This is a genomic window from Chitinophaga sp. RCC_12 (assembly GCF_041360695.1).
In the GTDB taxonomy this organism is placed as follows: Bacteria; Bacteroidota; Bacteroidia; order Chitinophagales; family Chitinophagaceae; genus Chitinophaga.
In genome coordinates, this window is sequence record NZ_JBFUPS010000012.1 from 57,672 (window position 1) to 115,342 (window position 57,671).

At 46.5% G+C, this 57,671-nt stretch carries 46 protein-coding genes and 1 tRNA gene (2 of these 47 cut by a window edge); 18 read left to right on the forward strand and 29 right to left on the reverse strand.

Annotated elements, in window-relative coordinates:
- Together AB6805_RS27775 and AB6805_RS27780 are read left to right on the forward strand one after the other, a co-directional pair.
- On the forward strand, positions 1 to 2,061 hold the 3' portion of the coding sequence (locus AB6805_RS27775) for a TonB-dependent receptor domain-containing protein (RefSeq protein WP_370912691.1). The gene continues 1,182 nt to the left of window position 1, outside the view; only the last 2,061 of its 3,243 coding nucleotides appear in the window; its start codon lies off the left edge, out of view; it ends in the stop codon at positions 2,059 to 2,061.
- A gap of 295 nt (positions 2,062 to 2,356) precedes the next feature.
- Positions 2,357 to 4,459: a TonB-dependent receptor gene (locus tag AB6805_RS27780; RefSeq protein ID WP_370912692.1), complete on the forward strand. Its 2,103-nt coding sequence runs from the start codon at positions 2,357 to 2,359 to the stop codon at positions 4,457 to 4,459.
- On the opposite strand, the gene AB6805_RS27785 is transcribed toward AB6805_RS27780, so the two are convergent.
- A complete protein-coding gene (locus AB6805_RS27785; RefSeq protein ID WP_370912693.1) occupies positions 4,456 to 5,199 on the reverse strand; it encodes an alpha/beta hydrolase in 744 nt (247 codons plus the stop codon). The two genes, AB6805_RS27780 and AB6805_RS27785, sit on opposite strands and share 4 nt — an antisense overlap.
- 57 nt (positions 5,200 to 5,256) lie before the next feature.
- On the opposite strand from AB6805_RS27785, the gene AB6805_RS27790 reads away from it, so the two are divergent.
- The 5 genes from AB6805_RS27790 to AB6805_RS27810 all read left to right on the forward strand — a co-directional run bounded on the left by AB6805_RS27790 (position 5,257) and on the right by AB6805_RS27810 (position 10,429).
- The gene (locus tag AB6805_RS27790) at positions 5,257 to 5,964 is read left to right on the forward strand and encodes an esterase family protein (protein ID WP_370912694.1); all 708 of its coding nucleotides are present in this window, start codon (positions 5,257 to 5,259) and stop codon (positions 5,962 to 5,964) included.
- A gap of 5 nt (positions 5,965 to 5,969) precedes the next feature.
- A complete protein-coding gene (locus AB6805_RS27795) occupies positions 5,970 to 7,037 on the forward strand; it encodes a RimK family alpha-L-glutamate ligase (RefSeq protein WP_370912695.1) in 1,068 nt (355 codons plus the stop codon).
- A gap of 140 nt (positions 7,038 to 7,177) precedes the next feature.
- Positions 7,178 to 8,278 carry a carboxylate-amine ligase gene (locus tag AB6805_RS27800; RefSeq protein WP_370912696.1) on the forward strand — a complete coding sequence of 367 codons (1,101 nt, stop codon included), beginning with the start codon at positions 7,178 to 7,180 and terminating at the stop codon, positions 8,276 to 8,278.
- A 38-nt stretch (positions 8,279 to 8,316) separates the two neighbouring features.
- Positions 8,317 to 9,213, forward strand: a complete 897-nt coding sequence (locus AB6805_RS27805; protein WP_370912697.1) for a type 1 glutamine amidotransferase — start codon at positions 8,317 to 8,319, stop codon at positions 9,211 to 9,213.
- 10 nt (positions 9,214 to 9,223) lie between these two features.
- Positions 9,224 to 10,429 (forward strand): hypothetical protein, encoded by a 1,206-nt coding sequence (locus AB6805_RS27810; RefSeq protein ID WP_370912698.1) that lies wholly within the window; start codon positions 9,224 to 9,226, stop codon positions 10,427 to 10,429.
- Positions 10,430 to 10,461: 32 nt separating this feature from the next.
- Here AB6805_RS27810 and AB6805_RS27815 read toward each other — a convergent pair whose 3' ends face one another.
- Positions 10,462 to 11,214: a hypothetical protein gene (locus AB6805_RS27815; RefSeq protein ID WP_370912699.1), complete on the reverse strand. Its 753-nt coding sequence runs from the start codon at positions 11,212 to 11,214 to the stop codon at positions 10,462 to 10,464.
- Positions 11,215 to 11,379: 165 nt separating this feature from the next.
- On the opposite strand from AB6805_RS27815, the gene AB6805_RS27820 reads away from it, so the two are divergent.
- Both AB6805_RS27820 and AB6805_RS27825 read left to right on the forward strand, forming a co-directional pair.
- On the forward strand, positions 11,380 to 12,513 hold the full coding sequence (locus AB6805_RS27820; RefSeq protein ID WP_370912700.1) for a hypothetical protein: 1,134 nt from the start codon (positions 11,380 to 11,382) through the stop codon (positions 12,511 to 12,513).
- Positions 12,514 to 12,562: 49 nt separating this feature from the next.
- On the forward strand, positions 12,563 to 12,955 hold the full coding sequence (locus tag AB6805_RS27825) for a RidA family protein (RefSeq protein ID WP_370912701.1): 393 nt from the start codon (positions 12,563 to 12,565) through the stop codon (positions 12,953 to 12,955).
- Positions 12,956 to 13,025: 70 nt separating this feature from the next.
- Here the strand turns inward: AB6805_RS27825 and AB6805_RS27830 are convergent, their stop codons facing one another.
- The 4 genes from AB6805_RS27830 to AB6805_RS27845 form a co-directional block, all read right to left on the reverse strand.
- Entirely contained in the window at positions 13,026 to 13,331 is a 306-nt protein-coding gene (locus AB6805_RS27830) for a rhodanese-like domain-containing protein (RefSeq protein ID WP_079468586.1), read from the reverse strand.
- A gap of 34 nt (positions 13,332 to 13,365) precedes the next feature.
- Positions 13,366 to 14,184, reverse strand: a complete 819-nt coding sequence (locus AB6805_RS27835; RefSeq protein WP_370912702.1) for a PASTA domain-containing protein — start codon at positions 14,182 to 14,184, stop codon at positions 13,366 to 13,368.
- 26 nt (positions 14,185 to 14,210) lie between these two features.
- Entirely contained in the window at positions 14,211 to 15,197 is a 987-nt protein-coding gene (locus AB6805_RS27840) for a D-alanine--D-alanine ligase (RefSeq protein ID WP_370912703.1), read from the reverse strand.
- A 147-nt stretch (positions 15,198 to 15,344) separates the two neighbouring features.
- The gene (locus tag AB6805_RS27845) at positions 15,345 to 15,692 is read right to left on the reverse strand and encodes a 4Fe-4S dicluster domain-containing protein (protein ID WP_370912704.1); all 348 of its coding nucleotides are present in this window, start codon (positions 15,690 to 15,692) and stop codon (positions 15,345 to 15,347) included.
- Between the two features lie 94 nt (positions 15,693 to 15,786).
- Here AB6805_RS27845 and AB6805_RS27850 point away from each other — a divergent pair, with 94 nt between their 5' ends.
- Both AB6805_RS27850 and AB6805_RS27855 read left to right on the forward strand, forming a co-directional pair.
- Positions 15,787 to 16,785: an acyl-CoA reductase gene (locus AB6805_RS27850; RefSeq protein WP_370912705.1), complete on the forward strand. Its 999-nt coding sequence runs from the start codon at positions 15,787 to 15,789 to the stop codon at positions 16,783 to 16,785.
- 509 nt (positions 16,786 to 17,294) lie between these two features.
- Complete coding sequence (locus tag AB6805_RS27855; protein ID WP_370912706.1) at positions 17,295 to 18,869, forward strand: trypsin-like peptidase domain-containing protein; 1,575 nt, start codon at positions 17,295 to 17,297, stop codon at positions 18,867 to 18,869.
- Positions 18,870 to 19,138: 269 nt separating this feature from the next.
- Here the strand turns inward: AB6805_RS27855 and AB6805_RS27860 are convergent, their stop codons facing one another.
- From AB6805_RS27860 to proS, 3 genes are all read right to left on the reverse strand, one after another.
- Positions 19,139 to 19,900: a LytTR family DNA-binding domain-containing protein gene (locus tag AB6805_RS27860; RefSeq protein ID WP_078672331.1), complete on the reverse strand. Its 762-nt coding sequence runs from the start codon at positions 19,898 to 19,900 to the stop codon at positions 19,139 to 19,141.
- Positions 19,897 to 22,821 (reverse strand): histidine kinase, encoded by a 2,925-nt coding sequence (locus tag AB6805_RS27865; protein WP_370912707.1) that lies wholly within the window; start codon positions 22,819 to 22,821, stop codon positions 19,897 to 19,899. The genes AB6805_RS27860 and AB6805_RS27865 overlap by 4 nt, the downstream gene beginning before the upstream one ends.
- 121 nt (positions 22,822 to 22,942) lie before the next feature.
- Positions 22,943 to 24,418, reverse strand: coding sequence for a proline--tRNA ligase (gene proS / locus AB6805_RS27870; protein WP_370912708.1), 1,476 nt, complete (start codon positions 24,416 to 24,418; stop codon positions 22,943 to 22,945).
- Between the two features lie 284 nt (positions 24,419 to 24,702).
- Between proS and AB6805_RS27875 the strand changes: the two genes are divergently transcribed.
- On the forward strand, positions 24,703 to 25,716 hold the full coding sequence (locus tag AB6805_RS27875) for a hypothetical protein (RefSeq protein ID WP_370912709.1): 1,014 nt from the start codon (positions 24,703 to 24,705) through the stop codon (positions 25,714 to 25,716).
- 158 nt (positions 25,717 to 25,874) lie between these two features.
- Complete coding sequence (locus AB6805_RS27880; protein WP_370912710.1) at positions 25,875 to 27,428, forward strand: OmpP1/FadL family transporter; 1,554 nt, start codon at positions 25,875 to 25,877, stop codon at positions 27,426 to 27,428.
- Between the two features lie 68 nt (positions 27,429 to 27,496).
- Here AB6805_RS27880 and AB6805_RS27885 read toward each other — a convergent pair whose 3' ends face one another.
- The 6 genes from AB6805_RS27885 to AB6805_RS27910 form a co-directional block, all read right to left on the reverse strand.
- Entirely contained in the window at positions 27,497 to 29,860 is a 2,364-nt protein-coding gene (locus AB6805_RS27885) for an ABC transporter permease (RefSeq protein WP_370912711.1), read from the reverse strand.
- A gap of 203 nt (positions 29,861 to 30,063) precedes the next feature.
- Entirely contained in the window at positions 30,064 to 30,963 is a 900-nt protein-coding gene (gene miaA, locus AB6805_RS27890) for a tRNA (adenosine(37)-N6)-dimethylallyltransferase MiaA (RefSeq protein WP_370912712.1), read from the reverse strand.
- 128 nt (positions 30,964 to 31,091) lie between these two features.
- A complete protein-coding gene (locus tag AB6805_RS27895) occupies positions 31,092 to 31,670 on the reverse strand; it encodes a hypothetical protein (RefSeq protein WP_370912713.1) in 579 nt (192 codons plus the stop codon).
- A gap of 101 nt (positions 31,671 to 31,771) precedes the next feature.
- On the reverse strand, positions 31,772 to 33,208 hold the full coding sequence (locus AB6805_RS27900; protein WP_370912714.1) for a CCA tRNA nucleotidyltransferase: 1,437 nt from the start codon (positions 33,206 to 33,208) through the stop codon (positions 31,772 to 31,774).
- 70 nt (positions 33,209 to 33,278) lie between these two features.
- Positions 33,279 to 33,845, reverse strand: coding sequence for an L-threonylcarbamoyladenylate synthase (locus tag AB6805_RS27905; RefSeq protein ID WP_370912715.1), 567 nt, complete (start codon positions 33,843 to 33,845; stop codon positions 33,279 to 33,281).
- Between the two features lies 1 nt (position 33,846).
- A complete protein-coding gene (locus tag AB6805_RS27910; RefSeq protein ID WP_370912716.1) occupies positions 33,847 to 34,989 on the reverse strand; it encodes a glycosyltransferase family 4 protein in 1,143 nt (380 codons plus the stop codon).
- Positions 34,990 to 35,127: 138 nt separating this feature from the next.
- Here AB6805_RS27910 and AB6805_RS27915 point away from each other — a divergent pair, with 138 nt between their 5' ends.
- The 3 genes from AB6805_RS27915 (at position 35,128) to AB6805_RS27925 (ending at position 37,975) form a co-directional block, all read left to right on the forward strand.
- Positions 35,128 to 35,940, forward strand: coding sequence for a 2,3,4,5-tetrahydropyridine-2,6-dicarboxylate N-succinyltransferase (locus AB6805_RS27915; protein ID WP_370912717.1), 813 nt, complete (start codon positions 35,128 to 35,130; stop codon positions 35,938 to 35,940).
- A 119-nt stretch (positions 35,941 to 36,059) separates the two neighbouring features.
- Positions 36,060 to 36,143: transfer RNA gene (locus tag AB6805_RS27920), tRNA-Leu, on the forward strand.
- 266 nt (positions 36,144 to 36,409) lie between these two features.
- Positions 36,410 to 37,975, forward strand: a complete 1,566-nt coding sequence (locus AB6805_RS27925; RefSeq protein WP_370912718.1) for a YhcG family protein — start codon at positions 36,410 to 36,412, stop codon at positions 37,973 to 37,975.
- A 374-nt stretch (positions 37,976 to 38,349) separates the two neighbouring features.
- Here AB6805_RS27925 and AB6805_RS27930 read toward each other — a convergent pair whose 3' ends face one another.
- Positions 38,350 to 38,892: a hypothetical protein gene (locus tag AB6805_RS27930; RefSeq protein ID WP_370912719.1), complete on the reverse strand. Its 543-nt coding sequence runs from the start codon at positions 38,890 to 38,892 to the stop codon at positions 38,350 to 38,352.
- Between the two features lie 295 nt (positions 38,893 to 39,187).
- On the opposite strand from AB6805_RS27930, the gene AB6805_RS27935 reads away from it, so the two are divergent.
- On the forward strand, positions 39,188 to 39,886 hold the full coding sequence (locus AB6805_RS27935; protein WP_370912720.1) for a hypothetical protein: 699 nt from the start codon (positions 39,188 to 39,190) through the stop codon (positions 39,884 to 39,886).
- Positions 39,887 to 39,935: 49 nt separating this feature from the next.
- Here AB6805_RS27935 and AB6805_RS27940 read toward each other — a convergent pair whose 3' ends face one another.
- The 6 genes from AB6805_RS27940 to AB6805_RS27965 form a co-directional block, all read right to left on the reverse strand.
- Positions 39,936 to 41,456, reverse strand: coding sequence for a hypothetical protein (locus tag AB6805_RS27940; protein WP_370912721.1), 1,521 nt, complete (start codon positions 41,454 to 41,456; stop codon positions 39,936 to 39,938).
- A gap of 111 nt (positions 41,457 to 41,567) precedes the next feature.
- The gene (locus tag AB6805_RS27945; protein WP_370912722.1) at positions 41,568 to 42,062 is read right to left on the reverse strand and encodes a hypothetical protein; all 495 of its coding nucleotides are present in this window, start codon (positions 42,060 to 42,062) and stop codon (positions 41,568 to 41,570) included.
- Between the two features lie 288 nt (positions 42,063 to 42,350).
- Positions 42,351 to 44,963, reverse strand: coding sequence for a c-type cytochrome (locus AB6805_RS27950; RefSeq protein WP_370912723.1), 2,613 nt, complete (start codon positions 44,961 to 44,963; stop codon positions 42,351 to 42,353).
- A 128-nt stretch (positions 44,964 to 45,091) separates the two neighbouring features.
- A complete protein-coding gene (locus AB6805_RS27955; protein ID WP_370912724.1) occupies positions 45,092 to 46,639 on the reverse strand; it encodes a S41 family peptidase in 1,548 nt (515 codons plus the stop codon).
- Positions 46,640 to 47,075: 436 nt separating this feature from the next.
- Positions 47,076 to 47,534: a zeta toxin family protein gene (locus AB6805_RS27960; RefSeq protein ID WP_370912725.1), complete on the reverse strand. Its 459-nt coding sequence runs from the start codon at positions 47,532 to 47,534 to the stop codon at positions 47,076 to 47,078.
- A gap of 4 nt (positions 47,535 to 47,538) precedes the next feature.
- Positions 47,539 to 47,784 carry a hypothetical protein gene (locus AB6805_RS27965; protein WP_370912726.1) on the reverse strand — a complete coding sequence of 82 codons (246 nt, stop codon included), beginning with the start codon at positions 47,782 to 47,784 and terminating at the stop codon, positions 47,539 to 47,541.
- Positions 47,785 to 48,045: 261 nt separating this feature from the next.
- On the opposite strand from AB6805_RS27965, the gene AB6805_RS27970 reads away from it, so the two are divergent.
- The gene (locus AB6805_RS27970) at positions 48,046 to 48,624 is read left to right on the forward strand and encodes a hypothetical protein (protein ID WP_370912727.1); all 579 of its coding nucleotides are present in this window, start codon (positions 48,046 to 48,048) and stop codon (positions 48,622 to 48,624) included.
- A 371-nt stretch (positions 48,625 to 48,995) separates the two neighbouring features.
- On the opposite strand, the gene AB6805_RS27975 is transcribed toward AB6805_RS27970, so the two are convergent.
- The 7 genes from AB6805_RS27975 to AB6805_RS28005 form a co-directional block, all read right to left on the reverse strand.
- Positions 48,996 to 49,763 (reverse strand): hypothetical protein, encoded by a 768-nt coding sequence (locus AB6805_RS27975; RefSeq protein WP_370912728.1) that lies wholly within the window; start codon positions 49,761 to 49,763, stop codon positions 48,996 to 48,998.
- 62 nt (positions 49,764 to 49,825) lie between these two features.
- Positions 49,826 to 51,169 carry an SMI1/KNR4 family protein gene (locus tag AB6805_RS27980; protein ID WP_370912729.1) on the reverse strand — a complete coding sequence of 448 codons (1,344 nt, stop codon included), beginning with the start codon at positions 51,167 to 51,169 and terminating at the stop codon, positions 49,826 to 49,828.
- 303 nt (positions 51,170 to 51,472) lie between these two features.
- Entirely contained in the window at positions 51,473 to 52,039 is a 567-nt protein-coding gene (locus AB6805_RS27985) for a dihydrofolate reductase family protein (protein ID WP_370912730.1), read from the reverse strand.
- Between the two features lie 105 nt (positions 52,040 to 52,144).
- Positions 52,145 to 52,936 carry a helix-turn-helix domain-containing protein gene (locus tag AB6805_RS27990; protein WP_370912731.1) on the reverse strand — a complete coding sequence of 264 codons (792 nt, stop codon included), beginning with the start codon at positions 52,934 to 52,936 and terminating at the stop codon, positions 52,145 to 52,147.
- Positions 52,937 to 52,979: 43 nt separating this feature from the next.
- Positions 52,980 to 55,631 carry a hypothetical protein gene (locus AB6805_RS27995; RefSeq protein WP_370912732.1) on the reverse strand — a complete coding sequence of 884 codons (2,652 nt, stop codon included), beginning with the start codon at positions 55,629 to 55,631 and terminating at the stop codon, positions 52,980 to 52,982.
- Positions 55,632 to 55,636: 5 nt separating this feature from the next.
- A complete protein-coding gene (locus AB6805_RS28000) occupies positions 55,637 to 56,149 on the reverse strand; it encodes a DUF4402 domain-containing protein (RefSeq protein ID WP_370912733.1) in 513 nt (170 codons plus the stop codon).
- A 40-nt stretch (positions 56,150 to 56,189) separates the two neighbouring features.
- Positions 56,190 to 57,671: the final stretch of a T9SS type A sorting domain-containing protein gene (locus tag AB6805_RS28005; protein WP_370912734.1), read on the reverse strand. 6,549 nt of this gene lie beyond the right edge of the window; 1,482 of the gene's 8,031 nt are visible here — the last part of the coding sequence; its start codon lies off the right edge, out of view; it ends in the stop codon at positions 56,190 to 56,192.

Below are 57,671 nucleotides of genomic sequence, written 5' to 3' on the forward strand. Positions count from 1 at the left end.
TCTGCTGCTTTTGCAAACAACTATTATAAATTCCCTTCTAAAAGTAATTCCAGCGTGATTGAGTTGAACTCCAACTTCTCTAACAGGCTGAGTAATGAACTGAGGATTGGTTATAATAATGTAAAAGACAGAAGAACTTCGCTCGGTCAACCTTTCCCAACTGTTACCATTAATGATAACGGGCGTACTATTAACCTGGGCAGTGAGTTTTCTTCTACTGCCAATGCCTTGGATCAGAGTATCTGGACGATCACAGATAACCTGACCATGTATAAAGGTAAACATACCATTACAATAGGCGCCAATGCTGAAATCTATAAGATCAAAAACACCTTTATCCAGGGTGCTTTCGGTTCTTACACTTATGATTCCATCAGCGGATTTATCAATAACCTGAAACCAAGACAATACCAGATCAACTACAACACCGCTGATTCTACCCTCCGGGATGGTATTGGCTTTAAAGCAGCACAGATCGGTATTTATGCACAGGATGAGTGGAATATCAGGAAAAACTTCACCCTGACTTATGGCGTAAGAATAGACATTCCTATCTTCCCAACCACACCTCCGGACAACGTAGCATTTTCTAAAGACCCGAACTTTGCAGGCTATTCCACTACCACCATTCCAAAATCAAGACCATTGATTGCTCCGCGCATTGGTTTTAACTGGGATGTAACTAACGATGGACTGACTACCATCCGTGGTGGTGTGGGTATTTTTACAGGCCGTGTACCGTTTGTATGGATTTCCAACCAGTACGGAAATACCGGTAACGTATATACCAACGTAAGTTTAAGCGGTTCCGGCTTACCAAATAGTTTCCGCTTCAACTACGACGGTAACAGTCCTTTTTACGGACAGTATTCTGCCGCCAACCTGTCGGCGATGGGTGCTAACGTAGGAAGCAGCCCTTCCAACATTAACCTGTCTGACAAGGATTTCAAATTCCCGCAGATGTTTAAAACCAACCTGGCTGTAGAAAGAAGACTGCCATGGGGAATGAGCGCTACTATAGAAGGTAACTTTACCAAAACGCTTAACAATGCCATCTGGGAAAACCTGAACGTTGTTCCTACCGGCGACAGCGTTTCTTTAGGTGGTGGTGTTAAAAGACCTACCTGGAAAAAGAAAACCACTAACTGGGGTAACCAGATCCTTCTGCTGAAAAACACCAGCGAAGGTTACACTTATAACATCTCCGGTGAACTGACCAAACAAACAAGTAATGGCCTGTTCCTGAAAGTGGGTTATTCTTACGGAGATTCTTATTCCGTAAATGATGGTACCTCTTCTACTGCCGGCTCCAACTGGCGTTTCGGACCAAACATCAACGGTTTGAATAACCTGGAAATGGCCCGCTCTAACTACAGCATGGGCAGCCGTGTACTGGCAGTAGCTTCCAAAACCTTTAAATATGGTAAAGAAGATAAGTTCCGTACTACCGTAACCCTGTTCTATAACGGTCAATCCGGTATTCCTTACTCATGGGTTTATTTCAACACGGTTGATCCTACCGGTGATGACCTGAACTCCAGCGGTAACAACGACCTGATCTACATTCCAAAGGCTACAGAAGTTGCTACAATGAGCTTCGACCTGATTTCTCAGAAAGATTCGAAAGGTAATGTGACTTATACCCGCACACCCGATGAACAAAGAGCCGACCTGGAACGCCTGATCAGCAACGACAGCTACCTGAGCAAGCACCGTGGTGAAAATGCAAAGAAAAATGCAAGCCGCACGCCGTTCGAAAATATCTTTGACTTTAAAATAGCGCAGGTACTGCCTATCTATAAAGGTCATAAAGTGGAAATCACTTTTGATATCCTGAACGTAGGCAACCTGCTGAACCAGGATTGGGGCAGAACTTACTTTATCGCCAACAACGCTTCTACTCCACTCACCTTCAGAAAATATGATGCTACCTCAGGTGCAGCAGTTTTCCAGTATGACAGAAGAAGAGAAATCAATGGTTTTGGCGATGAAAAACCATACTATATCAACAACTTCACTGCACGCTGGAGAGGACAACTTGGTCTTCGTTACAGCTTCTAAGAAAGCAGGGATTAATTTATAAAGAGAGGGCTGGCCGGATGGTCGGCCCTCTTTTATTTAGCCTTTTGTCTTTCCAGGTGATTATTCTTTCCCCAGGAAGCTTAAAACCATCCCCAAAATTTTCCCGATTGCGTAAATCAATCGCCCGCCTTTTACCTAATTTCGCCCCCGTAATAAATTCGGCCAATACGCAAATCTGTACATTTTAAACGACAACACTACTGCCATACACCACATGCTACACAAAAAATTATGCCTCCTGTTACTCTCCGGCTGCGGATTTACCGCACCTTTGATGGCACAACAGCAAAATACCACCCACCATAAAAAAGATACCATCGGCGAACCAAGAGCACTGGGCGAAATTGTAGTTTCTGCCAGCCGCAAGCCGGTAACACTGGATAATGTTCCTTCTTCTGTAACTGTGATCACCCGGAAAACACTGGAAAACGACCTGACTGTTAATACAGATGTAACGGATATCCTCGCCCGGGAAGTACCCGGCCTGGCGCCCGGTACACAAACCAACAGCAACGTTGGTCAATCCCTCCGCGGCCGCTCCGTACTCATCATGATCGACGGCGTTCCGCAATCCACCCCGCTCCGCAACGGGGAAGTGGATATGCGCTCTATTGATCCATCCGTTCTGGAAAGGGTGGATGTACTGAAAGGCGCAACCGCGATTTATGGCAATGGCGCTACCGGCGGGCTGATCAACTATATCACCGTTACGCCTAAAGAAGATAAAATTCTGTCCGGTAAAACAATGATCAATGCCACCGGCTCACTCACCAGCATTAAAAACAGTGTGGGCGGCCGTTTAAACCAGGTATTGCAAGGGAAATATAAAAAGTTCGACTACATCGTGAGCGGTGTGGCAGAGCAAACCGGCGAATTTAAAGACGCCAAAGGCAAGCTGGTAGGCCCCAACTACAGCCTGGGCGAAACAGACAGCTACAACGCCTTTGCGAAAGTTGGCTACCAGGCAAACAGCCGTCAGCGTATACAGCTGATGTACAACTACTACCGCAGCCAGCAAAACTCCCACTATAATCTCGTGAACGGCGACGTCGCCAAAGGCATCCCTGCCTCCGGTGTATTGGGTACGCCCACCGGCGTAGCCACCGGGCCGAGAGGAAATCAAACCCTGCACCTCCTGTACCAGGCGGATAGCCTGATTGGCGGGACTTCCCTCACGGCAGATGCATATTATGAATCAAGGGACGATATCTTTTATGTGTCGTTCGGCCGCTTTGAAGGCGGCGACGGACAATCGCATACCATCGACAAGAAAAAAGGACTGCGGTTGATGTTTAACTCCCCGTTGTCAAACAAATCCGCCTTTAACGGTACGCTTTCCTATGGCGCTGACCTGTTGAACAATGTGACCTCGCAGCCGCTGGTAGATGGCAGGGTATGGGTTCCGGAGATGAACATGCTGAACTATGCCCCCTTTGCGGAAACACAATGGTCGCTCTGGCAGCACCTGATCCTGAAAGCAGGTGTGCGTGTGGAAAGGGTCCGGGTAAGTGTGGATGATTACACCACCCTTCAGCTTACTAACGCCAACGGCACTACGAGTGCGCCGAGCATCGCGGTAAAAGGCGGCGACCTGGATTATACAGCTACTTTATTTAATGCAGGCATCCGTTACAACAGGCTGCCGGCATTCATGCCCTACTTTAGTTTTTCACAGGGATTCTCCGTGTCTGACATAGGTTTGGCGCTGCGCGACGCTAAAGTAAACGATATTAAAAAGATCAATACAGAAGCAGTATTGGTGAACAACTATGAACTGGGTTTTGTAAGTGAATATAAAAAGCTCCGCTTTGAACTCAGCGGGTTCATCAGCACTTCCAAATTGGGTGCAGATATGATCTTTGATCCCAACACCGACCTGTTCAATGTAAGCAGAACACCCGAACGCATATACGGTTTTGAAGCATCGCTTCAGTACCAGGTGCTGCATAACCTCGATATCAGCGCCAGCTACAGCTACCTGGAAGGGAAAGCCGATACGGCTAAAACCGGCGGCAGCTATAATGTATACCTGAACGGCAGAAGGATTGCCCCGCCGAAAGTAACCGGCAGCATTGCCTATCGTCCCCTGCCAGCGCTGGAAGTAAGACTGCAGTACATGGGTGTAAATGGCCGGAACCGCTTTGAGAAAAATGCCAAAGGCGTTTACAATGGCAACGAAGGAAAAGTATCAGCCTACAACCTGGTGAATTTCAATGCCAGCTATAAAGTGGCTGCCCGTACCCTGCTTACGCTGGGTATTGATAACCTTTTCAACGAAGACTATTTCCCCGCACGCGCCCAGTGGTTTATGCAGCCCGGGTTTTATTCCAAAGGGAAAGGCGCCTCTTTTAATGTAGGCATTGCCGTTAATTATTAATGAAAGAAAGGTAATTGTAAGAAGAGATCCATAGCAGTTTTCCAGGTGGCCATATCATGCCGGCCGCCTGGAATCTCCAGGTAAAAAATATCCTTGTCCGGTTTGTAGCCCTTTTGTAATAACTCCTTTATCAGGTCCCGGGTATCATCCATACTATCAATCACCCCATTGTTATTCCTGTCGGCCGTTTCATCGGCAGTACCACACTCAAAGAAGAACTGTTGCCCCGGATGATAGCTGCCAGCACGGATCAGCTGGTGCATAATTCGATCGGTATCATCCCGGTAGCCAGGTCCCAGCGCTTTACTACGCCACCATAATGAACCCGAAAAAACACCGGCCAGCTGGAAAATGTCCGGGTGGCGCCACACAATATCCAATGCAGATAAGCCTCCCAGGGAGAAGCCTGCAAATGCGCGTTGTACGATCCGCATATCCGGATACTGCTGTTGCAGGAATGGCAGCAACTCCTCTATGATAAAGCGGGTATAGCTTCCGGCCAGCTGGCCCTGCCCCAGGTAATCCGGCACACCGGCGGTGCCATAAACAGCTTTCCGGTCGGCGTCCGCATAAATGCCCGCCACCAGCACAGTGGCTGGCAACTCCGGTAATAACCGGGAAAGTTCCTGGCCATCATTTACCAGTAAAAGTATATGGGGAGATGTACCGGTGAAGTAAGTATCCAGCTGCACGCTGCGCGCCAGGTACACAGAATCGATATAATGTTGACGTATTTGCACCGGAACAATTTACCAATAAACCAATAATCTTCTTTAAATTTATCTAAACACTTTCCCGTGACCGAAAACTATTTAAAATGGCATTCTCCCAACCTGGGAAAGGAATTTGAGATGTTGGTATATGGCGACAGCGGCTACCCCCTGCTCCTGTTTCCTACTTCTATGGGGCGTTATTATGAAAGCAAGGACTTTGGCCTGATTGAAGCCCTCCGCTGGTTTATTGAAGAAGGAAGAATTAAAGTGTATTGCCCCGATAGTATTGATGCACTCAGCTGGTATAATAAAAATATTTCCCCGGAACAAAGAGCGTATAATCATACCTGTTACGACAAGCTCCTCATGGAAGAAATATTACCCCGCATTGTTACGGAAACAGGACATCAGCGGATAGTAGTTGCCGGCTGCAGTTTCGGCGGTTATCACGCTGCCAACTTTGCCTTCCGGCATCCGGACCGGGTTTCTTATTTATTCAGCCTCAGCGGGATCTTTGATATTAAATTCCGCATGGATGGACATTACGACGACAACGTATACTATAATAATCCGGCCGATTATGTGCCGGAAAACCAGCATGAAGACCTCTGGCGCATGGGTATTGTATTGGGCGTGGCCGACAGGGATGTAACCCGGCCGCAAAATGAATTACTGTCCGGCATATTAGCCGGCAAAAAAATAGCCCACTGGCTGGATATCCGCCCGCAAACCACCCACGACTGGCCGGTATGGCGGGAAATGCTGCCGCATTATGTTTCACTTATCAAGTAAGTACCATGAAAAAAATCGGGATTCTATTCGGGCAGGAAAACACTTTTCCCCAGGCATTTGTAGACCGTGTAAACCGTATTAACCCTCCCGGCATCTTTGCCGAATTTGTGACCATCGACAAAGTAATGCAGGGCGCCGATCCGGGCTATGCAGTTATTGTAGACCGTATTTCGCAGGATGTGCCTTTTTACCGGTCGTTCCTGAAAAACGCCGCTGCAGCGGGTACCGCGGTGATCAATAACCCTTTCTGGTGGAGTGCCGACGATAAGTTTTTCAATAACGCCCTGGCAGAAAAGATCGGCGTAAATGTGCCACGCACCGTGTTGCTGCCTTCTTATAAACTACCGGATGATACTACCGATAAGTCGTTCCGTAACCTGATCTACCCGTTCGACTGGAACAGCATTTTTGAATACGTCAGCTTCCCTGCGTACATGAAACCCTATGCCGGCGGCGGATGGAAAAACGTATACCGCGTAGAGGATAAGGACGATTTCTTCCATAAACACAGTGAAACCGGACAACTGGTGATGATGCTGCAGGAAGAGATCGACTTCAGCCAGTATTACCGCTGCTTTTGTATAGGCGGTAAAGAAGTACGGATTATGCCATACAATCCCAAACATGCACCACACCTGCGTTACCAGGCAGATTATGAACCCGGCCCGGAACTCGCCGCCCGCATTACGGAGCAGGTGCTTACCCTGCACCAGCACCTGGGATACGATTTCAATACCGTGGAAATAGCGGTGCGCAGCGACGTGCCCTATGCCATTGATTTCTGCAACCCGGCACCGGACGCCGATATTCACTCCATTGGCGCCGAACATTTTGAATGGGTAGTGGAAACCAGCGCCAGGTACGCCATTGAAAGGGCCATTGCACAGAAACCGGGAAAAGACAATCTTACCTGGGGCAAATTTGTACAGCCCGGCCGGGCAAAAGCCAAAGCGGCAACGACGGTTGAGAAAAAGAAACCAACCGCTCCCAAAGCAAAGAAAACCGCTCCTGAAAAGGAGAAAAAGGTGGCCACTAAAAAAAGCCCTGCTAAAAAACAACAAAAAGAAAAGTGAAACCGTTTTACTGCCCTACATTTGCAGACAGCGTTCCCTTTTTTTAGTCTTTCCATTTGCGGAAAGCATTACACTAAAATGAATCGCTGTAATTACCGCTGCCGGTTATACGCCGCAGCTAAAAGCTAAAAGCTAACAACATGTTTAAGGCGTTCACGCTGGGGATCGAGGAAGAGTATATGGTAATGGACCCCGTTACCCGGGAACTGAGATCACATGAACAAAAAATAGTAGAACAGGCGCATAAAGTCATCAACGACCAGGTAAAAGCGGAGTTTCACCAGGCCGTAGTGGAAGTGGGCACACAGATTTGTGCAGACATACATGAAGCGCGGAAAGATGTGGCTTACCTGCGCCGCACCATTGCGCAAATAGCCGGCGACCTGGGATTCAGCATAGGCGCTTCCGGTACCCATCCTTTCAGCAAATGGGAAAAACAACTCATCACAGATCATCCCCGCTATTTTGAAATAGTAAATGAAATGCAGGACGCCGCCCGTTCCAACCTCATCTTTGGTTTGCATGTGCACGTAGGAATGGAAAACAGGGAGATGGCCCTTCATATCGCCAACTCTGTCCGGTATTTCCTCCCGCATATTTTTGCGTTGAGCACCAACTCCCCTTTCTGGGAAGGACGTAACACCGGCTTCAAATCATTCCGTACAAAGGTTTTTGATAAATTTCCCCGCACCGGTATTCCCGATTATTTCGCCAGCATAGAAGAATATGATAACTACATCAAGCTGCTGGTGAAAACCAATTGTATTGATAACGCCAAAAAAGTATGGTGGGATTTAAGGGTACATCCCTTCTTTAACACCGTGGAATTCCGCGTTTGTGATGTGCCGCTCACCCTCGATGATACCATCATGATAGCCGGGCTTTTCCAGGCGGTATGTGCAAAGATCTATAAGCTGCGGATGCAGAATCTCAATTTCATTATCTATAACCGCTCCCTGATCAATGAAAATAAATGGAGAGCTTCCCGCTATGGGATCGATGGCTACCTGATTGATTTTGGTAAAGAGATGGAAATAAATACCCGCGCACTTATCTCGGAACTGCTCGACTTTATTGACGACGTAGTAGATGAACTCGGCAGCCGCGATATTATCAGCGCTACTACCCGGTTACTGGAAACCGGCACCGGTGCAGATAAGCAATTGCAGGTATATGCAGATACCAATGACCTTGTGGCAGTAACGGATTTTATCCAGGGTCAATTCCTCCAGGGCTGTTAGTACCTTCCCATAAAATAAATTTCGCGTAATTTTGTGGCATGCATCCAATTAAAAATAGCTGGAAGGTGGCTGTGCTGGACATGTATGAGGGTGTTCCCAACGAAGGGATGCGCTGTATCCGTGAAATATTGGCGAAATACGCCAGCATGCATGCACTGGACCTGCAATTTGATGAGTTTGAAGTAAGACAGCAAATACAGGTTCCTGATACTTCCTATGATATATATATTTCCACGGGCGGCCCCGGCAGCCCGGTGGCCAGTGAAGGCAGCAATTGGGAAACCGCTTACTTCTCCCTGGTAGAAAGCCTCCTGGAATGGAACCGTACCCACGAAGAAAAAAAGCCCGTCTTTTTTATCTGCCACTCTTACCAGCTCATGTGCCGCTATTATAAACTGGGAAATGTATGCAAACGCAAATCGTCTGCATTCGGCGTGTTCCCCGTGCATAAAACCGCTGCAGGCATGCAGGAAAAAGTATTCAGCGCACTCCCCGATCCTTTTTACATTGTGGATAGCCGCGACTGGCAGGTGATTGAACTGGATTATGAAAATCTCCAGGCAATGGGCGGGTATGTGATTGCACTGGAAAAAGAACGGCCGCATGTTCCCCTGGAACGCGCTACCATGGCCATTCGGTTCAATGAACACTTCATTGGTACCCAGTTTCATCCGGAAGCCGATGCTGCCGGTATGCACATGTACCTCCTCCAGGAAGAAAAGAAAAAACAGGTAGTGAAGCATCACGGCCTGGAAAAATATAACAGCATGATCCGTCAGCTCACTGATCCCAACAGGATTATGCTTACGCACGATCGCTTTATTACCGCGTTCCTCGACTACGCTATTTATGGCCGGCTATCCGACAGGCTGGCGGCCATTGAACGGCTGGTGCAGGTAGCGGCGCATAATGATAACGAGCACTCGTTCTTCTAATTAAAAACTTATGATCCCTGCAGTAAGAAAGGCATATAATCAACAATTCACACCAGCGCAATACCAGGCTTTTTTAGCAGGTATTGCGGCAGATACCGGTGTAGCGCCTGCTTTCCGGGTGGCTGAAACACCCGTATTTGTGCCGGCAGTCCTCCGTAATAAACTGGTTCAGGCCTGCGAAGAAATAGTGGATGTGCTGCTGCGCCCCGATTTTAAAACCATTACCCGCGACGCTATTCCGCCTTCACTGAAGGTGCCCAATGAAAATGAACATCCGCATTTTATTGTCATTGATTTTGCCGTTTGCAAAGCTGCAGATGGTTCATTGGCGCCACAGCTCATTGAATTGCAGGGATTCCCCACCATGATGGCTTTCCAGGAAGTGATGGCCCGCCGTTTTAAAACGCATTTCAACATACCGGATACCTTCAGTAATTTTTTCAACGGACTGGATGAAGCAGCCTATTACCAGCTGTTGCGTGAAATGATCATCGGGCCTTATACGCCGGAAGAAGTGATACTGCTGGAAGTGAAGCCGGAAGAACAGAAGACCCGCATTGATTTTTACAGCACCGGGAAAAACCTGGATATTCCTACCATTTGCTTAACCGCCCTTATACAGGAAGGCAAGCAATTGTTTTACCTGAAAGATGGTATAAAAACCCGTGTACGCCGTATTTATAACCGGATTATTTTCGACGACCTGCAACGCCAGGCCGACAGTATTGGCGCCCATGTCAATCTTTTCCAGGAACTGGATGTGGAATGGATCACGCATCCCAACTGGTTTTACCGCATCAGTAAGTATATCATGCCTTTTATTCACAGCGAGTATGTTCCCAAAAGCTGGTTCCTGCATGAATTACCGGTGGTACCTGCCGACCTGGAAAATTATGTACTGAAGCCGCTTTTTTCGTTTGCAGGGCAGGGAGTATTGATAGATGTAACTGCGGAAGATATTGATCAGATCAAAGATCCGGAGAACTGGATATTACAACATAAGGTGAAATATGCACCTGCCATAGAAACGCCTACGGGTCCGGCTATCTGCGAAATACGCATGATCTATATCTGGCAGGATGGCGCTGCGCGGCCGATGCTGGTGCATAACCTGGCCCGGATCAGCAAGGGTAAAATGATAGGTGTAGGATTCAACAGCAAAGATACCTGGGTCGGTGGCAGCTGTTGCTTTTTTGAATCCGGCGATACAAAATAAATAACGGGAAAGCGTTTGCTTTCCCGTTACAACTAAAACGTAAATTCTTCAATCAGCGGTCCGGTGGTGTATTCACTTCTTTTTCCCACCCCGATAGCCAGTTCCTGGTTCTCGCTGTTTTTAACGATCAGGAAAGGCTGACCATATTTCTGTTTACCGGCAAAAATGACGGCAATGTCTGTACAGGAATAAACGTCTTCGTTAGTGAGCGTAATTTCCTTATTGTCGTCCAGCACATTTTCCGTCTTTTTATTTTCTTTCCGGAGATGTAATTTTCTTCCTACATACTGCCGCTTCAACCATTCGTAGTTGCCGTTAATAATAACCGGTGTGTTAGAAAGATTGTCTTCCGGCACCTGGAAAAGCAATAGTTTCCGCTCCTCATCACGCAGCGTAAAAATAAGTGTGGAAGTACCTTCCAGGTTTCTCCGGTCGTAGTCAACGATCCGGAATGTCTTATTTTCTATCGCCTTGTAGGGCGTATAAAAATGTCCGCCTTTGAGTACACTTTTATAAGGCACTTCCACTACGGCTTTCATTTTAAGATTGTCCAGCAGGGTATCTTCCTTATTTCTCACCGAACGCCTGGGATTCAGTTTCAGGAAAGTGATCTCCTGTCCTACCAGCGTCAGCTGGGCAATATCCGGTGTAAGATGCTGAAAGGCAATGCTGCTGTCGTAAGGAATTAAAGTCGGCTTCTTCTCGGTATCCCTGTATTTAATTTGGGCGGAAGCGCTGACGGTAGCGGCCATTCCCAAACACAAGGCTAAATGTTTCAATTTCATATACACTAAAATATTGGCAAAGATATATTGTTTCCATGCTGCGGCTGACACAGCAATTTGTTAAAAAACATAACGGAGAGTTTGCAAATACATTGCGTAGTGCCCTTTTATCTTTGGTATAAATATTTACTTTTATGTAAATATGTCAACTTAATACCTATCCTTATGTTTAGTAACCTGGCCATAGATGTGGCCCTCGGCCTTATTTTCATTTACCTGCTATACAGTTTGCTGGCCTCGGTGGTGCAGGAACTGGTTGCCAGGATCTTCAATTCCAGGGCGCGGCTGTTAACGAAAGGCTTACGCCGGATGCTGGAGGACGATGATCACAGTAAAGACCTGGGCTGGTTTGGGAAGTTTACTTTCTTCAACTGGTTTTATGAACTGGGGTGGAGCGTGGTTTATTTCTTCGAGCCTTTCCGGAAAAGTCCTTTCCTTAAAAAGTTTTACAGCACGCCCTCTATCCGGAACCTGGGCGAGAACAGCGCCACTTCGCGCCCGGCTTATATCAGTCCGCAGATCTTTTCCCAGGCGATGGTGCACCTGTTACGTAGCAGTGTGCCGGAACACAAGGCAACAGATGCCCTGGCTATCAAAGCGGCGTTGACGCATAACTACCTGCAGCTGGTACCGGGTACCAGGGAGCACCTGTTACAATTATTTGAAGATGCCGGGCACAATATGGCAGCCTTCCGGATTAATATGGAAACATGGTTTAATGAAACCATGACCCGCGCCAGCGGCTGGTACCGGAAGCAAACGCAAACCTGGCTGCTATGTATGGGGATGGCTATTGCGGCGTTGTTTAACGTGGATTCCATTGCCATTGCGCGTATTCTCATGAAAGATAAGAATGTAAGATCACAGCTGGTACAGCTGGCATCCAGCCGGGCGCCGGGTTATACGGCTATCACTGATACCCTTATACGTAAAAACGTGCTGCATAAGGACAGCGCCTTTTTCCGGGCAGATACTTCTGTTCGTATACTCGTCAGCGATACTTCCCTGCTGGGCGTTTACGGCATGCTGCGCAGCGATGCCGGCGATGCGGCAAACGTGCTTGGCATCAAACGGGCCTGCGTAACCGACAGTACCGGCGGCCATATTACCCTGCGCTGCGGTTACACGCATCCTTTTCAGCAAAACGGCTGGCTGATCTTCGCCGGCTGGTGCATTACCGCACTGGCCATATCGCTGGGAGCGCCCTTCTGGTTTGATTTGCTGGGAAAGGTGGTGAAATTCAGGAACGCGCCGCCCCCGGCAGATACCTCCGGGACCAACACCGCGGCCACACACTAAAGAAGATGTTGTAGATTTGCATATCTCCTCATCTTTCTAAAAAACAGCTATGAAACGCACCAATTATTCCTCCGGGGCACTCTGGGAAGGAAAAGTAGGTTACTCCCGGGCAGTAAGGGTGGGCAATGTAATTGAAGTATCCGGCACCGTGGCATCGGATAACGACAAAGTGGTAGCGGAAGGTAACGCTTATGAGCAAACGAAATTTGCCCTGGCAAAAATAGAGTCCGCCTTAATCAATGCCGGCGCCACGCTGCATGATGTGGTACGTACCCGGATGTTTGTTACAGATATCTCCAGGTGGGAAGAGTATGGAAGGGCACACGGGGAGTTCTTTAAAAGTATCAAACCAGCTACCACTATGGTGGAAGTAAGTAAACTGATTGATCCCCGTTACCTGGTGGAGATAGAAGCCACTGCTATTGTGGAGCAGAAAGCCTGATGGAGGGAATCCTTCTGCGCTTACTCTTCCGGTACAAACCGGGCAAAGCAGGCGCAGAAGGCACTAAATCTTATTTATACAGCTCTGTCCATTTCAGCATACCACCTACCAGGTTTTTAGTGTTGGTAAAGCCCATAGAGTCGAGTAACATACAAGCCTGTCCGCTGCGGTTACCGCTGCGGCAATACACGATGATTTCCTTGTCTTTCCAGTCCTCAATTTCATCCACCTGCATCTGCTGTACAAAGCCCAAAGGAATATGCGTACCGCCAATGTTGAACTCTGCGCGTTCATGTGGTTCTCTTACATCTAATATATAAAGTTCTTCACCGTTGTCTATGCGTTGTTTCAGTTCTTCTGCCGTAATGTTTTGCATGTTATTAAGTATTTAAAATCAAATTACATCATTTTCAATTATCCTCTTCAACTGGTTTAGGGGCAGCGGTACTGTCGGTTACCGGTTTGGTAGCTGATAACCAGAAGTCCACGCTTTCACCGGCCCTTACCATATTAAAATCGCCGATCTCATTTTTGCGGGTAGGCACCTGTTTGATCACGTAGGCATTTGCTGTATCGGATACGCTGGGATCAATGATCACGGTACCTGAATTAAGATTGCTGGCGCTCAGCATTTCGCGGGCTTCTGCATAGGTAAGTCCTACGAAGTTGGGCACCGGGTTTTCCACGCTGCCGGTTCCGCTGCTCAGGATCAGGGTGATATTGCTGCCTTCCGCTACTTCGGTGCCGGGCTTTACCTTCCTGCCGTTCAACAGTTGCTGTAATACGGTGTTGGTGGCAAAGTCGGGTTTATAAATGGTATCTCCTACGTTGAGGCGCATGCTTTTCAGCATCATTTCGGCGCTGCGGAAGGTAAGTCCTTCGAGATCCGGCATTTTCACCATAGGCGCCACTGTTTTATTTACGGTCAGGTAAATAGTTCTGCCCACCTTTACCTGTGCTCCTTTGTCGGGTGTTTGTGCATACACCGCCAGGGGAGGAATAGAATCAATATAAATAGAATCCCTTACATCAGCTTCAAAGCCGGCTTTTTCCAGCAACGCAACAGCTTCTTTTATATTTTTCCCATGCACATCCGGTACGGTTTGCTGTTGTCCGTGTTTGGTGATGAAGCCCAGCATGGAGAAAAACAGCAGGGCCAGGACAAAAAACATTACAATAACCGACAGCAGATTAAATAAAAAAGAGCGTTTGGTAATAAAGTCGAACACGATAATTATATTAAGTGTGATAATCCTTACTTCAGGCTTTCTTCCAAAAGCAGGCCATAAAATTCTGTCAGCGTTTTTCCTGCAGCCCTTACCTGCTGGGGAACCAGGCTGTTTTCAGACTGCCCGGGCATGGTATTTATCTCCAGGAAATATAATTTCCCGGTACCTTCTTCATATATAAAGTCTACCCGCACAATGCCTTTGCAATTCAGTTTATTGTAAATAACAGTAGCGGTTTCCTGTACCTGGCGGGCGATATCGTCCGTTATGGGTGCAGGGGTAATTTCGTTGGATACGCCCGGGGTGTATTTGGCTTCGTAGTCGAAGAACTCCTTGCTGCTCACTACTTCTGTGATGGGCAGCACGGTAATAGCGCCATTCGCGCGGTACAATCCCATGGTAAGTTCCCGGCCTTTGATAAACTCTTCGATCAGGATCTGGGAGTCTTCATTAAAGGCCTTATCGATAGCTGGCTGCAGCTCTTCAGCGGTTTTCACCTTCGACATACCAATGCTGCTGCCCCCTTCTGCCGGTTTCACGAACACGGGTAAACGCAGTTGTTGTAGTATTTCTGCTGTATTATAGGGCTGATGACGGAAAATATGTACTGATTTGGACACATTTACGATGTTCAGTGCATCTACTACCTTATTGCAATAGCTTTTGTTGAATGTGAGTGCGGAGGTGACCATGCCACAGCTGGTAAAAGGAATACCGAGCATTTCGAAATATCCCTGCAGGCCGCCATCTTCTCCCGGCGTACCATGAATACCAATAAATACGGAATCAAAAACAATCTTCTTTCCGTTGATGGTTAAGGAAAAATCATTTTTATCTACTTCAGTCACCTGGCCATCGGCGCCGGTATGGCTCCAGCTCTCTTTGGTGATAATAATCTTGTATACGTTATACTTACTGCTGTCCAGGTTATTTTCAATAGTTACGGCACTTTGTACGGATATCACATATTCTCCGGAATATCCACCGGCGACCAAAGCTATATTCTTCTTCATAAGAGATTTTACTATAAGCGGGTAAAGTTAAAGGTTATTTGTTAATTGTCAAGAGCCGCAGCGCCTCTGGGCGGTGGCTGTTCAAATTACATAAAAAAACCGTTCCAGCCAGCGCGGGAACGGTTATTAAGCTTCCTGGAGAATATCTTAAATGTGCAGTTTTGCCTTCTTATCCATCAGTTCATCTACGGTTTCCTGGTACATTTCGTCAGGAACGCAGCAATCTACCGGGCAAACCGCCGCACATTGCGGTTCTTCATGAAATCCCTGGCATTCTGTACATTTGTTGGGCACAATATAGTAGGTATCTACACTGATAGGCGCATTTCGCTGGTCAGCATCCAGTACACTACCATCCATTAATGTATAGGAGCCTTTTACGGTGGTACCGTCGGCTAGCGCCCATTCAACACCACCCTCGTATATCGCATTATTGGGGCATTCCGGTTCGCAGGCGCCACAGTTTATACATTCGTCTGTTATCTTAATTGCCATAGTGTAAACTTTTTGGTTAAGTAGTAAGCCATTAATTTTGTGTGACAAAAATAAAATTTTCCCGGTTTAATTAGGTCATTATTTATATAGTTTCATGAACATAGCAGAAAAAGAAGCCGCATTGGTGCGCCTGGGGCAGTATCTGGCGGATAAAAGCCCGGAATTGGAAGCAGTAAAAGAGCGTGCATATATTGCCAATGGTTGGTTTATCCCCTCCTTTATCGACAATGCGCTGGACAATATCTCCCGTTATTTCCTCTCCCCTGCCCCTTTACAGCAGTGGTTGCAGGGATATCCCAAAGCGGCAGAGGCACGCACCCCTAAAACTGTTGGAATCGTTTCTGCCGGGAATATCCCGCTGGTAGGCTTCCACGACTGGCTTTGCGGGTTCATCAGCGGGCACCGGGTTAAAATGAAACTTTCGGGTAAAGATGAGATCCTGATGAAACATATCCTGGAAAAGATCGGTGAATGGTATCCGGACCAGGCCAGTCAAACGGAAATACAGGACATGCTGAAAAACTGCGACGCCTATATTGCCACCGGCAGCAACAACTCAGCCCGGTACTTCCACTACTATTTTGCCAAATACCCGCACATTATCCGCCACAACCGCACTTCCGCCGCCATCCTTACCGGTAAGGAAACGCCGGAGGAACTGCTTGCCCTGGCCGATGATGTGATGCTGTACTTCGGCCTTGGATGCCGGAATGTTACCAAGATTTATGTGCCGCTGAACTACGACTTTGCCCCCCTGCTCAAAGCACTGGAGAAATACAGCCACCTGGCTGACCATCACAAATACAAAAACAACTACGACTATAACCTGGCCCTGCTGCTGCTGAATAGCAGTCCTTATATGACCAACGGCAGCATCCTGCTGCAGGAAAACACCGGCCTGTTTTCACCCATCAGCGTTTTACACTATAGTTATTATGTAGATATGGCGCAGCTGCAACAGGAGCTTTCCGGGGAAGACGCCCTGCAGTGCCTGGTAGGACAACAGTTCACGCCGTTCGGCTATGCCCAGCAGCCGTCGCTTACTGATTATGCAGACGGGATTGATACGCTGAAGTTCCTGCTGGAGCTGTAATGCGCGGCGCGCGCCTTCGGCGCTTGCCGCGGAAATTGTCTTGGAGCAGGATTACGCTGATTATGTTGATTACGCTGATTTTCCCACCTTTTGTTATGAAGATTTTTCCACCTTTTGTTGTGATGGTAATGGGAAGATTAGATTAGAAAAGATAAAATGTGGTAAGATCCACTTTCCATCTCTTTTTTATCTCCCCAAAATATAAAAACAACAAGACAGGGGAAAATCAGCGTAATCAACATAATCAGCGTAATCCTGCTCTAAGACAATTTAAAGGCGCTGAAGGCGCCGCCCTAACAATTTGTCGCAATTACTTGTTATCTTGACAGGCGGGCTGTCATTCCTGTCAGTACGGTATTAAGCCGTGTTTAACGATTGATATAAAAATGTGTTAAAGTGAATCACCCCTGTTGCGTTTGATTCACAGGGCGAATTAAATTTGTAGTAAGGGCATGTAAATTGATCATATCCCGGCGTTATTATTAACTATCACGCAAACACACTATAATATGAAATTCAAGCAAATTGTTACGACTGTTCTTATCAGTGCTGTAACGGCAGCTGCCTCCATATTTGTGTATGGCAAATATATCCAGCCGAAGCAGCCGATTGTTTTCCAGAATGGTACTGAAATTCCCGTAAACTATGCCCGCTACATGCCGGGTACGGAAGGGAATGCGAATGCCACCCCACCTTCCGACTTCACCACCGCGGCCAAGGCAGCAGTGCCGGGTGTAGTACATATCAAAACAAAGATCAACCCCAGGCAGGTAACCAATGGTAATAACCTGCAAAGAAGACGCAGTATCCTGCAGGACCTTTTCGGAGATGATTTTTTTGGAGATGAATTTAATGGTGGCGGAGATGGCCGCAGGTACTACGTTCCAGGCCAGATGGCTTCCGGTTCCGGCGTACTGATCTCTGCAGACGGTTACATTGTAACCAATAACCACGTAGTTGCAGATGCCGATGAAATCAGCGTTTCCCTCAGCAACGAAAACAAAGTATTCAAAGCAAAGATGATAGGCACGGACCCCAGCACCGACCTGGCCGTTATTAAAATTGATGCGAAAGACCTTCCTTACCTGCTGTATGGTAACTCCGACAATGTAGAAATAGGGCAATGGGTACTGGCAGTAGGGTATCCGCTGAACCTGGATGCTACGGTGACTGCGGGTATCGTAAGCGCCAAATCACGTTCTATCGGTATCAACAGAAGCGGTGGCAAAGTGAACAGCGCTATCGAATCCTTTATTCAAACAGATGCCGCTGTGAACCAGGGTAATAGTGGTGGCGCACTGGTAAATACCGCCGGCGAACTGGTAGGTATCAACTCTGCGATTGCCTCTCCAACAGGCTCTTATGCCGGCTACTCTTACGCGATCCCGGTAAACCTCATCAAAAAGGTAGTGAACGATATCCTGAAATATGGTAACGTACAACGGGCGTACCTCGGTGTAAGATATGCGCCTTCCTCCCTCATTGCCAATATGAGCGATGAGCAGTTAAAGGATGCCGGTATTAAAAGGGATGTAAACGGCGTACAGGTAACAGATGTATTGCCCAACAGCTCTGCTGCCGCCGCAGGCCTCCGTACAGGTGATGTGATCACCGCTGTGAATGGCGTAAAAATTCCTACCACTTCGCAGTTGAGCGAACAGGTGGCACGCTACAAACCAGGTGATAAAATCAGTTTAAGCTACCTGCGTGACGGTAAAGAAGTTACCGTGAACAATGTAGTGATGAAGAACCTGAAAGGTAATACAGACCTGGTAAAGGTAACTGCGCTGGATCGTTTGGGTGCAGACCTCTCCGAGCTTGATAAAGACCAGGCCGCCCGTTTGGGTGTGAATGGTGGGGTAATTGTAAACGATATCGGCAACGGTATCCTGAAAAAACAGACCACTATGGCCCCGGGCTTTGTGATCCTGAAAGCCGGCAATACGCAGGTCACCTCCGTGGATGAACTCAGCCGGATAGTGGAAAAGCAAAAGAACCTCAAGCTGATAGGTTTCTATCCTGAAAGAGGCGGAAATATCTATTACTATAATATTGCTACCGGCACTGAGGCCGAAAACCTCTGATCCCCTTAAAGTAATTGGGTTTTAGGTCTTAAGAAAAAGTCCCGTCCGGCAAGCCGGAGCGGGACTTTTCCTTTTAAGTCGTACACGCTTTGCCTGGAAAAGCAGACCGTGCAATCAGTCATTCTATGAAAACCTATTAGGAAAATAGTCTAAGTATCTGGTAAGTTGGCGGGTTAATCCGTAAACAGGAGGATTAGCTTAGGCAACGCACAAAAAAGCCGGTTGAGCGTTGGCTCACCGGCTTTAATAATTAAAGTAAATTAATAATATCAGAGATTGATCACCCCTTTCAGCTGGGTAAAGAACTCGTCTTTTTTACGGGAAGAGATAGGAATATTCTTCTGATCGCTCATCACCACGGCTGTACCCAGCCCTTTGATGATTTTCACGATGTGATGAATATTAATGAGGAAGGACTTATGCACCCGGTAAAAACCTTTATCGGACAGCATTTCCTCGTACTCCTTCAATGATTTGGAGATCAGGTGAGATACGTTGTTGATCAGCTGGATTTTAGTATAGCTGTCAAAGGCTTCACAATAAATAATATCCTTCAGATCGATTACATTATACCCGTCGTTCACCGGTATAACGATCTTTGAGAAGGCGTTATCGTTGTTCTTTACGTAGTCTTTCAGTATGGATGCCAGCTCGTTGAGTCGTCCCTTCTTGCTTTTCTTCACTTTTTCAAGTGCATCTTCCACTTCACTGACCTTGATTGGTTTCAACAGGTAATCCAGCGCAGCAAATTTAATTGCCTGCAGTGCATATTCCTGGAAAGCGGTGATAAAAATAACTTCAAAATTCAGTACCGGAAACATTTCCAGTAGCTGAAATCCATTGTGTGGTGGCATCTCAATATCAAGAAACAGAACATCAATGGGGTTATTTTTTATCATTTCTGCCGCCTCATTGATATTCTGCGCCTCACCGACAACTGTCACATCTTTGCAGTAGTTCTCGAGTATATTGCGTAAAATATGAATGTTGCGGACTTCATCGTCTACAATGGCAGCTTTTATATTACTCATAACATCTTAACAATGGGAATCAGTATTTCAACTAAGGTACCTTCCTTATTGCCGAAACCAGATTTAAATTTATCAATAATTTCTAACTTTCCAACACTTCCATTAAAAGATTTTATAATCTGCAACCGCTCTTTAATCACGCTAAGTGCAGTAGACTCGTGTTTAATGAGCCTTGAACTTTTAATGCTATTTGACTTATCCCAACCTATTCCGTCATCATCTACCGAACAATATAACAGGTCGTCCACCATTTCGAGGCGGATTTCCAGGTAACCGCTGATATTTTTGGGCGCCAATCCGTGTTTAATGGCATTTTCCACTATCGGCTGAATAATCATGGGTGGAATGTAGATGGTATACTCCTTCAAAGCATCCTCCATGATAAAGTGATAGGTAAAGGAATGTGCAAACCGGATCTTTTCCAACTCCAGGTAACGGGTCAGGAAAGCGATTTCTTCTTCCAGTGATATATACGATTTCCTGGAGTTATTGAGCATCTGCCTCATGAGCGTAGCAAAGTCTGCCAGGAAATTGAGCGCTTGTTTCTCTTCCTTCTCCAATATAAGGTGTTGAACGGAGTTCAGCGAATTAAAAATAAAATGTGGGTTCATCTGGTTGGTCAGCGCCTTGGCTTCCAACTCCGCAATGCGCCGGTTGTACTCCGTTTTACGCTTTTCCGCCTGTTTAATCCGCCTGATAATATACCGTAACCCGATCAGCACCACCAGCAAACCAGCCAGCAGCAGGATGCCTCTTGCCCACCATTGCTGGTACCACCTGGGTAGTATGTTCACATCTATGCTTACCGGCTTTGACCAGTCGCTCTTATATTTCCTTGCCCTTATCATGAGGGTGTAGCTTCCTGGTTGCAGGTCGGGGAACGGAATAATGTTAGACATGGTGGTTACCCAACCGCTGGTGGTATCTCCGGAAAAATTATACTGGTATTCCACCAGCTCCGGCAGGTCAAAAACGATGGTACCGAATTCCGCTTCAAATGAGGCTTTGCGCTGATAAAGGTGTACAAAACTATTGGAGGCGAGGAAGGTGCTGTCGCCATAGCGGATGTTATTCAGGTAAATCACCGGCGGCACGGTATCCACCGGGATATGATCCGCATTAAAGGAACACAGGCCATTGGAGGTAGCGATGAAGAGGGTATCATTATCGGCATATACGCCGCGGATGTCGTCCGACATCAGGCCGTCGCTGGAGGTGATATTACGTGTAATCGTCTGCGTTTTTACATCAATCACGGACACTCCGCGGTTGGTGGCCACATACAGCCGGCCCACGCCATCGTAGTACAGCTGCTGACAGATATCGCTGGCCAGGTTGTTGGCGGTGGACAGGTGTTTGATGACGTTGTCATTTTGCATCACGTAAATCCCCTGGTCGCTGGTACCGATCCAGAGGGAACCATCAATCCATTTAAGATCCTTGATACTTACCTTCCGCAGGGTATCTGCACCGGCGGGTAACAGTTGCCGCCTGCCGTCTGTACAAAAAAACAGGCCGGCGTTGGTACCAACGTAATAAGCGGAGTCGTTGATGCTGGCCAGCGAAGTAACCAGCATATCGAGGTCGCTGATGGCATAATCATCCAGTGCTACTACCTGGTTTTTTGCAGCAATCCTTATCTTCCCCGAAGGCGATACATCCACATCTTTCAGCATTCTCACGGCTTTTAACAGTGTTGTTTTCCGGGACAGGGTATTAAACTTGTACAAGCCGTTATCGGTGCCAATGAGTACATTATCGTTGGTATACGGGGTAATGGAAAGTACGCTGTTACGGCCGGAAGTGGTATCCACCGTATATTGCCGGATACTGTTTTCCGCATCCATTGTATTGAGAACGCCGGCATTCTGCCCGATCAGCAGCAGGTCGCTTTTCTTGTCTTTGCTGATACTGAAAATAGAATGTGAATAAAGTCCGTTGGTATTATCGAGATAGCTGAAGTAAAAGTTCTTGTAGGGGATGTTATACACGCCGTCTCCAAAAGTGGTGATCCAGATGTTGCCGTCCCTGTCTTTCAGCAGGGAGGTAATGAAGTGATTATCCAGCAGCCGGGTGATCTGCCGTTCTCCTTTAAAATAATCTTTCAGGTAATACAAGGCGCGCTGGGTGCCTATCCATAGGTTATCGTTATCAATACATATGTGGCTGATATCATCTTTAATACCCCATTCCGCGCCATTAAAAAAACACACGGCATCCTTTGCGGTGTAGGAGTAAAGCGTGTTCCGGATAATTACAATGGCGCTTCCATTTATACGGTTGTGAAACGCGGAATCATCCAGCGGGTACGGCGATGCGTTATAAATCTCTTGTTTGGAATTACTGGGGTCGCGCAGGCTTTCGAGGTGAAAGGAGGCCTGCAGCGGGTGGAAGATGCTGTCGTTCCGCATCAGGAAATACAGGTCTGAGCCCGAGGCGCCCAGTTTATCGTAAATTATTTCTTTACCGTTGTATTGAACAATCCTGTTGTTGCTGTTGAGGAACCAGATATAACCGCCTTTGCCTTCAAATGCATACTGCATGTAGTGACTACGGCTGTTAAAAATAAGGGAGGAATCATTTTCTTCGTTATGAATCACTGATTTCTTATAGAACGAAGGTTTTCCGTTGAGGGTGAAAAACCATACCCTTCCTTTGGAATCGGCGGCGAGTTTCACCACCTCGTTGTCTGTGAGACCGTCTTTTTTGGCGTAGTTGCGGAATCTTTTACCATCAAATTTACTGACGCCGGTAGGAGTTGCAAACCATATGAAGCCGTCTTTATCCTGCGTAGCAGCATAAACAGTAGCGTTGGCCAGTCCGTCCTTTACATTATAGTTACGGATCATCAGCCCCTGCGCGAGGGTTGTTGTAACAGTGCAAAAGAAGACCAACCCCCATAACATTATAAAACGGCTCAAGGGCATCGGATTTTAATGGTTTATTGCAGGAGTATTACCTGTAAGTATTACGAGTTACGGATTTTTCCGGAAAACACCCGCAAAAATCCGGCCCCGTAATACTTAATATGAAACTTCTTTCCTAGTACGCTCTTGCGAAAAGCACCCTTTCTTTGGATGGTTTCCCGGTCAGGATACACGTGCCGGCTTCCTGCGGGTTGTTGAGCGGAATACAGCGTATCGTAGCTTTTGTGCGATCTTTGATCTGTTCTTCTGTTTCGGCGGTGCCATCCCAGTGAGCAGATACGAAGCCGCCTTTTTCGTCCAGCACTTTCTCAAATTCTTCAAAAGTATCTACACGGGTGATATGACTATCGCGGTAAGCTTTTGCTTTATTGAACAGGTTGAGTTGTATTTCATCGAGTAGTTCCGTGATGCGGGTTGGTAAACCATCGAGCGACAGGCTCATTTTTTCCCTGGTATCGCGGCGGGTTACTTCGGCCACATTGTTTTCGAGATCTCTCGCGCCAATGGCTATACGAACCGGTATGCCTTTCATTTCGTATTCGGCAAATTTCCAGCCCGGGCGGTTATTATCGGAATCGTCGTATTTCACGCTGATACCGGCGCTTCTCAGTTCCTTAACGATGACATTTACTTTTTCATCCAGTCCTGCTTTCTGATCAGGTCCTTTGTAAATGGGCACAATCACTACCTGTATAGGTGCAATTTTTGGCGGCATTACGAGGCCTTCATCATCGCTGTGTACCATGATGAGTGCGCCGATCAGGCGGGTAGACACACCCCAGGAGGTAGCCCACACATGTTCCAGTTTATTTTCTTTATTGGAGAACTGTACGTCGAATGCTTTGGCAAAATTTTGTCCCAGGAAGTGAGAGGTACCGGCCTGTAAGGCTTTACCATCCTGCATCATGGCTTCCACGCAGTAGGTTTCCACGGCGCCTGCAAATCTTTCGCTGGGGGATTTCAGTCCGCGCACAACAGGCACGGCCATATAGTTTTCTGCGAAATCAGCATAGATATTCAGCATCTGTTCTGTTTCCTCGATGGCTTCCTGTGCAGTGGCGTGGGCGGTATGGCCTTCCTGCCAGAGGAACTCCGTGGTACGGAGAAACAGGCGGGTACGCATTTCCCAACGCACAACGTTTGCCCACTGGTTGATCAGGAGAGGTAAGTCGCGGTACGACTGTATCCAGTCTTTATAAGTATTCCAGATAATAGTTTCAGAAGTGGGGCGAACGATCAGTTCTTCCGCCAGTTTGGCATCCGGATCTACGATTACGCCGCCGCCGTTAGGATCGTTTTTGAGGCGGTAGTGGGTTACTACGGCGCATTCTTTAGCGAATCCTTCCACGTGTGCAGCTTCTTTACTTAAAAAGCTTTTGGGGATGAACAGCGGGAAATAGGCGTTCTGGTGACCGGTTTCTTTGAATTTGCGGTCCAGTACATCGCGCATGGCTTCCCACAAAGCAAATCCGTATGGTTTGATCACCATACATCCTTTCACTGCAGAATAATCTGCCAGTCCGCCTTTCAGCACCAGGTCGTTATACCACTTTGAATAGTCTTCCGAGCGGGCCGTTATCTCTTTACTCATAAAAATTTTACCTTATTTATATACCGTTATTTTTAAGCTAATTCTGGTTCAATTTGTCGAGACAAAATTAAATCCATCCGCCGGGTGCCAACGGCTGGATTGGCTTAGTTTTTGTCCATTTATATTAAGAAGAAAATTCCACAAACATAGATGAAAAACATAACGTTGCAAACACTTATCATAAAATAATATAACATAGTCTGTGTTATTGTAACTTTCTTCCTGTTATATCCGTTAAAAAGAAGTAAATTTACTACACGAATCACGCTTAAAACATATTTCAAATGAAGCCTATATTATACATTGGACTGGCCGCATCGCTCGCACTGGGAGCGTGTTCCAGTACCTATAAAACGGCTCAGACTCCGGATGATGTATACTATTCTCCGCGTCAGCAGCAGCGTACCTATGCCTCCAGCAACGGTTCGAACGGCAACAGCCGCCAGGACGAAAACGACGCCAACTATGTTGAAGGAACGCAGGATGATGGCGGTACCTATGTAACTTACCAGGACGATGACCAGGGTGACTATCAACGTCGCCTGAACAGATTTGGCAGTGGCAGCAACTATTCCGGTGATTACTGGGACGGTTACAATGCAGCCTCCAACCTTTACATGAGCAGTGGTTTTGGTATGGGATACGGTAGCGGCTTTGGTTTAGGTTACAGCCCATACAGCAGCTTTTATGGTCCTTCCTTTGGTTTGGGTCTTGGATTTGGCTGGGGAATGGGTGGTTACTACAGCCCCTGGAGCACCGGCTTCTATGGTGGATGGGGTTATCCATACGTAGGCAGCTACTGGCCTTCTTACTACTACCCATACTACGGCGGCTACTATGGCCACGGTGGTTACTACGGTGGTGGCGGTTATTACGGACATTATACCACACGTCCTTCCAACTCCTATGGTTCCGTGAGAGGCGGTAACGAAAGAGTTCGCAGGGCAGATTATACTAACAGTGGCGGCACAGGCGGCGGCGGTTATACCCGTCCTTCCAGAACCGGTACTTTCCAGCCTGCCAATGGCGGTACATCCAATGGTGAAAGACCACGCCGTGTATTCCAGCAGTCCAGTTCTGAAAGACCTGTAACCAGGCCTTCTTACCAGAACAACAGCGGCAGCAGCAACAATGGCGGCGGTTATTCCCGTCCGCAGAGAACAGAGTACAGCAGACCTGCTCCTACTCCGGCTCCAAGTTACACTCCTCCTAGTTCCGGCGGTGGTCGCGTAGGTGGTGGTAATTCCGGTGGCGGCGGTGGTGGTGGCTACAGCCGTCCATCCAGAGGAGGCCGTTAATAAATAAAATCATTTACAAGATAAGCGTAGCCTAAAAACCTACGCTTATTTTTTATCTCGCACACGTTTTGCCAGTTCAGCACGTTATACTTATCGCGGCATGCGTTAGTAACCGTTAAATTAACCTGCAAGCAAATCTCATTTTAAGAATACAGATTATGATTAAAAGACTTTATCCTCTTTTAGGTGGCTTGTTTATATCTGTAACAGCCATGGGCCAGAGTTCCAACGACGCATTACTTTACTCCCCCCTGCAGCCTCACGGTACAGCCAGGACCCAGGCGCTGGGCGGTGCAGGTGTGGGCCTTGGAGGAGATTATTCATCTGCTCATATTAACCCGGCAGGTATTGCCATTTTTAAGACCGGCGAATTTCATATTTCAGGTGGCGTAGGGATCTCTCAAAATACCTCCAATTACCTGGGCAACAGCCAGCTCGATAATAAAGGGAACCGCAGCAATTTCCAGCTGCCATCCATCGGGCTTATTATGGCTACCAATAAGAATAGCGGCAGCAGTACCTGGAACAACATTACCTTTTCACTGGGTATGGAACGACTGGCCAATTACAACAACGAAATTGCCATTGCAGGTCACAATACCTTGTCTTCTTATTCCGATCGTTTTGTAGATGATATATTCGATGGCAGTACCTCCACACAGGCACTGGGCACAGATCTGGGATTCAGTACCGGGTTACTGGCTGATTACCAGCCTACCGGCGGTAACAAAGAGCCTATGACACTGGCCTCTCCTTCCAGGCAAATAGGCGGTCTTACAGAAGGTATCCAGCAAAGAGGTACCCTGAAAACAGAAGGTGGTTTGAATGAATACACTTTTGCTATCGGCGGTAACTACGGCGATCGCCTGTATATCGGCGCCAGCTTAAACCTGCCGAGCATTAATTATAAAGAATCACTCGCCTGGTCAGAAGATGACGCCAGCAGTAACAAAGGCAACGACTTTGGCTACTTCGATTATTACAAGGACCTGAAACGTACCGGCTTAGGTGTTGGCGGCAAAATTGGTATCCTGTATAAAGTGTCCGATCATTTCAGACTGGGTGGTACTTTCGCTACCCCAACCTGGTATTCCCTTCATGACAGCTACAGTTCGGAACTGTACTCAGATATAGAAGATGGTCGTGGTGAACAGGGTTCTACTTCCTTTGATCAAACAGAAGGTTATCCTGTAGAATACGACTACAACTACACTGCACCTTTACGCGCAGCTGCCGGCGCATCTTATTTCTTTGGCAACCTGCAGGAACCACAAAGCCCCCAGGGCTTTATTACAGCTGATTACGAATTCGTGAATACCCCTTCCGGTAAATTCAGGATGAGTGACGACAGGGCCGGGGAAAAAAACCTGAACGATAACATCAGCGCGGTGTATAAATCTACTTCCAATATTCGTGTAGGCGCCGAGGTTAAATTTATGGCGATATACGCGGTAAGAGCGGGTTTTGCTTCCTATGGCAATCCGTACAGCGATGATAAATACAATGCAGGCGTAAACGCTTCCCGCAAAGTGTACAGCGGTGGTATTGGCTTCCGCAATAAAGGTCTTTATGCAGATGCTACCTATAGCTACACACAGGGCAAAGACAGGTACCAGCCTTATACTGTGTACGATGCACAGCTGAGTCCTGCAGCGGCAACACTGGATTTTACCAGAAGCAATATTGTACTGACAGTAGGATTTAAATTTTAACGACATCATTTTACGATATATAAAAAAGGCGTGGTGCAGTTCACCACGCCTTTTTTATATATCGTATATTACTCCGCCTTAAGATTCTTCACCGGGTTTTCCAACGCTGCCCGGATCGCCTGGAAGCTCACTGTGAGTAACGTGATTCCAACAATCGTAATCCCTACCAGCAGCGACACGCCGGCTCCCACCTCGATGTGATAAGCAAAACTATGCAACCACCGGTCCATGCAATACCATGCCAGCGGCAAACCAATCAGCACGGCAATTAGTACCGACCGCAGGAATTCGCCCGACAACATCATCATTACATGGGTAGCGGTAGCGCCCAGTACTTTGCGGATGCTGATTTCCTTGCGCCTGCTTTCGGCGGTAAACGTGGCCAGTCCAAACAAGCCAAGACAGGATATCAGGATAGCCAATGCAGTAAAATATTTTGATAAAGCGGCCACTCTTTTCTCTGCTAGGTATTGCGCCTGGTAATCTTCATTGAGAAACTTATAATCGAACGCAAACCCGGGGTTATAGTGCTGATAGAAGGCAGCCAGTGCATCCAACACTGTTTTTGTTTGCCCGGCTTTTACTTTTACCATTACGGTGCTGTTCAGAGAATCCAGCCGGAAAAACAACGGGCTGATAACTTCGTGCATAGATTGAAAATGAAAGTTTTTCACTATGCCTGCTATCTCTGTTTTCATCCCGTTAAATTCTATCACTTTGCCTACAGGATTATCAATTCCCATTGCCTTGATAGCAGCTTCATTAAAAATGATCCGGGAGTCATCTGCACCGTAATCGCGGGAAAAGGATCTTCCAGCTGCCATTTCGATGCCCAAGGTTTCTATCATATCATAGTTCACCATAAACGGACGGCACATAATTGTTTCCGTGGTGCCCCTGCCCTTCCAGGTGCATCCTGTGGAAGGCGCGCCCAACACATTTCCTACCATAGCAGAGGCATTCACCACGCCTGGTATTCTTTTCAACGCTGACAGGAATTCAGGTATATGTTCCGGCACTTTCCCTTCCACATCGAAGTATACCACGTTGTCTTTGTCGTAACCAGGATTTTTATCCTGCACATAAGCTATTTGCCGGTATACTGTTATTACGCCCACCATAAATAAAACTGAGAGTGTAAACTGGAATACCACCAGGCCTTTGCGTGCCATCAGTTGCCCCGGCGATCCCGGCACTTTTCCTTTTAGCACAGGCAGAGGATTAAATCCGGACAGATACAACGCCGGGTAGCCACCCGCCAGGATGCCCGTCAGCAGCGCAATACCGATAATGATACCCACCATTGTGCCACTTAGTGAAAAAGACAATGCTTTGCCGGTGATACGATTGAATTCCGGCAGCAGCAGTGCCACCAGTAGTAATGCGATGCCCAGCGCGAGAATGGTCATCAGCATGGATTCACCGAGGTATTGCAGTACCAGCGCCAGGCGGTTGGCGCCTATTGTTTTGCGGATCCCCATTTCTTTCATTCTGCCGGAAGCCTGTGCGGTGGAGAGGTTTACAAAGTTAATGCAGGCAATTACCAGGATAAAAAGTGCGATGAGGGAGAATAATTTCACGTAGCTGATCCTGCCACCGGCAGCCACACCGTTTTCATAATTGCCATGCAGGTAATGATCGCTGTAGCGCTGCAGGAACAGGTTGCGGGGTGTGGTGCTTCCTTTGGTAAGCCCAGTCATGAAGCTGCTCAGCTTTGCATTAAACGCGGGAATATCGGCGCCTTCTTTCATAACAAGAAAGGTATTGAACGGTCCCTGCGGGTCCAGCGCCGTGATGTTCATGATTTCCCGGAATGCATCGAATGGCAGCAGGCAATCGAATTGGGTGGAAGTATTGGCGGGGAGCTCGTCTAACACGCCGGAAACAGTGCTGACTTTTTTGAACCGGTCTACCTGCCAGGTGATGGTTTTCCCCAGTGCATCGGTTGTACCAAACAGTGTTTGTGCAAGCTTTGAAGAGATGACGATGCTGTTTTTGTCCTGTAATACCTGCCGGTTGTTTCCCTGCAGCAATGGATATGAAAATACCTGGAGATAATCCTGGCCTGCAAATATGCCGGCGGATTTTGTGCTTTTGTTGCCGGTGGTCAGCGCTATTTTAGGGAACCAGGATGGCGGTGTGCTCACGGTAGCATTTTCCACTTCAGGCATATTTGCTTTCAACGCATCCGCCAACAGCGCGGGTGTTCCGTTGGAGGTAGTAATGCCTTTTTCGTGTGGCTGATTTTCCATTACCTGGAAAAGGTGGTGGTCGTTTTTATGAAAGTGATCGATGCTGAGTTCATCGTATACCCACAAACAAATCAGCAACGTACAGGCGAGACCGGTAGACAGGCCAATGAGATTGAGGATCGTAAAACGCCTGTTTTTCAGCAGGTGGCGCCAGGCCGTTTTCAGGTAATTTTTAAACATAAGCAACTGTTTTCGTGAGCTGTGCAGACACGGTGCCGCCAAGAAAATGCCATGTTACCAGGCTTTTAAATACAAGAGATTTATATATTTTATATTTATCGCAAATGTTCGGTTTCAGTACATTGGTTGTCCGTAATTATTTTCCGGGAGATGTATACCGCGGCATTACAACTGGTGACAAAATCCTGCGCGGAGCATGCGTACTAGCCTTGTTGCTGCACGTAGTTCATGATATCTGCGGTATTGCGCGGATCAAACCAGGTGAATGCAGGGTCTTTCCTGAACCAGGTGAGTTGCCGTTTTGCGTATTGGCGGGTATGTGTTTTAATATCGTCGATGGCCTGATCGAGGGAGATGTGGCCGTCGAGGAAGCTGAATATTTCCTGGTATCCTACGGTGCGGAGGGCATTGTGTTCGCGGTAGGGTAAAACGGAGCGGACTTCTTCCACCAGGCCGGCGTGTACCATTGTATCTACACGGTGGTGGATATTGTGGTGGAGTTGTTCTTTGGGCAGGGTGATGCCTATTTTAATTACCTGGAAATCGCGGTGGGAGCGGGTAGCGCTGCGGAAGGTGGTGATGGATTGGCCGGTGGCGTCGAGCACTTCCAGCGCGCGGATGAGGCGTTGCGGGTTTTGGGTTTCGGCGGTGGCATAGAAGCCGGGGTCGCGTTCCTGCAATTGTTGCTGCAGCCAGGCGAGGCCGTGTTGCGCATACTGTTCATTGAGATGGGTGCGGATGCCCGGGGCAATGACAGGCATATCGTCGATTCCTTCCGCGAAGGCCCTGATATAAAGACCGGTGCCGCCGCACATTATGGCTACGTCGTTTTTCTCAAAGATTTCGCGGGCGTAGCCCAGGGCCAGTTTCTCGTAAACGCCTGCGTTTATGTCTTCCCGGATGCTATGGGAATTGATGAAGTAGTGGGGAACCGCCGACAGTTCTTCCGCGGAGGGCTTTGCTGTACCGATGCTGATTTCGCGGTAGCATTGCCTGGAATCTGCAGAGATCACTGCTGTATTAAACAGTTGTGCCATTTGAACAGACAAGGCTGTTTTACCTGAAGCGGTGGGACCTGCGATAATGATGACGGTTTTTTGCATAAGTATTGCGCTAAATATTTAGGGATCTGTTTATTTTTTCCGGGAGACGGGGCCATTTCAGCTAAGTGGATGAAACGGGTAATCTCTGCAAAAAATAAACAGATCCCTAAAATGACTGACAGTTCTATTTAAAAGTTATTTTCTTCTTCTCCGCCAAATTCTTCTGTGCTATCGCCGCCTAAGGCGTCGCTTTCTTCCCCTTCTTCGCCGAAGCCATCGGCGTCCATGCCTTCTTTATTGAGGTCATATTTTTCTTCCATTTCCACGAGTTTATCACCTACCAGGCCTTTGGTGCCATATTGACTGGGGGCCAGGCCTTCTTTGCGAACGCAGGCAGGGTAAACCATTTTGCTGTTTTCATCTTTGGAAACGCCGATGAGTTCTACGAGGAACGACCAGTTTTTGGCGAAATCGTAGAGATAGATAAATTTCTGATTAGGATCTTTCACTGCGGCAGCGATCATGGTATCCGCCATGAGCAGGGGTTCTGCTTTACGGGGTTGATTATCTGCTTCCAGGATGATTTCCCGGCCACGTTGCCAGTTATCATTGCTGCGGAAAAAGGTGGCTTTGTGTTTTGAATCAAATTCGAATGCCTGCAAAATTGCTTGGTGAAATAATAAAAACGTCTGATTCGGCTTAATGGCAATGTCCCTGTAGACACTTTCATCTTCTTCCCAGTAAACTCTGAATTTCAAAACCGGCATGACAAAAAGGTTATAAGTTATTTAATGATTAAACACTCCGCAATGAGCGGTGGATCCTGAATGCTAGTGTATTTTATTATGGTATTGTAAAATTACCAATTTTATTTAACCGGGCTTAGATTCAATGCGCCGGCTTTTTCCAATAAAAAAGCGTATGCTGCCTCGTAAGTATTTGGGATTTCGCCATCCAGGATGGCTTCCCTGATGGCGCTTTTCAGATCGCCTACGATCCTGCCAGGTTTCAGCCCAAATGTTTCCATAATCATCTCCCCGGTTATAGGAGGTTGCCAGTTGCGGATCCGGTCGCTCTCTTCCACTTCTTTTAAGCGTCTGCGGACCAATTCAAAATTTTCGAGGTAGCGCTTAACCTTGGTTTTATTTTTTGAGGTAATATCCGCTTCGCACAGCATCATCAGTCCTTCTATATCGTCTCCGGCATCGAAGAGTAATCTCCGGATAGCCGAGTCTGTTATGTTCTCTTTTGTGAGACTGATGGGGCGCAGGTGTAGTTCTACCAATTTCTTTACCAACCTCATTTTTTCGCTCATTGGCAGTTTCATCCTGCTGAAGATACGGGGAACCATTTTGCCACCTACCGCATCGTGACCGTGAAAAGTCCAGCCATGACCGGGTTCAAATTTTTTAGTGGCGGGTTTCCCGATATCGTGTAGCAATGCGGCCCACCGAAGCCAAAGATCCCGTGTATTTTCCGATATATTGTCTACTACCTGCAAGGTATGATAAAAATTATCTTTGTGCCCTTTTCCCTCGTACATCTCTACTCCCACCATATCTATCATTTGGGGGAAAATAATTTTGAGCAGGCCGGATTGATATAAGAGGTCCAGTCCTACCGAGGGTTTTGTGGAGAGCATTATTTTATTGAACTCATCGGAGATCCTTTCCTGGGAAATGATCCTGATCCGTTCAGCATTTTCCTGTATGGCGGTAAAGGTGCTTTCTTCGATGGTAAACTGCAGCTGGGAAGCAAACCGGATGCCACGCATCATGCGCAGGGGATCGTCGCTGAAAGTTTGAGCGGGCGCCAGGGGCGTCCGGATGATTTTCTTATCGAGGTCCACGAGGCCGTCGAACGGGTCGAGCAGGGAGCCATAATCAATATCCCGGAGGCTGATGGCCATTGCGTTGATGGTGAAATCGCGGCGGTTCTGGTCGTCCTGCAGGGTTCCGGCAGACACTTCGGGGTTGCGGGATTCTTCGCGGTAGCTTTCCTTGCGGGCGCCAACGAATTCAATTTCCAGGTCATTCAGTTTAACCTGGGCGGTACCATAGGTTTTGAAGAAGTTAACGGGAATGTTGTTACCTAAGTTTGCTGCTACTTTGTGTGCGAGTGCGATACCATCGCCTACGCAAACAATGTCCATATCTTTTGTTTTCCTTCCCAACAGTTTATCCCGCACAAAGCCCCCGATCAGATAGGCGGGAACGCCCAGTTCCTGGGCGGCCAATGCTATCTTTTCCAGCACTTTTCTTTCCTGCAGGGAGCAGGGTATGTCCAACGGCTTGCTGCTGATCATATTTAAATATTCCTGTTAATTTTTATTCCTTTCTCTGAAACCAGGGCGCAAATGTAATAAATAAACGATTTTAATCCCGGATTATCACGATTGAACCATCTTTGTTTATCCTGATGATCCTGGATGCGGCGCTGGGGGTTTCATCGTTTTGCCGGTAGTTCACCACATAATCCACGCCATTCCGGATGCTGGCAGACACGTCGTGGAAGCTGGCCGGTGAGGGTTCCCCGCTGACGTTGGCGGAGGTGGACACCAGTGGTTTGCGTAATCTTTTGATCAGGTGGCGGCAAAAAGGATCTTTTACAATGCGGATGGCGATGCTGCCATCTTCGCTGATCACGTTGGGGGCCAGGCCGAGTGCGCCTTCATAAATAACAGTGGTGGGGCGGGTAAAGCCGGCAATGATGTCGGCCATATCGGGGCGTGGATTTGCCACATAATGCAGCAGGTCTTTCACATCGGCCAGCAATACCACCAGGCTTTTGCTTTCGCTCCTTTTTTTCAGGGCATAAATTTTCTGCACGGCCTTTTCATCGGTGGCATCGCAGCCGATACCCCAGATGGTGTCTGTAGGATAAAGGATAAGTCCGCCGGTACGCAGCACCGGCATGGCTGCACTGATATCATCTTCAAACATTTTATATTTCCTTATTTAATTGTTTATATACTTTCATCATGGCGGCGGCGCACTTTTCCGGGGTAAAACGCTGTGCATGCTGCCATCCTTTTTCCTGCATTTGTCTTACCAGGGAAGGATTTCCCATGATTTGCCTCATCGCGTCAGCTATGGAGCCAGGCTCCCGTGGATCTACGTACAGGGCTGCATCTCCCGCTGTTTCAGCAAAACAGGACCCATGGGAGGTAATTACCGGTGTACGGCTCCAGAGGGCTTCCAGTATGGGAATGCCAAATCCTTCAAAGAAAGACGGATAGATAAGCGCTACCGCGCCCTGGTACAGCAGTGGCAACTCACTGTTTTTAAGCCGTACCTGTTCGTTGAGGAAAATCACCTGTTGTGTGAGCCCGTTGGCTTCCAGGTATGCTTTTACTTTCTTTTTATAGCCGCTCCCATTGCCCAATACCACCAATGGAAAATCCAGTGTTCCTTTTAGTGTATTCATGGCCGTTACGATGCCTAACAGGTTTTTCCGTTCAATAATTGATCCTACATACAGGAAATACTGGGACGGCAAACGGTACCTGGCGCCCATTGCGGCGATATCATCATCAGGGTATGTGATGGCAAAAGAGGGATCGCAGCTTTGGTATACCACATCAATTTTACTTGCCGGCGTGTGATAGTAAGTGATCAGGTCCTGCTTTGTCTGCTCGCTGATGGCCACTACCCTGTCGGCCTGCTGGCAGGCGTAGCGGGCCTTACGGCGATAAGTGATAACGTCAATAGGATTATACTGCTCCGGGTATCTTTCAAAAATAAGATCGTGCATGGTAACTACCGACCTGATACCGCTTTTATGAATACCAAACGGCAGTTCATGACTGAGGCCGTGGTAAATACCGATCCGGTAACGTAACAGGTCCTTTACCACAAAACGGCTGCGCCAGGCCGACTTAAACCAGCGGTACAACGGGTTTTCCGGCACCACTACTTTAAGATCCGGCAGGGCACTGAGGTCGTACATACCGGTTTGCTTGGGGGCAAACAGGTAATATTCATCTTCCGGGAAATCCTTTACCAGAGATGATATCAGGGTACGACTATAATTCCCAAGACCAGTGTCGTTCTGGAATGCACGTTTGGCGTCGAATCCTATTTTCATAAAGTTCTTTCTTCCACAAAAGGCAAAATTACGGATTACGGATGGCGAATTACGTATATCTGATAAGATTTCCGGAAATACCTCTTTGTAATTCGTAATTTTATTTTCTACGTATTATGTTTGCAAAAAATAAAAAAAATGGATTTACAACAACAAATACTGGCTGCCTGGGCTGATCGCAGCCTCTTACAGGAGACACAGTACACAGATGCAGTTAAGGCGGTGATAGAAGCGGTAGACAAAGGACATCTGAGAGTTGCGACGCCAACAGCAAACGGCTGGCAGGTGAATGAGTGGGTGAAACAGGCTATTTTACTGTATTTCTCCATTCAGCCAATGGAAACAATGGAGGTGCCTCCGTTTGAGTTCTATGATAAAATGAGATTAAAGTCGAACTATAAAGAACTCGGCGTAAGAGTAGTTCCCCATGCAGTAGCGCGTTATGGCGCATTCATTGCCAAGGGCTGTATCCTGATGCCATCCTATGTTAACATCGGCGCTTTTGTAGATGAAGGAACGATGGTAGATACCTGGGCAACAGTAGGCTCCTGCGCACAAATCGGTAAACACGTGCACCTGAGCGGTGGCGTTGGTATTGGCGGCGTACTGGAACCGTTACAGGCCAGCCCTGTAATCATTGAAGATGGTTGCTTTATCGGCTCCCGTTGCATTGTGGTAGAAGGCGTTATTGTAGAAAAAGAAGCGGTATTGGGCGCCAATGTGGTGCTGACGCAATCTACCAAGATCATTGATGTAAGCGGCAGCGAGCCAATAGAATACAAAGGCCGTGTACCTGCCCGCAGCGTGGTAATTCCGGGAACTTACACCAAGAAATTCCCTGCAGGCGAATACCAGGTATCCTGCGCACTGATCATTGGTCAGCGCAAAGCCTCTACAGACCTGAAGACCAGCCTGAACGACACCCTGCGTGAGTTTAATGTAGCGGTATAATTTTTATATATTGACGAACGGCGCCTGTTATGGGCGCCGTTTTTTTATGTCCTGAAAAAAAATTTGGTTAGTTTAAAAAAGTGTTTACTTTTGCAATCCGTTTTACGGGGACAAGCGATGCCCAGATGGCGAAATTGGTAGACGCACTGTGTTCAGGTCGCAGCGTTCGCAAGGATGTGCTGGTTCGAATCCAGTTCTGGGCACGAAATTAAAAAAGGCTTTAAGTCATTGGACTTGAGGCCTTTTTTGTTGGAATCAGTTTTGTTCTTTTGGGATGCTGAAGAATACCGGATCAAGTTGACGGCTTCATTGAGTCGGGTGGTTCGATAATGGCTTCCGTCAAAAGTCAGTTTTTCGGGGAAAATCGAACCATCGCTTGCTTTCTAAATGAATAATTCCCTCACTCCATTAACTTCCAATTAACGCTTATCGTTCTTTCGTTAGCTAATTTTCATGTTATTTATTCGACATGAAAATCCAACTTCCCGAAACATACATTCATACCCTTGAATCGCTGAAGCAAAAGATACAGCATGCAAGGATGAAAGCGGTTCTAACGGCTAACGTCCAACTATTGGCAACGTATTGGGAGATTGGCAACACTATATCGCAGCAAGAGCAGAATCAGGGATGGGGATCAAAAGTGGTAGAAGAGTTAGCCAGAGATTTGAGTATAGCATTCCCCGACTTTAAGGGCCTTTCTCCCAGGAATCTTCGTTACATGAGAAACTTTGCCATAGCATGGCCGGAACTATCTGTATTTAGTGACCAGGCCACGGCTGGGGATATGAATTCAATTTTGCAGCAGGCTGCTGCAAAATTACCATGGTTTCATATATGTACGCTTCTGGATAAAGTAAAAAATCAATCAGAGCGGAACTTTTACGCCGAAAAGGCCGTAGAAAATGGCTGGAGCAGAAACATTCTGGTGCATCAGATTGAATCAGGATTGTTTAACAGACAAGGTAAAGTACAGAATAATTTCGCCAATACCTTGCCTGCTATTCAAAGTGAATTGGCGAGTGAGTTGTTTAAAGACCCTTATAAATTTGACTTTTTCAATCTTGCTAATGAGGCTAAAGAACGAGACTTGGAAAATGCCCTGGTGGATCATATTATGAAATTTATGCTCGAAATGGGCAAAGGATTCTCATTTGTAGGAAAACAGACATTGATAAATGCAGGAGAGAAAGACTATTATATAGATTTGCTACTGTATCATTTAAAGTTACACTGTTATGTTGCTATTGAACTGAAAATTGGGGAGTTTAAACCCGAATATGCTGGGAAAATGAATTTCTATCTTTCAACTTTAGATAATAATTATAAAACGTCCGGGGATACTCCCTCCATTGGATTAATTCTATGTAAGAATAAAGATCGGGTAACTGTTGAGTATGCATTAAAAGATGTAAATAAGCCTATGGGAGTAGCCGAATATCAGCTCACACATCTGATACCTAAAAACCTGCAAGGCCAGTTACCTTCAATAGAAGATTTGGAAAAAGAGCTGAAGAAAGAAGTTACTTATGCAAAATCCAATCAGAAGAAAAGGGAACAACTGGGAACATTTTTGTCAAAGCTGTCACCACAGGTATTCAGAAAGGAGAAATCAATGCCTGTCATTAAAGAGCTGTGGGACGAAGTTTCCTATAAATTGAAGCCAGCACTGGAGAAAGCATTTAAGCCAGAACAAAGGTTATTTGAATATCTTGGAATAATCAGAAGTATTGACAATAAAAATGCCGAAGGCATACTGGCATCCCAGTCTCTTAAACTTCACACGAAAGAAATAGGATTACATGTCAAAATGGATACCTTTAAAAGCGCAGGATCAAAAGCATTCTCTATATCAAAAGTCCTTCGAATAAAATTACAGGAATCTTCCTATACACTTTCACATAACTCAACAAGCTGGCTAACTAAGCGATATCACGAGACCTTCACAGAAGAGGAAATAAAGGTAATTAGTGGACGACTATCGAATCTCGCTCTCGCTGAAATCAATAGAAAGTTAAAGCAAATAGTTGGCTAATCAAATGATAACATTTAATAACTGAATGCGAAGCATGAAAAAGAATCCGGTAGTTTTGGTTTTACCAAAACATAGCTGGCAACCAAGAATATTGCAATGTTGAAGGCTCTTAGAGACTTCCGTCGCGTTTCTTTTCACCGGCGTAGGACATTGACCGATCTGCTGATTGTGGAAGAGGATGCAAGTGAAAAGAAAAAGTCAGCCGCGTAGAATCGGTTCCAGAAAAGTACACTCCGGTGCACGAAATTAAAAAAGGCTTTAAGTCATTGGACTTGAGGCCTTTTTTGTTGGAATCAGTTTTGTTCTTTTGGGATGCTGAAGAATACCTCTCTTTACCTTTAAACTCCGTAAAGGTCTTTCCATCATAACTTTACTCAGCAGCCGCCTTTGCGAGGGGCACGTTTATAAATTATTTTACCATCTTGTTCTACATAATCGCCCGATACAATTGGATATGAATACTTGGGCGCGTACGATACAAAATGGCTTCTTATAATTATTTTGTCGTTAACCTTCAGGCTATGCATTTGCTGAAATTCATTAGCGTTTTCCAGCCCAAAACTAAGAATATAATCGTCATCATTAATCCTGACCATCACTCCGAAACCTAATCGTGAGCCTGGCGGAAGAGAAAGAGAGGTCACAACAGCTTCCATATTGGTAGAGTCACTTATATGGTTCTTTATTTTAGCCGCACCGGCAAGCACTTTTTGACCTTCGGGAGACGCTTTCCATTTTTTGAACCTTATACCCTCAGGGGTAGCTTCCCATTTTCTCAATTCGGCTTTCATTTCAGCAGCAGAGAGTGGCTTTGGGGCTGATTTTTTAGCAGTCTCATTTTTGATTTCGCGATTGGCAAATACTAGTCCGCCTACCACCACCAGCGGTAAGATGAGCGCATAAATAGCTTTTTTCATATTTTTTGTAGTTTTAATTAACATAAATCTATCTTCTGGTAAATCAGATCCGTTTAAGGCATTCCTTTTTATTTTTCGTATCCCTTTAAAGTTGGTGCAACAAAAATACTTTGATTTATTTCAGCCTAATGGATCTGTATTGTAAATAGAAGTGTAAACTTTGTAAATAATATCTTGACATTGTGCTTGTTAGCAGAAATCTCCTGCCCGTCAGACGAAAGCACCGGGGCGGATGGGGCTTTTTGTTGCTATCTTCACCAAAGCTGGCTTGACCGGCTGCTTTATATTAACTATCATGACAGATTTATCTCCTGCTGAGCATCAAATTCACCGTGTCACGAATTTTCAGGACCTTGTTGCTACGCCATTCAGTGGAGAAATGAATGCGATTTGCTGGCCCCGTCAACTAACAGGTGATTTTTCTGAGATTGTAAAAAAGGTAGCGCTAAGCGGAAATATTACGACCATTGAAGAAGAGGAACTCTGTGAACTTCAGCTGAGTGAACAAGGGCAACTTGCCCGTGAAATTCTTTTACATGACCTGGAGGTATTGAAAGGTCACGGTGCATCGCCCATCCTTAATGTGATCAGCTACTACGACCGGGATGATACCTTTCCTTTTTTTCCAACCGATGTTTATTCTTTTCATGTAGATCGCTCTCCTATACCAACCGATACCTTTTTATGCACTTACTATGGTGAGTCGAGTGAAATATTACCAAATTCACAAGGCAAAAAGAAAGTACTTATTCCCGCAATACGGGATGAACTCAAAAAACTATATCAGGGAGCAGCGGAAGGTTTTGAATCATTCTTAAGCGACCATTTCTTTGATCTGCATTACCAGGCTACACCTGATGCACGGCCAATAAGCTTAGGGCTTGGTCACCTATGGAGGCTGGCGGTTGATCATCCTGAAAGCCAGGTGCCTCCCTGTATTCACCGTGCTCCAACGGAAAAACCCGGAGAGAGCAGGTTGTTGCTGATCTGTTGACGCAAACGATAAAGAGGTGGTCCATTACTTTTGACCACCTCTTTTTTATTTATGGTTTCATCCAAACCAACTTCCAATTTAAATCCCGGCCCCGTTGTTCCGCTTTTACAACTACATAGGTCTTACTCTCCGCATTATAATCATACGCCTTAAACAATCCCTGGTCATGATCCCTTTTCTCAGATGGTTTAGCAAAAAAATAATCCACTGCAGGGATTTCCTTATCACCACTCAGTTTATAGCAAAACGCATCACAATCGTCCAGTGATTTTACTTTACGGGGATCTTTTCCTGCCTGTACCCTTTCAATATTGTCCGCGTCATCATTCAGGAACAGGTAATTAGTACCACCTGCACTCAGGTAGTTAAATGCTTCCAGCGGAGAAGGCTGTTTATACGACATTTCGAAGGCGTTATATGCATTGTAAAACATAGGAGTCCTTAACATCTCTGCGCGTAAATGACGTCTTGGCACTCTATAGTGTTGTATTTCTTCCCCATCATTTGCCAGCACGCTCACGGTATAATCTTCCATATCATAACCGGTGGAATATTTATCGGTTCTAATGGTAAGCTTTTCATATACCGCAGAGAATGAACCATCCTCATTTACAAAAAGGTTCTGTGGGGCACCATCCTTGTTTTTACCGACCGGTAACCTGGCTGAAGCCGTCTTTCCAAAGGGGTCTACCACCGTGGCTGAATAGTCGTTTTTTGCAACTACTTCCAGTAGCATCATTCTTTTCGATACCGGATTATATCTTGCTACCGAAGAAGAAGCAGGCTTTTTCGAAGTGCCAAGTTTATCTATTACCAGTAAGCTATCGCCTGTGGTGAGCGTACCAAATATCAATTCACATTCCTTACCACCCGAAGACCTGGTATTATAACCATACGCTAATACGCCCAGTTTGTTCTTCTCAAGAGGGGCCATACCCAGGTATTCAATATACTTATACTTCTCTTCGGGTGATTTATAAAATGCATGACTCAGCTCTTTATTGTCTGGTCCATAGATAGCAACAACCACACGTTTATTCCTGTCGGGCTGAAAACTGTTCATGGCTATTACCGCGTACCCGTTTCCTTCAGGCATTTTCTCGGAAAAAAAATCTGGTTCCGGCACATCAGCAAATGCGATACCAGCGAGTTTGAAATAGGAAACTTTTTCCAGTTCTCCAATCGTACCCTCGTCTTTTAACGCCCCGGTTTTACCGTCAATCACCAGCCGTTGTAATACTACCTGGTGCTTATCTACAGCGCTCACCAGCACTACCACATCTCCATTCATATCATACAGTCCTTTGACTTTAAAACTGCTGCCCTTACCAAGGTGGGGATGTAATTGTTTGGTGGCTTTTACCGTGAATTTAGGGCTGTATACCCTCACCGTCAACGACTTCTTACTCAGGCCAAGATAAAATGTATTACCATTGTCCATAAGTAATACCCTTTGAATACCGACAGATTCATCTTCTCCAAAAACCGGGCTTTGTGACACAATTTTAATTTGCCCAAAGGCAAGAATACCCAGTAACATGAATACGGGTATAGCAAACAAACATTTCATAGTAGAAATATTGAGGGAACGAACATACAAAAATATTCCTGTAAGAAATGAACTATCAGTATTATATAAGATATTAAGTCGGGGCATCGCGCGATTCCAGCGGTAACTTAATTACCATTGGCTATGGCCCCGTACAGGAGAGTACACCGGGGAATAAAAGGGAGAATTACCATTGTAGCTGCCTCTGCTTACGCCAACGCTACCTGAAATGGAGAATGTTTTATCGTTGCTAATATACATGACCCCAATTTTAGCATCAGACCAGGCGGCAAAGTTATTCGTTTGTATCCAGCTCTGGTTCTTGTTAACCGCAGGTTGATAAGGCACGCTGTTATAACGGAAAACATAAGGGGTTACCGATACTCCGCCGAAGGCGTACAGGTTATTGGTTAACTGGCGGTTAACCTGCAATGCCAAAGGCACCGACAGGAAGGAACTGCTACCTCCTTTAAATCCCATGAAGCCGGTAGAAAGGCCGGCATACTTTGTAACAAACCATTTCTTATGGAGACTACCGGTATCACCTACCTGTTGACGGTGTCTGAAAGCCGGTTCCATGCCATTCATAGCCCCGAAAGAGGAGTCTATCTGTGCATTTACCGTCATACCTGACATTAAAATAACCGCAAAAAGAAGTGTCCGTAACATACCATTAAAGATAAGCATCCTTTTTTACTAAAATGCTAACATAATCACAATATCTGAATGGCTACCTGAAATTATTTCAGAAAACCCCTATCGTTTGCGCCGCCCAATCGTCAAAAGATAAAATAAAAGGCAATAGATACTTTACCGCATATACGCTATTAAGTAAAAGTTAATCGTTCGCGCTTAAAACAAAAAGCCCGCTCAATGAGCAGGCTTTTAATATAAAGTCAATGTTATCCTTACCAGTTATTTTTTCTGCTGCGCAAGATAGCTAACGAGCGATGCAAGTTCCTCGTATGATAATGCGTTGGCAAGGCCGGTTGGCATCATCGATGTTTTCATTTCCTTACGGGTCAGGATATCGGCCGTTTTAACGGTGAATACCTGGCCGGTGATATCTCTCATAACAACCCTGGCGGAAGTTTCTTCTGTAACAAATCCCATATAAGACTTGTTGCCCTTCGCCGTGATCATCACCGTGGCAAATCCCTGTGAAATAGATGCGTTAGGCTTGAGAATAGATTCCGTGATCTGCTCCCGGTTCATGATGGATCCGATCTGTCCCATAAAAGGACCTTTCATTGTTTCTCCTTTATTGATACTGTGGCAGGCCACACAACCCTGGATGGTAAACAATTGCTTTCCCCTGGCCGGATCTCCCTTTAATTTATTAATGGCCAGCAACACATCTTCGATAGATGATTTGCCTACCTGACCTTTTTTACTTTTTATCTTTTCCAGGTCTACCTTAGGTTCTTTCACCGGAGCCGCTATCACTTTTTTCTCTGCTGCGAAAGCAGGAATATCCATCCTGTTGCACGCGTCGAGATCCCTGAAAAACGCTTTGCCGGTGGGGCTTGTTTTCAGCGATTCCTTTTTAAGGAATTTTTCGATAGCCGGTGATGCTTCCCAGGTTACCGCTTTGTAATAGGGACCATGCGAATCGGGCCTGGTTCCCCACCACCATGATGCATCATAGGTGTCTTCTTTTTTGTAGAGGCGTGCTAAGGTGGAGATGATCTGCCGTTTTAACTTCGCATCTTTCGACAGCTCGTAAGCATTTATCAGGCCGTCCACTGCTTTCGGATCATGCATGTATCGTAGGGCCCACAACGCAAGCGTGGCGTTTTCGGTGCTGATGGCTGCTACGGCGGCATCTACGGCGTGAAGGTTTACAAGGGCCCGCACTGCCAGGTGAGGCAGTACAATCGCTGCATTAGGCGTAGCATGCGGTCCTTCGATATCTTTAACCGGTGCAACAAATGAGGCAGGCACTTTGGTTTGCAGCAAAGCGCTGGCAGTTTCAATACGACCTAAACGTCCAAGTCCTATTATCGCAGCAGCCTGCACGCGCGGAGACGGATCTTTAAGTCCTTCCAGGAAAGGTTCCGTGGCAACATCCTTCAGGAGGCCTTTCCGGTCTGCCAAAGCGCGCAATGCATGTTCCCTCATGGTGGCATCTTTTGTTAAGGCTGTTAAAGCGGGGATGCCTTCTGCACCGGCCATTTGTGCGTATGTATAAAGACCAGCCACACGTGCAAATAACGGCAGCTGCGCATCTGAAGCGATTCCAAGAGCTGCGGCAATCGCGTCTTTACCTGCGCGTGCGATTAATTCCTGGGAGGCATTTAAACGGGCTACCGCGCTGGCCGATTTAAGCAACCGGGCCAATTCTTCAACGGAGGCCTTGGCCACATCAGGGAATGGCTGGTAAGTCCAGTTGTTTGGTACCGCGCGGATTACATAGCCTTTCTCCGGGCTGCCGGAATAGCCTGCGCCATCCCATGCGGAAAGGTAAAGCCGGCCGGAGCCGTCAACATCCAGATCTGTAATCTGAGGCAATCCTATAAACTCCTCTTCTTTTTGGGTGAAGGTCGGGCCATCAGGCGTTACGCGGTGAATATACAGCATGCTCCGGCCCCAATCTGCCATCATGGGAACGTTATTGTATTTCTCCGGCCAGTTTGGTTCCGCCATATATAAAGCGCCTGTGCCTGAGCCACCGCCAAGGTCTGCAAGCGCTGGTAATATTTCGTCTGTAAAATGCTGAAACAGTACCGGGTATCCATATTCCCCGGATTGGATATGGTGGGAAAACCGCACATTCCATCCACCGCCGTCATTGGTATTTTCTCTTGTAAAAATATTCATGTAGGGGTCAATGGCCACGTCATACACGTTGCGTGTACCATGGGTAAATATCTCCATTTCGGTACCGTCGGGGCGTACCCGTACGATACCGCCGCCAAGCATGGTCAGTTTCTTACCGGAACGGTCTGTTGCATCATGAAATCCAAAATCACCTACCGCAATATAGATCCAGCCATCAATACCCATCCGGATACCGTTAGTGGCATGATCCGTTCCCCGCTCCTGGATGTATTTGGTATTACTGAGGTTTTCGATCAGTGGCTGGGGAGGTCCGTCTGCTTTTCCGTCCCCGTCTTTATCTTCAAAAACAACCAGCGCCATTCCTGACGCTTTACCGGTTTCTTTGGAAAATGTAGTGTGCAATACAAAAACCCGGCTGCCCTGCACAATGATGCCACGGGGATTATCCACCGTTGCAAATTCAATGTGCTGGTCCATTTTACCGTCGTTGTCGTTATCAATAAGCTTAAGAATCCGGCCTTTGCCGGGGTCTTTTCCTAATGAACCGATCATATCCACTCCTACAAACACTTCGCCGGTTGGCGCCACTGCAAGGCAGGCGGGACTGGGCGTTATATCCGGACCGGAAAATCTTGTAATAGTTAATTCAGGGGGATTGGGAGCAGTGGTTTGAGCGTCTCCAATAAATTGATTTGAGCCAATAAATACTGCAAGAGAATAGATCAGGCCGAGAGAAATTTTCGTCATTTTGGTTCGCTGTGTTAAGAAGATAGTATTGTTCAGTGCTTTGCCAAAAGCAAAGGTCAATATAGAAAAAATAAACTTTCAGGCCGGAATTATTTGGCGAACGGCACCAGGTGCTGTTGAATGCGGTGCTATTTCCCCTCTATCAGCTTCAACACATATTCCATCTGTGTATCGCGGTTTTGCATAAAATCGCTGAAGGACGGCCACACGGTATAATCGGGAATAATACCTCTACCTTCCGGCTGATCCGGTTTTACAGGCGCGTCCTGCTCCACATAAACAATAGAGAATTTCGTTTTTATTTTTGAGTGCGGCAGTTCGTATATCATGGACGCATGGCCGTTATGGACATAATAACCACCAACAGTTTCTACCCCTACAATGGTCACATTGCGGGCATAGGCTTTTACGAGAGAAGCCAGGTGAGAGGCCGCCGATGCCACGTTTTCATCAATCAGTAAATATAACTTTCCTTTGAAACCGGGACTCTTAGGGTGGTACACCGGGTTGTACTTCGGGTTTTGCATATTCCTGCCGTTGTGCAGTGCCGGAAAATAATCCTTCAGAAACGCTTTTCCGGCAACTTTGCCCGCCGAATCCAGTCTTTCCGCGGTGGACACGCCCCAAAAGTATTTTTCATACGGAATTCCGTTGTCAAAGATGGTATATGCCAATGTATTCTCTTTGAAGCTTGTATCCGTGAGGTACATCATCGGTTGTTCAAAAGTAGGATCACTGCCGCCGGGATTACCGCGGATATCCAGGATGAGGTGCGGGATATTGTTGTGGCTAAGCGCCTGGAATACGCTGTCGAGAAACGCTACATATACCGGGAAAGCCGGATCAGCCGCGTCGCTGGCCATGGAAAATATCCGCAGGCTCAGTAAACCTGTTGAAGGGTTTACCATCTTAAAACTGTATTTGGGCTGCACGTTATAATCGATCAGGCTGTCGACCGGTGCGCTATGACGCCGCATTAAATTTGCTTTTTGTTCTTCCAGGGATACCGCCGGTACTGTAACGGTTTGCTGTTGGGTAGTGCCCGGGGCTGTAAACCGGATGACGAAGCTATCATTAATGCCATACTCATACAGGTAACGCAAACCATAGCTCCTGTTCACGCTGCCCGATTGCTTTTGTGTCCGGATAAATCCATCGGACGTCATGTACTTGTAAAAGGATTGCATCAGGTCTTTGTCTGCAACGCCGTTGATACTCATTATCCTTGATCCTACGGGAATATCGGGCGTTTTGCTATTGAAGATCATATTACCGTCAATATACTTCAGGGCAAAAGGAAAGAAGCCACGCTGCCGGTTGAAGTACCCGACCAGGGCGGCATCCGGCTCTGTATAATTATGACAGCTTCCTTCAAAATCGGTGAGCTGCAAAATGATCTTATAAAAAGCCACAGTGGACATAGGCTGACGCACCTGCCGGAAGGCCCATTGGTAGATGCTGTCGATTTGTTTCGGGGTGCGGTAGCGATACAAACCAGAGTTGGCCTTTTTACGGATATCGAGGAACACCTGCAGGTCCTGCTTCATTTCACCGGGGTTAAGCTGCCGGTTGTAGATGGAGAGGCTATCGATAGATTGGTTGGCATTGGATAGATGTTTGGTTGATTGTGCCCATCCCTGGTGCACCAGCAGTAGCAAAAACAGTACTTTTCTCATGTGGTTTTAAGATATCAGGGGCGAATCTACAAAAACCTGTCAGAATGTTGCTATGCAGTCCCGCATATTATTCGGCGTTGATGATTACCTCATCAAAACAGATACAACTCCCTCGCTTTTCCATTTCGCGCAATCTATTATTAGCTTTTATCAATTCACTATCAGGTTTGTTGCTGGCAGAATCCGATGTGGTAACTGATGGTAGTCATCAGATGGGCAAATCAGGATTAGTCTTGGTTTGTTCATTTCTATTATAAGGAAATAGATTTCTTTATGAGTGCGGTTAGATTAGTGAGATGTTTGACAAACCATTGGGGTAATTGATCAAGGCTTAGGCAATATGCTATTTTATCATTTTTTAGTTGTGCGAGCAAAATATGATTACTTTCAGAGGTATCGATTATTTCCAGTGTATCCAGTACTTTATAATGCTGATTTAATTTCTCAAGATGCCATAAAAATTATCTTCAATAACGTTACGCGGCACATAATGTCCCCCTTCCTTAGTGCGGTCAATTACCCTCAATTCTGATAAATCGGGATCATCCAATCCAAGAAAAATCATATTAACATTATAACCAGCTTCTTTAAAGCGTTTTGGAATATTCCATGTGGCGTCATTTGTAAAATGTCCTTCGTAAACAAAGTCAGCACTGGCAACTAGTGCCTTCTCTACAAGATTATCAAATGTATCTTCAACGAAAGCCAATGCCAATTTTTTGGCTTCTTTGTGGGCACGAATTCCCTCAGCCCACAGCTCCTTTTGTTTTTGCATATACAACTTATCTCCATCAAAAATGGAACACTTCTGTTGTATCTCCAATGGAAGAAAGCCTGCTCCAACGGAAGATTTACCAGCACCATTAGAGCCCGTGATAATAAAAAGTGAAGGCATGTAATTATTCAAGATTGTATTGTTCCCGTATTTTTGCCGCTTCTTTATTTGAGAGATCGCGAATAAGCAAAAAATCCCTATTATTTGGGGCTAAGGTCATAAGGGAAATTTTACCACCAGGATATTCAAAATAACATTGGTGGGCAGGAAGTTCCTTTGAATTAATCATAAAAGGGCGGCCGTTTGAAAGTTTTGCCTGCCTAAGATTTCTTACTGCGGTATTCCCACGTATTTCGACTGGATTACTCATGTATAAAATACTAATTATCAAATATTTACAATTCTATAACTTTCAATCAAAGATACTAAATTTCCATTGGATTTTCTTGACGATTTTACGATATCCCTGGCTTCAAATATCACACGATCATTATCATCGTGTTTGCAGTAAATCTATTACTGAATACGGTAAAACAATTATTTAGTATCCCAAATTTTGGTCATTCATTAAGAATCTTTACGTCATCAATTAGTATTTCCCAGTATATTATATTTGTATAAATGTACTTAATTGGGAAGTCGCGCTAACTATGTTATCAAAAACGGTGATCAACTCACTATCCACTATCACCATTGGCGGGCCACCTCTATCGCCTCAGACTTATATCTCGGTGAAAAGACCTTTCCACAATATGTAAGCGAATGTACTATTCACGATGAGTTAATGGACCCTGTATGGATGGAAGGTTTTGTAATACTCGATATGGAAGAAAAACGGCTTGGTTTCTGGGCATGTGATCTTGAATATGAAACTTCCATCTTACGTTACTATTTATCTGCACTGGAAATGAAGAGGCCTGGCTGGCAGATTATATATTTAGCTCATGAAATGTATGATGCGGAGCTATTGTTCGGCCTTGACTATGTTTCACAGCAAACCGTCACTAAATTTGAATGTATTGATCCTGCAGATGTTATTGAAGACCCTTTAGATGACTATCCATCTGTATTGTTCCTCATCAGGCAAAACGATAAACTTTTTGTTGCTGAAACGAATATTACGCTGGAGTCTATTATTTGTTATGGCAAAGGTATTATTACGCTGCTGGAAGCAAGACATTCAACACCAGCAGAGGGTGACGCACGGTGAGCATCAAATCCTTTTCTAGCTCTTTCCGGTGGCGCCTGATAAACACCGTACAATCCCTCTGAAACCACCTAGAAGTGCAATAGCAACAGGCGTTTACCTACAGAAGCGGTGCAGGAAAGGTGGACTTGATCAGGAGATGTGATTGGGATGAATTTGATCTTCGCGAAAGGTATTTCAGGAGAGATGATGATGTGATTTTTATTGATACGATGACCTTTTTACGCTCCCAAAGCGGCCGGACGCACACTTACGGGCATAACAACGCACAGAAAGGCGGTTTCCTTTGCAGGGAAATATATGCTGATGGAAGTGGTGATGATTATCCGGTTGCGTAATCTACAGCATACGCTATGCCATGACTATGGCGTAACTCATTCCCGTTGCCGCGCGGATGCCGGCAACGTTGTTTTCTTCGTGGCAGGCAGCGGGTGATAAGGCAGCACTCTTTTTACATGAGGCATCCTGTTTACTTTAACGGGCTGCTTCTTTGTGGCAGCAGGCGTCATCACCGCTATGATGTCAGCGGCCTTGCTCCGGCGGTTTTCAATAGCAGCGCCGTGTTCATATGCTTTTACCTGTAAAGTAACAAGCAATGTTCCTTTCCCGGGAACGGTGGCGGCCAGTTCAGCGCCGTTGAAAGGCCGGCTCAAATCAATTATGATGGCCGAATCAATACACCCTGTTACCTGCCGTTGCGCGAAGTTAATACGAACAGCCACCACCCTAATTTCCAGGTGCGTTGCTTTGGCGGGTGGCCACAACTGCTGCGCTGGTATATGCAGCATTCCGCCGGATGTGATAACGGGTTGGTGCGAAAAGAACTGGTCCACGCCGGTGTGCGGGTTAAACCGGAAGCCTTTCAGCTCCGTGAGGCGATCCTTTGTTGCGGTGATCAGCGCTTTGTTTAAGCGGTTCACCAGCGTGCCATAGGGGTTTATTTCCAGGTGGGGAACAATGGCCTGCCGGATCAGTTTCCCTTTCCTGCTGGCGATACCAAAGTCACGTGATGCCCGCCGCGTAGCGGTAGTTTGCTGTACTACATCCGGCATGCTGCGGAGGAAGTAGGTTCCATTTCTCCGGTATCCTATGACGTTGCCCAATTTACCGGTGAATTGGAGCAACCCTGTTTGTTTTGCCATAAGGGGTTAACATTTTTATTGAAAATACGAAATTATTTTCAATGAAATCAGCGGCAAAACCATCACTTTTTTAACTTCTCAATGGTCAATCCCATTTCAGCCAGCCTGTGGCCAAGGTTGGACAGGATATAGTCCTGCTCCGTTGGAAATCTCTCTGCTATCTTTTTATACTCCGGCAATAATCTTTTATCCTTCACTCCGGATAGTGCCTGCAATGCAGCATGCACCACATCATTTGAAGGATCATTTAACCCATTGATAAAAACATCCAGGTAGGCAGTCTTCTTTTTAAGTTTTCCTAAAGTGTAAAAAGCTGTTTTGCGGATATCTTCGTTGCTATTGGCTGTCATCGGGATAATTAAATGCGCATGATCTCCCTTCATTTCTCCCAGCAGGTAGGTGCAAAACCGGAATGTTTCTTCATTCCGGATACTACCGATATTTTTTTCAATGATCTCCCGCCATTCCATACTTTTATCTTTTGCGTACCACCAGATAAATTGAACAACGGATAAGAGATCAATATCGCTGTAGGCCACCAGGTAAGGCTTTGCCAGTGGGTAGCTGAACTTTGTGAGCGCCTGCAGCCAATGAAGTTTGTATTCCTCTTCTGCGCCCCGGTATTCCCTTTCCAATATTGCAGCAACCGCCGGTTCAATGCTTTGCTTGTTCAGTATACCGGAGATACAATTCAGCCGGGTTGTTTTATCCGAGGCAGCATGGTATTTTTCCAGCAGAAAAGTTACACTACCTCCTATGGTATAGCCAAACCACGAAACGCCGTCTGCCAACAGATCTCCGGAAATTATTTCATCCAGCCAGCGCTCATACCAATCGAGGAAATTATTTTCAAAAGTGAATTTTGGCTTTTGCCTGTCTATATCAATGTTTACCACCTTGCCGGCATGTTCCCCGTTTAACACCAGGCCGTGAATATAGGCGCATCCCTGTGATCCGATGGGTAAAATCCCGGTATAAATATTTTGTATGGCGGCATCGTATGCTTCATCTGAAAGATCCTCCCTTTCTGTTTCCTTTATGAGATTATTCCATTCGTCGTCTGATATACCGGGGTAAATTTTTACGGGTTCACTTAAATATTTTTCGGGATTACTTGCCAGGTCATTCGCACCTTTCTTCAGCGGGTAAATGCCATAGTACGGACCTGCAGCTGAGCCGGCCTGGGATACTCCTCCATGTCCCACATGGAGCAGGAATGCCCTGAAACTTCCGGGTAAAGAAATATTGTATTCTTTTTCAAAACCCGAAAGTTCGGCTTCTTCCAGTGGTGCATGGATGATGTATTTATGATAGCTGGCGCCGAATACTTTCAGCTGTTGATCCTTTTGCTTTGCTGCTTTTAATTTGGTGCTGATCCGTTCTATTTGTTCCTTAAACTGATGCATGGGTTAATTTCTAATTAATAACTGATATGCAGTATGTTTTTGTATATTACATACTGTCGGCCAGCTGGAGAAAGACCAGGAGAACTCCTTGTTCCTCCATAGCATTTATCCAGCCGGGTGTTCATCTACTAAAACTATCTATTTAATTTTTAAACAAAGTTCGAAATTTTTTACATTATGTTAAACTTTCTGAAAACTCAACTGGGCTTCACGCCGGCAGTATTTGGTGTATTCGTTGTTTTAGGTGTTATTGAAATTGCTAAACTCGGCTATAGTCTTGGCGTTTGGCTTAAGACCTTTTAATTAGCCCGTTACCCTCTTCTCCCGCTGATAAGTAAGCACTACTACCCCACCACCCAGTATTTTTGTATCAGAGAGATGCAGGCCACCGGGAAGTTTTCCATCTTTAAAGAAACGTTTCCCGCTGCCCATGATGATGGGGTGTACAAAAAATTTGTATTCGTCGATCAGATCGGCTTTGATAAGCGCGTCTACCAGGATGGCGCTTCCTTCTACCTGGATTTCCTTGCCGGGTTGTTGTTTCAGCCGGGTGATTTCTTCTATGACATTGTTTTTTATGATCGTGGTATTTTCCCATGCGGCCGTTTCCAGCGTGGCAGACACCACGTATTTGGCTACACTGTTTAGTTTTGCGGAGATGCCCATTTCGTTGTTTTTCATCTGCGACCAGTAGGGCGCCAGCATTTCATATGTTTTACGGCCAAAGAGGATGGCATCGCAGGCGTGAATGCCTTCGCTGATCAGCTCCTGCCGGGCGGGGCTGTCGTAGGGCATAAACCATTCTCCCATCGTTTCTGCATCAAAGATACCGTCCAGTGTGATCCATTCGGAAATGACTAACTTTCTCATGTTATTTTGTTTTTGTTTTTTGATGATGATGATTGTTTACAGGTACAAAATAACCGCACCTTTCCCCCTTATGATAGAAGAAACCCGACAAAATGAAAAGGAGGATTAACCGGGGAAGTTGTTCGCCTGTTTTACATACTCCAGGGGAGAGTAATGGGTAAAGTCTTTAAATGCGCGGATCAGGTGACTTTGATCTGCATAGCCGTTTTCCAGTGCCACGTCGATCATGTCTGAAAAGTTATTCTGACTAAGCTGGCGGAAGGCGGCGTTGAACTGGCAGATCCTGCTGTACATTTTTGGCGTAAGACCAATGTGTTGTTCAAACAAACGTTGCAGTGTGCGTTCCGTAGTATATACTTCTTTCTGAAGATCGTTCATTAACAGGGTACCCTTATTTTTCTGAATAAGGCGGGTGGCAAAAGAAATGGTTTCGTTTACCCGGATCTTTTTTGACCGCACCAATGTGAGTACATAATTATTCATCAGTTCCAGGCGGCCGTGTAAAGAGGGCGTATTGAGCAACTGCTCTTTCAGGCTCATTTCCCTGGCGGCATCATCGTAGCTCAGGTCCATACCCTGGTCCGTGAGTTCTTTGGCATTGTATCCAAAAAGGGAGGGCAACATATAGGGGTACAGGAAATAGGCGATCACGGTTATTTCACCTGCCGTGTAAAGCTGGATGGGGCGGGTATTTTGACCGTATAGTACCAGGTGATGGCTTTTTTTTGTGCTGCTCAGCATTCTTGCCGGATCTGTTAACTGGAAAGTAATACTGGGATACCCGTTGGCGATGAGGGGAAGAACTGCTTCATAGAACATGCTGTTATTTTCAAGCACCACGATGTTGCTTACATAATCAGCGATGGAAGGAGGAGGCGTAAGTGTTTGTACTTTCATTCCCGGGAAAGATATAGGCTAATTTAGGAAAAAACAATGGTTGTTATTCGGCCTTTTCTCTCCGGAGCCTGAATTCCAGTCCGTCTACCACATCTCCTTCCATGCGCAGCCTGATGGTAAGCGGCAGCTTCGCAGGAGTGGCGGTCATACCGAGTTTTTGTAACTGTAGCGGGTCTATTCTTACCGTATAGGTTCCGGGCGGCAGTCCCATATAATTGAAATAGCCATCTGCTTCCGTTTGCGCACGGGCTACCAATGTGGAATCATTTCTGTAAAAACCGATGGACAGGCGGCCTATCCCCTTTGTTACGTTTTTTTCTTCCAGGATTACTTTACCGGATACTTCACCCATAATCACCACCGGCACTTCCACCAGTTTCATCTGGTTGGGATCTATTGCTACACTGATAGCGGGTTTCTTTATCTGCCAGGCAACATTCTCAAAACTGTTTTTTCCCAGTTCGATAAAATAGTATTCGTAGGGCTCCATATTAACGATGCGGATGGTAGTATCGTGCTGGTTCTGGAGAATCCGGCCGCCGTTGCAGTTTGTTTTCAGGCCGTAAGCTTTGGGCTCACCGGGATCGCGGCGGTCGTTGGCGTTGAGGTCCAGGAAGGGCAGCAGTACCACGCCTCCTGTTCCTACGCTGGTGCGGTTGCTGAATCCTGCGAATTTGGTTTTATCATCGTATACCAGGCTGCCGCGTGCAGATTCTACCAGGGTGGTCATATTAGTTCCTTTCCAGGCAGAAAACCCGATCTGTGAGAAAGCGAAATCATAACGCAAACCTATGCCCACATTTGTGATATTACTCTTATAATTACGTTCATAGGATACGTTCATGTAGCCATGTCTGAAAAGATATTTACCCAGCTCGCATCTTACCGCCATCAGGCTGTTGCTGTTGTATTCATATTGTACCTGGGGGGTAATTAAAATTTCTCCCGGCAACCGGTAGGTGAGCGCGAGGTTGGTATATACAAACGGCGGTTCGGGTTTTATGAAGATGGCATAGGTATTCACGTTAACGCCTACACGGAAAACTGCCCCGGACACCAGCCATTCAGCGGTCGTATATTTTGTTTCCGGTAAGATGATCTGGTTGAGTGTGACGCGGTTGAAGAAAGAGAATTTTTTTGCCAGGAAGGGCTTTGAAATAATTAACTTTCTTTCTTCCACAAAATTATAAATAATGGCCTGCTGACCTTTTTTATACCTCGTATAAAACAGCTCGAACTGTAAGTTGGAAGGCATACGATATGTGAGTATGCCGCGTCCCCGTACGCCGTAGGTATAATCGCCCGCCAGCAGAAGATTGGATGCCACACGGGCAGAAGCCATCACAAAAGGCATGGCCTTTCCGGTGGGTATGGACGACAGGTATTCCATGCCTCCGCCTACCGTTACATTCCGGCTGAGGCCATAGTTCATTTGCACCCGTGAGAAGATACTCCGGTGTCCATCTTCCACCATACCGGCGCTGGCAGTATATTCAAATTCATGCAATGGCAGGAAGTTGAAGGGGATGCTGATATTTTCCTCCCTCGACCGTTCCTCTCCCCAGGGACCATAAAAGCGAAGCCGCACCACAGAGTTTCCATATACAAGCGGCACCTGGAAAGTAAAGAAGCCGGCTGCATCTGCAGTTGTATAATCCACCAGGGCATTGTTCACATATAATTCCACGGTCCATCCGGGATCTGTAAAATCGCTCAGGGTATAGGAACCATAAGAGCGCCTGTAGGAAGTGGGGGTATTTGTAAACTGCACGCCTACCACCGGATCAAAGATAGATGCCGTGGATGGCGTGAATATTTTACCTGCAATGATCTGCCGCAGGGCGCTGTGATCGTTATTCACATACCGCCACCGGTAGTATTGCTGCCGCTGGTCGAACGGCTTGATCAGGGCGCTGTCGTGGCTGTAAGGCAGCTGCTGCTGTGCATAGTTGTTGTAATTAAGCGATACACTGGTTTCACCTCCCAGCACAACGCCCCCCATAGCAAGGTTTAACCAGGTATTACCGGCGCCGCCTTCAGGGCGTTGTGTGGCTACCACCGACCAATCGGCCATCCCAATGCTGAACATCTGCCTACGGGGGCCGATGATAGTATCTGCTTTCAGCTCTCCTTTTAACCGGCTGATATTCCGGCGCATCATTTCCTGCCGCATTTCCCTGATAGCAGGCAGCTCCTGCCTGGTTTCCAGTTTAACAGAGAGTGAGCGGAAACTAAATTTACACTGCAGTCCGAACACACTTGCAAACATGCCGGTTTTCAGGTAAAGCGCGGTTTCTGTGCTCACCATATCATCTTTATTCAACGGCACGATTTTATCCTGGTAGTAAATCACATTGTTTTTTTTATCTACCAGGAACGGGGCGTTTTCATTAATAAAGAAACCATATATAGAATCCATGTGGGGTGAAGCCGTGTTTCTTATCTTCAGAAAATTAAAAATATCGGTGATAGATAAGTAGGCAGAATCATTGTTGATAACGGCGGGAATTTCGGCTCCGCCTATTCCCTGCACCACCACGAAAACAGAGGTTTCATAAAAAACAGGTTCCGGCTCTATGGCTGTGGCTTTCAACGGAGCGGCAAACAGTATAGCGCAAAAGATCATCCACACCGGCGTTACCCGGAATATGCTGCGCAGGCAGCGGAGGATGATATTTTTGCTTCCTGTTGTCATATCCGTTATTCCTGGATAAACGTGACGTTAAATACGCCGCTGTACGAGCCCGATGGATTGGATGGCGGACTGCCCACGGTGAGCGTTCCGCCGATCCTCACCAGGTTCCTTGCCGGTGGTGTAGCAGTTGTAATAAATGAGCTTCCTGTGCTGGCGGCGCCTACATGTAAAGTGATGGTACCGCCATTGCTCCCGGTGAGAATGACATCGGGTCCGTTCAATATAGAAATGAGTGTACCCCTGTTTGCTTCTATTTCAAAAATGGCGGGTGAAAACGGATATCCCAGGTTGGCCTGCACCACGCTGCCGGTTACTGCGCGCGAGCCATCGGGATAGATGATCACTGTTCCGCCGGATAATCCCTGGAAGAAGGCGCCGAAGATGAGACCCTGCGCAGGGTTTACGTATACGGCAATAGGGCGCGGAGGCGGCTCCTGCGCAGATGCGGCCGCATATCCCGACAGCACCAGGATACCTGCTACTATTAACCGGTAGCGGAACTGCCTGAGAAGATCCATATCTTTTATCATCCTGGTAAAAAACATCTCAAAAAAATTATTACTGATTACTTATAAATACTTTTTTAGACACTACTTTATCATCTGTATAAAATGAAACAATGTACATTCCGCTGCTATACTGCTTCCCTATTACATGCTGCCCGTTGCCGGTAATATCCTGCCGCCACAACACCTGTCCGAGCAGATTAGAGATGGTGATGCGGCATTTTTCACCGGGTACTTTATCGAAGTAGCCATACAGTATCCTGCCAATGCTATAGGCCCTGAACACGGGTTCTGATGAAGGCGAGGTGGTAGTTCCGTTGTGCCGGAATACGAGCGAAAAGCGGTTTTCATAAGTGCCTGCATCCAGGTATACCCTATACTTTGCGTACTGCTGCAATTCCTCGGTTTTGCCGGTTACGGCATCCTTCAGGTAAATATGCAGGTGCTGCGGCATGCGTGCAATTTCCGCTGTGTTGAATGTTATCCATCCTGCCCTTTCTGTTTTGAGGCCCAGTGGTATTACATCGGTACTGTCGGGGAACTGCGGCCATGCATTAATAGAGAGCCGGGCGCTGTCGGCCGACAATGCGTAAATATTGGGAACTGCGGGATCGGTATTCATCAGTTTTAATGCATCCATTGTTTTTTCGAAAGATGCAGATGCATCGGCATCAAAATAAACCACTACGGGATCGGCTGTCAGCCCGTCATCGAAGGCTGCGCTCAGCCTGAGTATTGGTGTTGTAAGCGAAACCCGGTGATACACCGGTGAGAGGTTATTGGTTCTTGCATTATTGTTTACCGACAAGGTGCCTGTAACCGGGAAAGCTCCATTGGTCACATGCACAAAAAATCCCTGCATGGAAGCGATCACACTGGTGGCGATGCCATCGCTGGATACGCCGTTGATATAAGAACTGTAGGTGCCTGTATATTGATCGGCGGTACCTCCGTTAAAGTAGTATACGGCATTGTCAATATTGGTGCGGCTCCATCCCGCGGCAATGTCCCAGTCGACCGGAGACGGATACGGATTTCCTACCAAATTGAACCCCTGCGTATAGGGTTGATTGTTATTGGTCAGCGTGGGCGCGGTAACGGTTTGGTTATTCACCACGCCGGTGATATCCAGGGTTGCCGGCGTATTGGAAGTACCCATTTGCGCAGTATATCCCTGCATAGGTGTAAGCACGCCGGCGGGGCTGGTGTACGCCACCCATCCGGAAGAAGTACGGTTTTCCACATAGCGGTAAAACGACGGGAAGGCAGCGTTAAGATTAATATCATCTGCCAGTTCATTTACGGTGGCCGCCTGGAAAGGAGAGCTGATGTATTTATATCCGAATGCGGTGGGCAGGTATCGTTGGATGGTAACATTACCGGCTACCTGTCCGGCGCCGCTGCCATCGATCAGCGCTGTTTGCGTGGCGGTAGACAGCAGTGTAAGAAAGCCGCCGGTGTTCAGTTGTCCGTTGCTTACTTTGAGGATGCCGCTGATATTCAGTATACCATTCAGCGTTACGCCGGGTGTGTT

Coding starts and splice junctions, on each gene's coding strand:
- AB6805_RS27860 (WP_078672331.1), bottom strand. CDS start 19,900: ATGAGTAATATAAAAGCTGCCATTGTAGACGATGAAGTCCGCAACATT.
- AB6805_RS27985 (WP_370912730.1), bottom strand. CDS start 52,039: ATGAGAAAGTTAGTCATTTCCGAATGGATCACACTGGACGGTATCTTT.
- AB6805_RS27930 (WP_370912719.1), bottom strand. CDS start 38,892: ATGAAAAAAGCTATTTATGCGCTCATCTTACCGCTGGTGGTGGTAGGC.
- AB6805_RS27925 (WP_370912718.1), top strand. CDS start 36,410: ATGAAAATCCAACTTCCCGAAACATACATTCATACCCTTGAATCGCTG.
- AB6805_RS27845 (WP_370912704.1), bottom strand. CDS start 15,692: ATGGCAATTAAGATAACAGACGAATGTATAAACTGTGGCGCCTGCGAA.
- AB6805_RS27885 (WP_370912711.1), bottom strand. CDS start 29,860: ATGTTTAAAAATTACCTGAAAACGGCCTGGCGCCACCTGCTGAAAAAC.
- AB6805_RS28000 (WP_370912733.1), bottom strand. CDS start 56,149: ATGGATCTTCTCAGGCAGTTCCGCTACCGGTTAATAGTAGCAGGTATC.
- AB6805_RS27995 (WP_370912732.1), bottom strand. CDS start 55,631: ATGACAACAGGAAGCAAAAATATCATCCTCCGCTGCCTGCGCAGCATA.
- AB6805_RS27955 (WP_370912724.1), bottom strand. CDS start 46,639: ATGAGAAAAGTACTGTTTTTGCTACTGCTGGTGCACCAGGGATGGGCA.
- AB6805_RS27975 (WP_370912728.1), bottom strand. CDS start 49,763: ATGGCAAAACAAACAGGGTTGCTCCAATTCACCGGTAAATTGGGCAAC.
- AB6805_RS27810 (WP_370912698.1), top strand. CDS start 9,224: ATGATCCCTGCAGTAAGAAAGGCATATAATCAACAATTCACACCAGCG.
- AB6805_RS27815 (WP_370912699.1), bottom strand. CDS start 11,214: ATGAAATTGAAACATTTAGCCTTGTGTTTGGGAATGGCCGCTACCGTC.
- AB6805_RS27965 (WP_370912726.1), bottom strand. CDS start 47,784: ATGAGTAATCCAGTCGAAATACGTGGGAATACCGCAGTAAGAAATCTT.
- AB6805_RS27935 (WP_370912720.1), top strand. CDS start 39,188: ATGACAGATTTATCTCCTGCTGAGCATCAAATTCACCGTGTCACGAAT.
- AB6805_RS27990 (WP_370912731.1), bottom strand. CDS start 52,936: ATGAAAGTACAAACACTTACGCCTCCTCCTTCCATCGCTGATTATGTA.
- AB6805_RS27780 (WP_370912692.1), top strand. CDS start 2,357: ATGGCACAACAGCAAAATACCACCCACCATAAAAAAGATACCATCGGC.
- AB6805_RS27915 (WP_370912717.1), top strand. CDS start 35,128: ATGGATTTACAACAACAAATACTGGCTGCCTGGGCTGATCGCAGCCTC.
- AB6805_RS27875 (WP_370912709.1), top strand. CDS start 24,703: ATGAAGCCTATATTATACATTGGACTGGCCGCATCGCTCGCACTGGGA.
- miaA (WP_370912712.1), bottom strand. CDS start 30,963: ATGCAAAAAACCGTCATCATTATCGCAGGTCCCACCGCTTCAGGTAAA.
- AB6805_RS27905 (WP_370912715.1), bottom strand. CDS start 33,845: ATGTTTGAAGATGATATCAGTGCAGCCATGCCGGTGCTGCGTACCGGC.
- AB6805_RS27855 (WP_370912706.1), top strand. CDS start 17,295: ATGAAATTCAAGCAAATTGTTACGACTGTTCTTATCAGTGCTGTAACG.
- AB6805_RS27950 (WP_370912723.1), bottom strand. CDS start 44,963: ATGACGAAAATTTCTCTCGGCCTGATCTATTCTCTTGCAGTATTTATT.
- AB6805_RS27880 (WP_370912710.1), top strand. CDS start 25,875: ATGATTAAAAGACTTTATCCTCTTTTAGGTGGCTTGTTTATATCTGTA.
- AB6805_RS27820 (WP_370912700.1), top strand. CDS start 11,380: ATGTTTAGTAACCTGGCCATAGATGTGGCCCTCGGCCTTATTTTCATT.
- AB6805_RS27825 (WP_370912701.1), top strand. CDS start 12,563: ATGAAACGCACCAATTATTCCTCCGGGGCACTCTGGGAAGGAAAAGTA.
- AB6805_RS27805 (WP_370912697.1), top strand. CDS start 8,317: ATGCATCCAATTAAAAATAGCTGGAAGGTGGCTGTGCTGGACATGTAT.
- AB6805_RS27895 (WP_370912713.1), bottom strand. CDS start 31,670: ATGCCGGTTTTGAAATTCAGAGTTTACTGGGAAGAAGATGAAAGTGTC.
- AB6805_RS27850 (WP_370912705.1), top strand. CDS start 15,787: ATGAACATAGCAGAAAAAGAAGCCGCATTGGTGCGCCTGGGGCAGTAT.
- AB6805_RS27960 (WP_370912725.1), bottom strand. CDS start 47,534: ATGCCTTCACTTTTTATTATCACGGGCTCTAATGGTGCTGGTAAATCT.
- AB6805_RS27830 (WP_079468586.1), bottom strand. CDS start 13,331: ATGCAAAACATTACGGCAGAAGAACTGAAACAACGCATAGACAACGGT.
- AB6805_RS27840 (WP_370912703.1), bottom strand. CDS start 15,197: ATGAAGAAGAATATAGCTTTGGTCGCCGGTGGATATTCCGGAGAATAT.
- AB6805_RS27945 (WP_370912722.1), bottom strand. CDS start 42,062: ATGACGGTAAATGCACAGATAGACTCCTCTTTCGGGGCTATGAATGGC.
- AB6805_RS27900 (WP_370912714.1), bottom strand. CDS start 33,208: ATGATCAGCAGCAAGCCGTTGGACATACCCTGCTCCCTGCAGGAAAGA.
- AB6805_RS27940 (WP_370912721.1), bottom strand. CDS start 41,456: ATGAAATGTTTGTTTGCTATACCCGTATTCATGTTACTGGGTATTCTT.
- proS (WP_370912708.1), bottom strand. CDS start 24,418: ATGAGTAAAGAGATAACGGCCCGCTCGGAAGACTATTCAAAGTGGTAT.
- AB6805_RS27800 (WP_370912696.1), top strand. CDS start 7,178: ATGTTTAAGGCGTTCACGCTGGGGATCGAGGAAGAGTATATGGTAATG.
- AB6805_RS27980 (WP_370912729.1), bottom strand. CDS start 51,169: ATGCATCAGTTTAAGGAACAAATAGAACGGATCAGCACCAAATTAAAA.
- AB6805_RS27910 (WP_370912716.1), bottom strand. CDS start 34,989: ATGAAAATAGGATTCGACGCCAAACGTGCATTCCAGAACGACACTGGT.
- AB6805_RS27795 (WP_370912695.1), top strand. CDS start 5,970: ATGAAAAAAATCGGGATTCTATTCGGGCAGGAAAACACTTTTCCCCAG.